Source organism: Mesorhizobium hawassense (genome assembly GCF_003289945.1).
Lineage (GTDB): Bacteria > Pseudomonadota > Alphaproteobacteria > Rhizobiales > Rhizobiaceae > Mesorhizobium > Mesorhizobium hawassense.
In genome coordinates this window covers 1-53,593 of record NZ_QMBP01000022.1, presented here as the reverse complement: position 1 = coordinate 53,593, position 53,593 = coordinate 1, and the positions used below count along the sequence as shown (strand labels likewise).

Genomic DNA, 53,593 nt, shown 5'->3' with positions numbered 1-53,593 from the left:
AAACGCTGGTTGAGCTCCGCCCGGTAGCTGCCCGGTTCGCGCTGGAACATCTTGTCGTTGGGGTCCGGGTTGAGCAGGTACGCCGTCGTCCGGTCCTTGGGCAAAAGCGTGATGTCGTTTGCCGCCGACATGAAGGCCGACATGTCGAAGGCATAAGAGGTAAAGCGGATGACGGAGAGGTCGCCGGTCACCGATTTGCGGTTGATGACGCCGTCATTCATCATCAGAACCTTCTCGTCGCCTTTTTCGACGATGCTGCCGCTCTTGGCGTAATAGGTGAGGCTGGCGCCTTCCTCGCGCGAATCTGCGACGAAGATGCCGCCGAGCCTGTTGCCGGGAAGCCGTTCGCCGACCTGCAGATACAGGCCCTCGTCGATCTTGCGGAACGTACCTTCCTGGATGATCAGCGACACGAGATCGGCGCGCGAAGCGGCCACCAGCTGCCGGTTTTTCTGCCTGGCATAAGGGTCGATGGCGTTGTCGACGATGAAGGAAAAGGCGCAGGCCGCGATTGCGAGCAGCAGGATCGGCCGCGCGATCGTCCAGCGCGAGGCGCCGGCGGCGCTGAGCACGGCGAGCTCCGAATCGGTGTTCATGGCGCTCAGCGTCTGCGCCACAGCCACCACCAGCGCGAACGGCACCACGATCGGAATGATCGAAGGGATGATGAGCGCGGCCACTTCGAAAAAGGTCAGCGCCGACTGGCCGTTGTCGGTGACGAGGTCGATCTTGGCCAGAACCTGCGTCGTCCACACGATCGCCAGCGTCCACACCAGCGATGCGAGGAACATCGTCAGCGCCCGGCGCATGATGTAGCGTTCAACGACCTTCATGAAGGCTTTTCTCGATTTTGCCGAACGGCATCATGCCCGCCGACAAGGTAGTCATCCGGCGCCGCCCGTACAACTGGCTCATAGGCGGCTCGCTCCGGTTTGTCGCCCCACGCCACTGCCCCGGCGCGGCGGAGTCTCCGCGCCAATGGATAAGAAATGCAAAACATCGATGGTTAACAGCAGGTTGCGGCAGCAAGCTAAGGTCGTGCCGAGGCGAATCCATTGTCTATCCTGGCGCCGATATAGACCGCGATTTTGGCCAATGTCTTGCCAAATGGCCGAAAACGACCAAATGTCGCGCACGCTTGCCAAACCGCTTGCTCGCTGAAAATTACCTTTGCCGGCACCTTACGGCCATCCCCGAAAGCAGGATCTGATGACGTCGAGACCATCCATTTCTTTCGCCAAATTCGCCGCGCCGAAAAAGGGCAGCGTCTTCGTGTTCGCGGCCGACGGCGGCGGACTCGGCGAAGCGGCGAAGGCCTGTGATCCGGCCGGCGCGTTGGCGCGCGCGTTTCCGGTCGCCGATTTCTCCGGCAAGTTCGCAAGTTCGGCCGAAGTGCTGGCGCCGGAAGGAACGTCCCTCGACCGTCTGGTGGCGGTCGGCGCCGGCAAGGTCTCGGCCCTCGACGACAACGCCTGGCTGAAGCTCGGCGGCGCCGTTGCCGCTTCGCTGCGCAAGGCGACCGAAGTGGCCGTCATCCTCGATCTGCCCGAATTGCAGCCTGATGGCCGCCAGGCGGCGAGCCTTGCCGCCGGCATTCTCCTGCGCAGCTATGCCTTCGACAAATACAAGACCAGGAAAGACAAGGAAGACGGCCAATCCGACGCTAAGGCGGCGAAGCCCGCCAAGGTCACGATCCATTGCGCCGACCCCGCGGCCGCGAAGAAGGCGTTCGCCGGCGAGGAAGCGGTGGTCGACGGTGTGCTGCTGGCGCGCGACCTCGTCAACGAGCCGGCCAATGCCCTGGGGCCGATCGAATTCGCCGAGCGCGCCAAAGTATTGGAGCAGCTCGGCGTCGAGGTCGAGATCCTGACGGAAAAGGAAATGAGGAAGCTCGGCATGGGTTCGCTGCTCGGCGTCGCCCAAGGCTCGCCGCGCGGCGCCCGCCTTGCGGTGATGCGCTGGAACGGCGGCAAGGCCAAGGACGCGCCGCTTGCCTTCATCGGCAAGGGCGTCACCTTCGACACCGGCGGCAATTCGATGAAGCCGGCCTCGGGCATGGAAGACATGAAGGGCGACATGGGAGGTGCTGCCGCCGTCACCGGGCTGATGCACGCGCTGGCAGCGCGCAAGGCGAAGGCCAATGTGGTCGGCGTCATCGGCCTGGTCGAGAATGCCGTCGACGGCCATGCCCAGCGCCCCGGCGACATCGTCACCTCGATGTCGGGCCAGACGATCGAGGTGCTCAACACCGATGCCGAAGGCCGCCTCGTGCTCGCCGACGCGCTCTGGTACACCAACGACCGTTTCAAGCCGAAATTCATGATCAATCTGGCGACCTTGACCGGCGCCATCATGGTCGCGCTCGGCCAGCATTATGCCGGCCTCTTCTCCAACAATGACGAGCTCGCTGGCCGGCTGTTCGGCGCCGGCCAGTCGTCGCAGGAACGGTTATGGCGCATGCCGCTCGGGGCTGAATACGACAAGCTGATCGATTCCAAGAACGCCGACATGAAGAACATCGGCGGCCGCTACGGCGGCGCCATCATCGCCGCGCAGTTCCTGCAGCGCTTCGTCAAGGACACGCCCTGGGCGCATCTCGACATCGCCGGTACCGCGATGGGTGCGCCGTCTAGCGAGATCAACCAGTCCTGGGGCTCGGGCTTCGGCGTGCGCTTGCTCGACAGGTTGGTGCGCGACCATTACGAAGGGTAGGGGATGGCCGACATCCTGTTCTACCACCTGACGGAATCGACGCTCGAGGAGGCGCTTCCCGGCCTGCTCGAGCGCAGCGTCGAGCGCGGCTGGCGCGCCGTGGTGCAAACAGGCACGGAAGAGCGCCGCGACGCGCTCGACCAGCATCTGTGGATTTTCCGCGACGATTCCTTCCTGGCGCATGCCACCGACCGCGAGGCCTATCCGGCCGAGCAGCCGATCCTGCTCACCACGGCCGGGAGCAACCAGAACGCCGCGCAGATACGCTTCCTGGTCGACGGCGCGACCCCGCCAGAGCTCTCCGGCTACGAGCGCGCCGTCTTCCTGTTCGACGGCCATGACGCCGCGCAGCTCGAAGCCGCCCGCGGCCATTGGAAGACGATGAAGGAAGCCGGCCACGCCGTGACCTACTGGCAGCAGACGCCTGATCGGCGATGGGAACGCAAGGCTTGAACATCAGTGCCGTGCAGTTTGAACCGGCTCTTACGGAGCCTTCTATTGACGAAGCAGCGCCCGGTTTGCCTGCATCAGATCGAGATACCGCTGCTTGGCTGCCGGTTCGGCCAGGCAGAAGAACCGGAGCAATTCGTTGGCCCGGTCTTCGAAAGCGCGGAAGGCCGGGAACTCGTTTGTGCCCGTGCTGGTCGAGCGACCGAGCATAAATTGGTCTCTGAAGTTCGACCCATCCACCGAATTGGCTACCGTGATCTTGTCTACTTGCCCTCTGACATAGGACGTCGTTATCCGCGACTCGTAGCCGTTTGGCTTTTCATCGACGGTCACGAGGTTCCCACTGGCTGGTGGTTTCGGGCAGTCGACCGAGACTCTTAGAAGGTCGCTACCGGCGAAGCAGGATGTGCATCCGCAAAGCACCAAAACCAAAGCAAGTTTGATCGAGTTCTGCACGTGTCGGATCCTCGTTACCTCGCCCGGAAACATCGTCGCTAACAATAGTTGACGGAATGTCGCCATGAACTGCTAGCATCGATCCATGAGTTGGAAGAAACCAATTCGCTCGGCGGGGGGAGAATGCGGGTCAGGATCGTCGGAACCGGTAGGGCGGTACCGGCTGAGCGGGTCACCACGCGCGCGCTGGAACAGGAGCTGAGCCTCCATGAGGGCGCGCTGGAAACCGCCACCGGCGTCGTCGAGCGCTATGTCTGCAACGCCGAGACGCAGATCGATCTCGCCTGCGCCGCAGCCACACTTGCGCTTGCAGATGCCGGCGTAGAGCCCGACGCGGTCGACCTGATCGTCGGCGGCTGCGGCGTACCCTACCAGCCGCTGCCGGCGACCGCGCCGCTGGTCATGCAGCGCCTGGGGTTGGCGGACGGCTCGGCCGGCGCCTTCGACGTCAACAGCACCTGTCTCGGCTTCCTCACCGCCTTCGAGACCGCCGGCCGCATGATCGAGGCGGGACAATGCGAGACGGCGTTGGTGTTTTCGTCCGAGGTCGCCTCGCGCGCCCTTCCGTGGCAGGACGCGCCGGAGGTCGCGGCACTCTTTGGCGACGGCGCCGCGGCGGCGGTGCTGCGCAAAGCCAAGCCGGGCGAGGGCAAGGTGGTGGCCAGCCTGATGCGCACCTATCCCTCCGGCTGGGAAGCCTGCGGTATCGGTTCGGGCGGCACGCGCTTCGATTTCCGCATGCAGCAGGAAGCGTTCGCGGCGCACAGCCTGTTCCACATGGATGGCAAGGAATTGTTCCGGCTGACCTCGCGCCATTTCAACGGCTTCGTCGCTGCTCTGCTCGACCGCGCCGGCTGGCGGCATGACGACGTCGATCTCGTCGTGCCGCATCAGGCGAGCCCCTTCGCGCTTGCCCATATGGCGCGCCAGACCGGCTTTTCGCCGCAAAAGCTGGTCGACATTTCCGCCCGCTTCGGCAATCAGATCGCGGCCTCCATTCCCTTCGCGCTCGACGTCGCGCGCCGCGAGGGCCGCGTAACAGCGGGCATGAAGCTGCTTTTCCTGGGCACCTCGGCCGGCGTTTCCTTCGGCGGCATGGCGCTGGAGGTCTGAGCAATGGCCGTCCTCGTCACCGGCGCTAGCGGCTTCCTCGGCGCCCATGTGCTCGAGCGGCTGGCGGCATCCGGCACGCTGGCGCTCGGCCTCGGCCGCGATGAGAAACGCTGCGCCGCGCTCGAAGCAGCCGGCCATCGCATCATCCGCCATGATCTGGCGCAGCCGCTCGACGCAACGCTCGATCCCAGGCTGGGGAGGGTCGAACGGATCATCCATTGCGCGGCGCTCTCCTCGCCCTTCGGCCGCCTCGCGGATTTCGAGGCGGCGAATGTGACGGCGACGCGCAACCTCGTCGATTTTGCCAGGCGGCAGGGCGTCAGCCGCTTCGTCCACATCTCCAGCCCGTCGGTCTGCTTTGCCTTTCGCGACCAGCTTGGCTTGACCGAGGACATGGCTTTGCCGGAACCGGTCAATCACTATGCCCGCACCAAGCGCGCGGCGGAGGCGATCGTGCTTGGCCAGCCCGCCATCCATTCGCTGGTGCTGCGGCCGCGCGGCATCTATGGCAAGGGCGACCGCGCGCTCCTGCCGCGCCTCATCAAGGCGGCAAAAACCCGGCCGCTGCCGCTGTTTCGCGATGGCCGCGCGGCCATCGACCTCACTCATGTCGACGATGTCGTCGACGCGGTGATGGCGGCGCTTGCGGCACCCAGGGAGGCCGAATGCCAGGTCTTCAACATTTCCGGCGGCGCGGTGCTGCCGGTCCGCCGTATCGCCGACGAGGCTTGCATCCGCGCCGGTCTCAAGGCGCGCTGGCGGCCGATGCCGCTCGTGCCGGCGATGCTGGCGGCGGGCCTGATGGAAACAGTGGCGCTGCGGCTGCCCGGCCGGCCGGAACCGCCGGTCACGCGCTATGGGCTCGGCCTCTTTGCCTATGCGCAAAGCCTCGATCTTTCCAAAGCGAAGCGGATGCTCGGCTGGGCGCCGAAAGTCTCGTTCGAACAGGGGCTCGACCGCACCTTTTCCGGCGGGGCAGGGCCATGAGGATCGTCTTCGCCAACAGCGCCTGGGTGAGCGCCGCCGAGCGACTGATCCTGCGCGGCGGCGGCTGGCAAAGCGTCAAGCTGCGCGTCCGCTATGGGCTGATCTTCCACCCGATTGCCGGGCCGGTGCTGGTCGACACCGGTTACACGCCGGAAGCTCTTGTGGGGGAGAGGCGCGGCCGGATGCTGCGGCTCTATGGCGCGCTGCTGAAGCCTCGGCTCAACGCCGACGAGCAGGTCCTGCCGGTGCTGCGGCGTTTCGGGCTCTCACCTGATGACATCCGCACAGTCGTCGTCACCCATTTCCACGCCGACCACATTTCGGGCCTGTCTCTGTTTCGCAACGCGCGCTTCATCGCCAGCGATGCCGCCTGGGCGCGGGTCATGGCGCGCGGCCCGAGGCAGAATCTGCGCCACGGCGTCTTCACCGAACTCTTCCCGCCGGATTTCGAGGCGCGGCTGAAGGGGGTGTCCGCGAAGCCTCGCGTTGCGCCGCAGGGCGGCATCCCGGGCGGCGCCGATCTCTTCGGCGACGGCAGCGTCATTGCGGTCGATCTTCCCGGGCATGCCGATGGCCAGTTCGGCCTGCTGTTCAATGGCCTCGGCCGGCCGCTGCTCTACGCCGTCGACGTGCAATGGCTGCTCACCGCCTTGATCGAAAATCGCACGCCCGGCTTCCCGGCCACCTTGATCGCCGAGGATGCGGCGGCAATCGAGCCGACCAGCGCCATGCTGCGCCGCTTCCTCGCCTCCGGCGGCGAGGTGATGCTCTGCCATGACCCCGCGCCGACATCTTACGATCTCGCGCCGGAGGCCGCATGAACGGGCTGGCGGAAGCGGCAGGCTCCTTCTCCCTGACGCGCTGGGTCTCGCGCAAGACCCGGCCCGGCTTCGAGCGCTGGCAAGCGGCGGCCCTACGGCGCTTCCTCGATCGCGACCTGCCGCGCGCGCCTTTCTATGGCCACGCGCCAGCCCGGCTTGCCGACCTGCCGGCGACCGACAAGGCGCTGCTGATGGGGCGCTTCGAGGATTTCAACATCCACGGCCTCACCGCCACGCAGGCCTGGGCAGCTCTGGCGCGTGACGGCCGCGCCGGACCGCTCATCGTCGGCGCCAGCACCGGCACCTCCGGCAATCGCGGACTGTTCGTGATTTCCGAAGCCGAGAAATACCGCTGGCTGGGCACGATCCTCGACAAGGCGACGCCCGATCTTCTGTGGCGCGGCATGCGCGTCGCCGTGATCCTGCCGCAGAACACCGGGCTTTACGACAGCGCCCGCAAATCGCGGCTGATCAAGCTCGCCTTCTTCGATCTGACATTGGGACCGGAAAGCTGGCGTGGCGCGCTCGAAGCCTTCGACCCGACGGTCATCATCGCGCCGCCGAAGATCCTCCGGCATTTGTCGACCGAACACTTTCGGCTGCGGCCGAAACGTGTCTTCTCCGCTGCCGAGACGCTCGACCCAGTCGACCGGGCGGTGATCGAGGACTTCTTCCGGCTGTCGCTCGATCAGATCTATATGGCGACCGAAGGCCTGTTCGCGGTGACCTGCCGACAGGGTGGACTGCATCTTGCCGAAGACTCCGTCTTCTTCGAATTCGAGCCGGCGGGCGAGGGGCTGGTGACGCCGCTGGTGACGGCTTTTCGCCGCCGCACGCAGATCATGGCGCGTTACCGGATGAACGACCTGTTGCGCCTGTCCGCGCAGCCTTGCCGATGCGGTTCGCCGCTGCGCTGCGTCGACGAAATCGTCGGCCGCATGGACGATGTCTTCCGGCTCAGTTCGGCGAACGGCCCGATCCTCGTCACGCCGGATGTGCTGCGCAACGCCGTGCTCAAGGCCGACCGCCGCATCGACGATTTTCGACTCGTCCAGACCGGGCCAGACAGCGTCGAGCTGAGACTTTCGCCGACGCTCGCGGACGACGCGGCGACCGCCGCTCGTCAGTCCATCCGCGCGCTCCTGGAAATGCGAAAGGCGGTGGCCACCGTCACGCTCATCCGCGCGCCGCTGCCGCTGGAAACGAGCCGCAAGCTGCGCCGCGTCGAATGCCGTCTGGAGCAGGCGCGATGAGTGGTGCGGCGGCGATGGCAAAAAGGCCTGCGAAGCAGGCCGACCGGGTCGAGAACAAGCCGGCAAAGGTCGAAGCTTTCGTTAGCCTTTTCAACGAGATATCGGTGCGCGATCTCATCGCCAACCTGAAAACGACAGTCGAGATGTTCGATGTCGGCGGCCGCACTTTTCCGCTGACGCTGAACGATGCCGACGGTGCGCCGAACTGTTATATCTGCTGCCCGACCAGCGCCTATATCGACTATGCGATCGACGAGACGCGCAATTTCGCCGCCCACCCGCTGCTGCGGCGCGCGCTCAACGCGCTGATCGGCGCCTGCGCGCCGCTGGTCAGGGCGAGCGGCCTAGACCGTCAGGCGCAGCTCAACAACTGGCTCTATTCGACCAACCCGGTGCCGCTGCTCGACCGGCCGACGGCCGCGTCGCTGCGCGCGGCGCTGTCAGCGCGTTTCCCGGATCGCGCGATCGTCATCCGCTCGTTGAACGATATCGCCGATCCGGCGACCATTGCCGCCTTGAGGGCCGAGGGGTTCCGCATGCTGGCGGCGCGCCAGATCTACATCTTCGCCGACCGCGGCGCCGCTCCCGCCATGACACGTGACATGAAGCGCGATCGGGCCCGCCTGCGCACGACGCCTTTCGAGCGGGTCGGCGATGGCGATTTCACCGAGGCCGATTATGCCCGCGCCGAGATGCTCTACAACATGCTCTACCTCGACAAATACACGCCGCTCAATCCGCACTACACCGCCCGCTACATCGCCGAAATGCACCGGCGCGGCATCATCAGCCTGGCGGGACTGCGCCGGCCGGGCGGCGAGCTGGTCGCCGTCACTGGCCTGTTCGAAAACGGCGGCACGCTGACCCAGCCGATCGTCGGCTACGACACAGGCCTGCCGGTCGGGGAGGGGCTCTATCGCATGGCGATGGCGATGGCGCAGGACCACGCCACGGCGCGCGGCCTGCTCTTCAACATGAGCGCTGGCGCCGCCGGTTTCAAACGCCGGCGCGGCGCGCTTCCCGCGATCGAATACAACGCCGTCTATGCCGCGCATCTTGCGTTTCGGCGACGCCTGGCGATCCGCGTCATGGAGACCGTGCTGGCACTGATCGGCATTCCCCTGCTCAGGAGGTTCGAACTGTGAGCGAGCGCCGCGCGGAAGCCTATTGGCAGGCAGTGGCGCTGTCCGTCGATATCGGCAAGCGGCCGAAGCGCATCCTGTTCGACGGCGAGCCCGTGGTGCTGTTCCGCTCGGCGCAAGGCATCGCCGCGCTTTTCGATCGCTGCCCGCACCGGCTGGTCGAGCTGTCGACCGGCAAGATCGTCCGCGGCGAGATCGAATGCCCCTATCACGGCTGGCGCTATGACGGTGATGGTCGCTGCACGGCGATCCCCGGCCATGTCGGCGCCGTGCCGCATTACCGGGTCCGCCGCTTCGCCGCGCTCGAGCGCGACGGCGTCGTCTTCATCTCGTCGGGCACGCCGCGGGCCGAACCTTACCTGCACTGCATGCAGGGCAAGGACATCATCATGCGGCGGGTGCGCTCATCGACCCAGTCGACGGTCATCGATGCGGCGGAAAACATCCTCGATGCCACCCACACCCATTTTACCCATAAGGGCCTGCTGCGCGGCCTGACCGCGAAACGCCATCTGGTGCGGGTCGAGGTGACCGGCGGCGAGGGCTGGGTCGAGGCGAGCTATACCGGTGAGGACCACCAGCAGGGCCTGATCAGCCGGCTCTTGGAAGGCGAGCGCGCAAGGACCATCGGTCGCTTCCGCCATCCCGGCATCGCCGAGCTGGAATATTGGGGCAAGGAGGGGCTGGTTCTGGCCACCACCTTCCACCTGCGCCAGGCCGACGAGCGCACCGTCGAGGGCGTCGGCTGGCTGATCGGCCGGCGCCAGGGCCTGCTCGGTGAGCTGAAGGCGCTGGCCTTCAAGCCGCTCTTCACCATCGCGCTGCATCAGGACCGCCGGGTGCTGAAGTCGGCAAGCGACAACGCTCGGCTGCCGCCGCAAGCCTTGCCGGTGATCGGGCCGTTGGATTTCCTGCGCCGCGATATTGCCTCAATCATGGAGGGGAGGATGCCGGCGGCTGCGAGTGAGCCGAGGGTGCATCAGATCGAGTTGTGAATTATAGTTCACGGGTCTTGATCAGACTACTTCTGTAAATTATAGTTCACGCATGATCGAGGTTCGGCAGACCGACGAATTTACCAACTGATTGGCTGGACTTCGCGACACAGCGGCGCGCCTGCGTATCGTTGCCCGCATCCGCCGAGTCGAGATCGGCAACGTCGGTGATGTCAAATACTTCGATGGTATCGGCGAACTTCGGATCGACCATGGCCCGGGCTACCGGCTCTACTTTGTGAAGATCGGAAACGCCGTGATCATCCTGCTCTGTGGCGGCGACAAGTCCAGCCAAAAGCGCGACATCGCCAAAGCGAAACAGATGGCAAAGGAGATATGACGATGCCTCTCGAAACCACACGCTTCGACATCCTCGATCACCTGAAAACCCCGGAGGATCGCCTAGCCTACATCGAGGCTGCCTTCGAGGATGGTGATCCTGCGCTCATCACGCATGCGCTCGGTGATGTAGCGCGCTCCATAGGCATGACGGCTGTGGCGAAAGAAGCGGGCGTTACGCGCGAGGCGCTCTACAAGGCATTGAGCGAGAAGGGCGATCCGCGCCTCAGCACACTGCTGGGTGTCACCAAGGCACTTGGTCTGCAGCTCGACGTGAAGCCCATCGGTCCCGGTTCGCCCAGGGCATAAGCATATCAGCCCGGCCCGTTCCACTCGATATCGCGCGTCGAAGCCGCCTGCAGGCTGATACGCTCGCGCAATGCCACGCGTGCGATCTCCGCCAGTGCCGGCCATTGCGCTCTGACCGGCGCTGAATCTCCGAACCAATCGAGCAATTCCTGGCCCTCTTGCATTGCCTGGCGAAAGCGGCCGAACCCGCCTGAGCGCAACGCCGCCGGCAGTCCGTAAATCCACATCGCCAGCCGCACGGTTTGCGGCACGGTGACGTCGGGCGTGACCTCCCGAGCGTCGCCGAGCACGGCATCCGCAAAGCGCGCCGGATCGCGGAAGAAATGCAGGCCGCTCACGGCGCGTGGGTTGCACTCAAGCGGCAGCACGAGGCCGCTCGGCTCGCGCATCAGGTCGAAGGAGATCTGCCCGGTCCACATGATGCCGGCGACGATGCGCTCGACCAGATCGCGCGCCGCATCGTCCTCGACGCGCTCGAAGAAGATGCCGGCGCCCTTGCCGGCGCGGTAGAGCGAGCGGTAGAGCGCCAGCGCCTTGAGCCTGCCCTCGCGCGCCACCGCATAGGCGCTGATTTCCTCGCCATCGACAAAACGCTGCGCCACCCAGGGCATGGCGGACGAGGGCGCGATGGTATCGAGCGCTTGCGGCGGCGGCCGCAGCAGCACGTGGCTGGCGAAGCGCGACCAGACCGGCTTGAACACGAGAGTGCGTGAGCGCTCGCGCACTGCTTCGATATCGTCGCGCGAGCTGAGCATCATCGTTTCCGGCACCGTCAGCCCGAGCCGTGCCGCGAGGCGTATGAAGCCGTGCTTGTTGTGAACCTGGGCCAGCAATTCGATATCGGGCGCGAACAGCTTTGCCGGCATGGCCCTGTCGCGCCAGGCAAGCGCAAGGTGGAAGACCTCCTCGCAGGTCGGGATGACGAGGCCGATGGCCTCGGCCAGTATCAGCGCCTCGACTGCGTCGGCATAGGCCTGCGGTTCGAAGCGCGGCGGCGGCAGCCGGTGGTAACGCGATACGGCCTTGCTCGCCGCCGCGATCGGCCGCGCCGGCGTGTCGGCCAGGATCACCCTGTGCCCGGCGCCATGGAGAAGGCGCGCCAGATGCAGCGCCACCGGCGCGCGGGCGCCGGTTATCAGGATGGTTCCGTCAGCCCCCGGCATTCGGTCACGCGGTCGTTTCAGCCGCGACGACCGTTGCGCGAAATCGCCGTGCTTGGCAATTGCGCTATTTCACGCCGGCATGATCCGCGATTTACAGCTTCGCCTTGAAGCGTTTCACCTTCTTGCTGGCGTGGTCGCCATTGCGCAGGCTCGATTTGCCGTGACGGTCCTTGAACTCATACCAGTCTCCGCTCGGAGATTTGCGCTGGTAGATCACCTTGCCGGCCTGGCGATGCTCGAAGCAGCTCAAGGACGTCTTGGCACCCCATGAGCCATGCCAGGTTGCCCGGAAACACAGTTTGCCGCTGCCGGGCATGAACCAGACGCCCTCGCCATAGCTCTTGCCACCTTCGGTAGACCAGGCCGTAAACTGTCGCTTCTGCACGGCGAAATACGCGGCGCCGTGATTGCCCCAGCGCCAGGAGCGGTTCTTGTAGAGCTGATAGAGGCTTTCGTCGGAAACGGCGGTGGCCTTCGCCGCCTCGCTGATGCTGTTGGCGGCCTTGGCCATTGCGCCACCTTGCAGGCCGACGACAAAAACGCAGCAAGCGAGCGCCGCTCCGACAAACTTCCTCACTGCACTTTTCACGATTTTACTCCGCCGACCGACTACGCATACGATTCGCCCGCCGCCGAGCCAGCTCGGCGGCAACCACACCTTGATACCTTTGGCTGGAGCCCGTCCCGGTCCGACCGGGACGAGCATGGTCATGCCTCTTATGGCAGGACGTGCTGTGTCACACGCCAATCGGGCAGCCCATAGCCACCCAGCCACGGCCAGACTTCTTTCTGGTTGAAGTAGACGACCGAGGTCAGGGCCGGGAACGCCGCGTAGGACTTGCGGGAATCATCCGACCATTTCGAAACATAGTCCTGCTTGCCGACATAGCCGAGCTCGGCAACGATGACCGGCTTGTTGAAGCCGGCCACGCGGTCGTAACCGGGCTTCAGCGTCTCTTCGAACGTCCGGTCGCGGCCGACCTCGTCGTTGTCCTTCTTCTGCAGGCCGAACACCGACAGGCCGATCACGTCGACATAGTCGTCGCCGGGATAATACTTCTCCAGGCCTTCGACACCCTTGGGCGACCACATGTATTTCGCGGCCGGCGCCACCTTGCGGCAGACGTCGACCTCGCGCTTGTATGCGGCGATCCAGTCCTTCGGCGCCCAGTTGGCCCAGGTGAAGCGGCCGTTCTTGTCTTCCATTTCCTGTGCCCAGCGGATGGTGACCGGGCTCTTCATCTGTCCGACCAGGCTGCAGATCGCCTGCATGTTGGCATCGTATTTGCCGCTCAGAATGCCGTCGCGCAGCTCGGGCGGCGTGATGCGCCAGTCCTTCGACCAGGTCCATGGCTCGATGGTGATCAGCAGCGAGCGGCCGCGTTGCAGGGCGTAGGCGTCGGCCAGCGGCAGCGTCGACAGGTCGACGTCTTCCCAGGGCAGGAACAGCTCCTCGATGCTGGCCGTCTTGTCGTTGCTGAAGTCGCCATATGGGTCATATGACCCGAATGCCGACGCGGCCGAACTCGTTTTGATGGGATCCGTCCCGGCCGACGATCCGGCCGATGCCGGCAAGGCCACGCCGAGAATGAGCGCCGACACAAGCGCGGTTGCAGTGGAGAGTTTCATACCCGCCTCCCATGGGCCTCAATGTCCCGCCGGACCTTGAGGCTTGCCACAACGTGCCGACCGAAGCCGGCACGCAAACCCAAATATCGGTCTGCCGACGTGAAATGCGGGTTTTCCGAGCGACTGGGACTGGCGCGTTTCACACTATGCCGTCCACTATTGTGGTCTCTTCCGGCCTTTTACATAGCCTTTGAGACGAGGTCGCCGCGATACTCACAAATTCGCGTCAACGTTACGATATTAACCCTTCCTCATATAAGCCCCTATGCTCGGCAGGAGTCAAGCGCAATTAACCGTTACTTAACCTTGTTATGGCCGGCATGGTTAACATCGAAGACGTTATGTCGGCCGCTCGGCGCATGGTCGCAATTCAAAACCGGCCAACGGTCGGCCGTCGCGGCCGCATTTCGAAGAAAAATGGAGGGAGCCAAGTGTTGGGTTAACCAGTTCCCAATATGCTTGGTTAACGAAAGCCTAATTCTGTTGACTCCCTGTCGGTGACCGCTGATTCTATGGTTGGGTGAGTGCGCTCGGCCGGCTTTGCCGGGCGAGCAGGGCGGCGGGTAGTATGGGCGTATATGCGGGTGCCGGCGTTGTCGGCGGCAAAACCGGGTCATTGGGCCAGGCCGGCGAGAATTCGCCCGGCTTCGGCCCCAAGGGTCCTTACCTTGTGCCCGTTCTCGCGCCGCGCCAGCAACTCATCCTGCGGCTCGGTCTCGTTTTCTGGCTCGTCACACTGGCCTTCTTCTGGTCCTGGTGGCTGCGGCCCGCGCATATCGGGACTATTGGACCCTACGCCTTCGCCACCCTGGTGCTGGCCTGGCTGACGCTGATGCCGATGTATTTCCTGCTCAACGTCCATGCCTCCAGGAAGTCGTCGAAGCTGCACGCCATCCCGAAGCGCTCCCGCGTCGCCATGGTGGTCACCAAGGCGCCGTCCGAGCCGTTCGCCGTCGTGCAGCGCACGCTTGAGGCGATGCTGGCGCAGGACTATCCGCACGACACCTGGCTCGCCGACGAGGATCCATCGGAGGCGACGGTTCGCTGGTGCGACGCGCATGGCGTGCTGATTTCGACCAGGCGCGGCCGCGAGGATTATCACCGCAAGACCTGGCCGCGCCGCACCCGCTGCAAGGAAGGCAACCTGGCTTTCTTCTATGATCACTATGGTTACGAGCGCTACGACTTCGTCGCCCAATTGGACGCCGATCACGTGCCGACGCCGAGCTATCTGAGGGAAATCCTCTATCCCTTCGCCGATCCCGCCGTCGGCTACGTCTCGGCGCCCAGCATCTGCGACAACAATGCCGACGAAAGCTGGGCCGCGCGGGGACGACTGTTCCCGGAAGGCATGTTCCACGGTCCCTTGCAATCCGGCCATACCGGCGGCGGCGCGCCGCTTTGCATCGGCTCGCACTATGCGGTCAGGACAAAGGCCCTGCGCCAGGCCGGTGGCCTTGGACCGGAACTGGCCGAGGATCATTCCACCTCGATGTTGATCAATGCCGCCGGCTGGCGTGGCGTGCACGCCATCGACGCCATCGCCAATGGCGACGGCCCGCAGACCTTCGCCGACCTCGTCACCCAGGAATTCCAGTGGTCGCGCAGCCTGATGACCATCCTGCTCGAATACACGCCGCGATATTTCCACAAGCTGCCGCCGCGGCTGAAATTCCAGTTCCTGTTCTGCCAGCTCTGGTATCCGCTGTTCGCGCTGTTTGCGCTGATGATGTACGCGATGCCGATCTATGCGCTGTTTACCGGGCGCAACTTCGCCAATGTGATGTATGCCGATTTCATCTTCTACTACCTGCCGAACTCGGTGGCGCTGGTCGGCTTGGTCATCATGCTCAAGGCCTTCGGCCTGTCGCGGCCGCTGACGGCAAAGACGCTGAGTTGGGAAGGCACGCTGTTCCTGTTCTTCGCGCGCTGGCCCTGGGTCCTGTGGGGCACGCTGTCGGCGATCCGCGACTATGTGACGAAATCCTTCGTTGATTTCCGCGTCACGCCGAAGGGCAGCGGCCCGAAGCAGCTTTTGCCTGCGCGGGCTTTCATGCCCTACGTGGCGCTTGCCGTCGGCGCGGCGCTGCCGGTGCTCGTCGTCAGGCATCCCTTCGATGCCACCGGCTTCTACTGGTTCGCCGCCTTCAACGCCTTTCTCTATGGCCTGCTGGTCGTGGTGATCATTGCCAGGCATATCGCCGAAAACAGGATATCGCTGCGCGCCAACGCGGCGAAATTCGCCCTGCATGCCTCTCTGGCGATGGTCGCGCTCGCCGTGCCGGTCGCGGGTTTCTATGATCGCGGCCTGGAGGGGATCTACGGCCTGCAGCAGGGCGCCGGCGGTTTTCGCATCGTCAGGATCGCCTATGTGATTTCAGGCGCCGGCATGGGCGACATCGGTTCGCGCAAGCTCTACTTCGACCCCGGTTGGGAAGTTCGGCGCTGAGGCCTGAGCATGCGTCACCCTGGCGCGTCTCTCGCGGGCGTGCGCCCGTCGTCCTGAAATGATCGAATTTTAACAAGCGTCGAAAGACGGCACTCATCATGTCGTTTGCACGAATTTTAATAAGTCTCCTCTAATATTTAAGTCACGATGCGGGCGGATGTGGACTGCTTGCGCAACATGAGGGAGAAGCGTGGAGAATATATCTTCGCACTCCATCAAGAAATACTGTGGCAGGGGACGGCAATGATGAAATTCGCAAAAGGCGCGGTGGCGATCGGCGGAAGATATGCCGTCGCTCTTGCCGCCGTTGCACTGGCCTCGATGGTGTCGGGTTGCCAGAGCATGGATACGATGAAAACCGGCTCGCTCAGCGTCAAGCCGATGACCGAGCAACTCGGCAAGAAGATGCACCTCAAGACCAAGCGGCTGAATATGGTCAATCGCAAGCCGCTGACGCGCATGACCAGGGTGACGCGCGTCAGGGAAGAAGCCTATGCGGCTTTCGTGCGCCCGCAGCGGCCGCACGCGCCGGCGCCGGTCAAGGTTTCCTACACGCTGGGCAGCGTTGGCCCGCTGCTTGGCCATTCGCCCTGGATTTGCGGCCCGAGCGGCTTCGGCCAGCGCGCGGCCTGCCGGGCGCGTTAATTACCGTAGGCGGTTCCGCGGGGGCGCGGCCGCGGGGGCGAGGGGGCGGGCGTGCTGCCGGCCCGTTACCCCTTGCCCTCCGGCCGCCGCGCGCTGCGCGGCAATTACTTTGAACGAGACCGGGATTGCTTGCCGCGCGCCGTCCCGACGGCGGCCGGCTTGATCGGCCAGTGCCAGCCGTCGCCCTCGCCATGCGTGGGCTGCGGCCGCGCCACATAGGCGAGCGCGCCGTTGGCCTCGAGATAGACGCGCGACAGCATCTCGGCCAGCACGCCCGACGTCACCGCCTGCAGCCCGGCGATCACCAGGAAGAAGCCGGTGATCAGCATCGGCCTGGTGCCGATATCCTGCCCCCAGAAAACCTTGATCGCGAACAGATAGGCCAGGATCAGCGAGCCGAGCACGCCGAGCACGATGCCGATGCCGCCGAAGAAATGGCCGGGCCGCGTGCGGTAGCGCAGGAAGAAGAACATGAAGACGAGGTCCAGCACCACGCGGAAGGTGCGCGAGATGCCGTATTTCGATTGGCCGTGCATGCGGGCGTGATGCGTCACCACTTCCTCGGCGATGCGGCGCGGCGTCGTCACCGTCGCCAGCCAGGCCGGGATGAAGCGGTGCATCTCGCCGTAGAGCCGCACGCTGCGGATGACGCTGCCGCGGAACACCTTCAGGCTGCAGCCATAATCCTTGAGCTGCACGCCGGTGACGCGCGCAATCAGCCTGTTGGCGATGCGCGACGGCAGGCGGCGCATCCAGAACCCTTCCTTGCGGTTCTTGCGCCAGCCGGCGACGAGGTCGAGATCCTCGGTCAGCAGGCGATAGACCATGCGCGGAATGTCGAACGGGTCGTTTTGCAGGTCGCCGTCGAGCGTCGCGATGACGTCGCCGCGCGCGGCGTCGAGGCCTGCCTGCATGGCGGCGGTCTGCTTGTAGTTGCGCACCAGCTCCACGCCATGCACATGCGGCCCGTATTGAGCCGCCAGCCGGCGGATCTCGGCGGGCGTGGCATCGGTGCTGCCGTCGTCGACCAGCACCACTTCCCAGGGCTGGCTGTAGTTTTCCATCGCCTGATGGATGCGGACCAGCAGCGGCTCGACATTGTCGGCCTCGTTGTACATCGGGATGACGATGGACAGCTTGTGCTCGGGCATGACGGCGCCCTCGGGCAATCCGAAAGCCGGAATGGGAAGCACGTTCATGGCGGTCATTTCCTTGCCGGTCCCGCCGCCGGGGTTTCCGGCAGCGTCGATTTCGAGGGAAACAGCCAGGCGATCGCACCGGTTGCGACCGCCGAGCAGAGGATGAAGAGATGCAGCGCCAGCGCCGCCTGCAGGCCGTCCTTCATGGCGATGCCGGAATAGAGCAGCGCGGCGGCGGCGCCCGCCTCATAGGTGCCGAAGCCGGCGACGCCCTGCACCGGCAGGATGGCGGCGGCCTCCGCGCCGACGGCGCCTGGAAAGGCGGTTTGGAACGAGGTGTTGAGCAGCATGGCGAGCAGCCAGCCCTGTACGCCGAGCTTCAGCGCCCAGTTGGCCATCGTCCACCACCAGCCGTAGCGCGAGCGTCCCGTCGCTTCGGTGAAGATGTCGCGCAATTTGCCGAATTTCGAGACGATCCTGCCGCCGGCCGTCCAGTTATGCGGCGCGCGTGCCCAGCGCGGCAGATACCATGCGGCTGCGATCAGCGCACCGATGCCGGCCGCCCTGAGCGCCGGATGCAGGCTCGGCCAGACCAGGCAGGCCAGCACGCCGACGACGAAGGCGTCCTGCAGCCTGAACCACAGCAGCGAAGCGCTGGCGCGCACGATCGATACGCCGAACACCTGGCGCAACAGGATCGGAAACGCCGTCTCGCCGCCGCGGAACGGCACGATGTTGATCATGGCATTGTGGATCAGGATGATGCGCAGCGTCGCGCCGAAGCGGCCGTTGATGTCGTCGCGGAACTCGTCGCAGACGCGCAGCGCCCTGAGCACATAGGTCACGAACAGAGCCGCCGCCACTGCCGCGAAGGCGCCGGGCGTGATGCTGGCGAAGGCATCGCCCACCATCTTCCAGCGCGAGTCGCTGGCAAGCCATGCCAGCAGCGCCAGGGTGACGATTATCGATATCGCTCGCTTCAACCAGGTCTCCGATGATGTCCACCGTCGCCGCATTGGTGCGGCTTGACCGGTGGCTCGAAATCCGCGGCTTCCCCGTGGATTGCTTCGCCGCCCTGGCTTGCCGTCTCGAACCGGCGTTCCGTCAGGGGCGGGTGATCCTATAGACCAGCAGCGTATCCGAATCCACAAGCTTGGTGGCGGTCCTGTCGAGGTGGTCGATCACCCCGTCATGATGTTCGACGAACCGCCGGTCCTGTTTGTCGGCAGCCTCCTTGGCGGTGCCGAAATAGTCCGCGCCCTGGGTCCGCAGGTCCTCGAGCTGAGCGATCGCCGTGGCGTCGTCCTCGACGAATTTCGACCATTCGACATCGCCGCCGCCGGGCGGGAACACCCAGCCGCGCGCCCGGCTGTAGTAGATCGCGACGGGGTCGCCGGCTTCCGGCGCGATGGCGACGACAAGTTCGCCGGGCTTGACGAGGCGCGCCAGCTCCTCGCCGAGCCGCTTGCCGTTCATGGCGATCGGCGCCTTCATCGTTCTGAGCAGGGGAAAAGTCGAAAGCGTCAGGGCCAATGCCGCGATGAAGATCGAGCGCAGGATGACGGCCGGGGTGAGCGCCGCTCCGGCGCCGAGCGTCGCCAGCACCAGCGCGCCGCGGCCGCAGAACATCGCCAGCGGCACGTTGAAGATGTGATAGTTCCATGGATTGCTGGTGATCTCGCGCGCCGCCGCGACATAGACGATCGCCGCCGCCGCGAACCAGACATAGGGGACGGCCGAAAGGGCTCGCTCGCCGGTTTCCTCGCCCGGCTTCGGCGGCATCCAGAAACCGACGGCGATCAGCGCCATGAACGGATAGCCGTAGAACCACCAGACCGAGGTGTTCCAGACGGACTTGAGATAAAAATTGTTCTTGAAGAACGTCCAGAAGCCGGAATCCCAGATGTAGCCGCTGCCGGCGACGTGGTAGGGCGGGTAGCTGCGGCCGAGATAGATGGCCCAGCTGAAATAGGCGGCGATCACGGCGAAGCTCAGCAGCCCGGCCACGAACACCCCGGCCGCCTGCTTGCGTCTGCCCATCACGATCCAGCAGGCCATCAGGTAGACGATGACGGCGCCGGCGGCGAGCCCGGGCGGCTTGGCCAGCGCGCCGAGCGTGAAGCTCAGCGTTGCCAGCGGCAGCAGCCACGGCTTGCCGCCGGCCCAGTATTTGACGAACAGCCACACGCCTGTTGTCACCAGGGCAAGCATCGACGGGTCGGGCAGGAACGAACTGTCGATCATCACCGGTCCCGGCATCAGCGCATAGGCAAGCGCTGCCGCATGGGCATGCGCCTCGTTCCAGCAGAGCGCGGTCAGCCGGTGCAGCGAAAACACCGTCACCATGCCGAACAGGGCGGCGACCATGCGGCCGAACCAGTCGTGCCAGCCGAAGAGCTGGTAGAGCAGCGCGGTGGAATAGCTGACGATCTGGAATTCCCGGCCCTGATAGCTGGGCCCCGGGCCGGTCCAGCTGACCTCGGGAAAGAAGATGTTCCAGCTGCGCTGCTGGAAATTGTCGGCCATCATCGCAGTGCTCGTCTCGCGCCAGCTGAAGGCGTCGACCAGCGGCTGGGTTATGTTGTGAAAACGCGCGATCGCGGCGACCAGCAAAATCGCCAGCAGGATCACCGAGTGGATACGGACGGCGCCGGCAGGCCGGCGCGGGCCGGCAAACGCCGCGCCGTCGGACCCGCTCGTTTCCGCGCTGTCTGTCATGTGGAGCCACCCCTCCCACCGAAGCTATTCTGGCGCCTTGCAAGTGCCGAACAGTGTCAAGCTATCACAGCATTGTAATATCCGTGGTTAACTGAGGGCTTGCAGCAATCACTTCCACTTCGTTTGGTTGACATCGCGCCGCGCGCGGCTGTTAATGGATTTGAGGGTGCTGATCGCGCAGCCGTTGAGCCGACTGGGCCGGGTATCGTGACAGCTCGCGGAAAGCCGAAGAAAACATCTTCCAGATCATTAATCCTCGACCCGACCGCATCTGGGTCGAGAGGGGGTATTGATATGCGTACGCTCGTCGGGACGACAACTAAGACCGCATTGCCGTGTGAACCAGGCCGCCTCGAGCTGGGCAGGGCCGACCGGCTCGCCAGGCGAGGCTGGCTGGTTCCGCTCCTGATCGCCTGCGGCCAGCTCGCTTTCAGCGGCGCCGCCGACGCGGCGGCGGCCAAGAACAGTGCACCGGTCGAGGCTGCCGCCAAGCCGGATACCGCTCCGACGGCTTTCGAGCTGCAACTTCTCTACGCTGACCGCACCTGGAACTGGAAGAACGGCGCCGCCTATTTCGGCATGGACAGGCGCCTGCATGCCTGGACGCAAGGTGGGAATTCGCCCGCCGTCGGCGAGGGCCGCTGGCTGGTGATGGAAAACGGCAAGATGTGCATGGAGCTTGCCTGGCGGTCCAAGACCTATTCCACCAAGCCGCAGCGCACCTGCTACAGCCATCGTGTCGAGAAGGGCAATATCGAGCAGCGCAAGGACCCTGACGGCACGTGGTATGATTTCAAGCACGCCAGGGACGATCCCGCCGACGAGCATCAGAAGTTCGAGGCGGGCAACACCAAGGGCGCGCAGTTCGACCAGACGCGCAAGCTGGTCGACAGTAAGGGCTAGGTTTAGCCGGCTGGCCCCAAAAATTGGAGGCTCGCCGAGGTGGTCTTAACCGACCTCAGCGAGCCCACGCCCCGACACATTACTCACAGGGCCGACCGCCGGCCTTGCGGGCCGACGTTTCGTGGTGGCGTTCGCGCCACGCGATGCGCGCTTCGCGCGCGGCATGGCGGCTGGAGCGCCGGAAGCGCGCAAGACCGGGGCGAGCCCAAAAAAGGGCGCCGCCGTCCTGACGATGGTGTCGATGTCGGAAAGCTCGGCCACAAAGCCCAACCGCCTACGGGCAAGCCCGGGGTCGGCAAAAAGCCCGGCCGGATCGCCGGGGCGGCGGGCCTTGTAGACGACCGGCACCGCCCGCGACGTGATCCGCTCGACTGCCCCCAATATCTCCTTGATCGAAATGCCGCGGCCGGTGCCGAGATTGACCGCCAGGCTTTCGCCCCCTGCATCCAGATGCAGCAGGGCCTTGAGATGCGCCCGGGCGAGGTCGCTGACGTGGATATAGTCGCGCACGCAGGTGCCGTCGGCGGTCTCATAGTCGGTGCCGAAGATTTCGATCGCCTCGATCATGCCCGAAGCGGCCATCAGCACCCTGGGGATCAGATGGGTTTCCGGCGTGTGCCATTCGCCGAGCTCGCCCTCGGGGTCGGCGCCGCAGGCGTTGAAGTAGCGCAGGATCGCGTATTTCATCCCGTAGGCCGAGGCATAGTCCTTGATGATCTCTTCGCCCATCAGCTTGCTGCGGCCATAGGGGCTGACCGGTTTCTGGGCCGAGGTCTCGCGCACCGGCAGCGCCCTGGGCATGCCATAGGTCGCGCAGCTCGAGGAGAAGATGATGTTGTCGATGCCGTTCGCCCGGGCAGCGTCGAGCACGGCGATCGTGCCGCCGACATTGACCGAATAATAGTCCGCCGGTTCGGCGACGGACTCGCCGACATAGGCAAGTGCCGCGAAATGGATGATCGCCTGCGGCCGGTGGGCGGCGATCGCCCGCTGCAATGTGCGTCGGTCGCGAATGTCGCCAACGACCAGCGGACCCCAGGCGACGGATTTCTCGTTGCCGCGGCTCAGATTGTCGTAGACCACCGGCAGATAGCCTGCCGCCGAGAGCTGCTTGCAGGTATGGCTACCGATGAAGCCGGCGCCACCCGTCACCAGGATGCGGCGGCGTGTCATGACATCACGGCCGCCCTGACGGCTTGGCGGCCGCTCCGCGGCGCGATGGGCTGGCGACCACCCAGCAGGGCTTCGAAATAGGCCGTGGTGTGGGCGAGCCCTTCGCTGAGCGCAATTCTCGGCTCCCAGCCGAGATGGTGCCTGGCAAAGGAAATGTCGGGCTTGCGCTGCCTGGGATCGTCGACCGGCAGCGGCCGATGCACGATCCGCGAGCGGGAATTGGTGTAGTCGAGAACGAGCTCGGCCAATTCCATGATGGTGAACTCGCCCGGATTGCCGAGGTTGACCGGGTGATTCGGCGCCGCCGGCGCCTGCATCAGCCGCACGAAACCCTCGATCAGGTCGTCGACATAGCAGAAGGAGCGTGTCTGCGTGCCGCTGCCATAGACCGTGATGTCGTCACCGCGCAGCGCCTGGACGATGAAGTTCGACACCACGCGACCATCGTCGGGCTGCATGCGCGGTCCGTAAGTGTTGAAGATGCGCGCGACGCGCACGTCGATGCCGTATGTCCTCGAATAATCGAAAAACAGCGTTTCGGCCGAACGCTTGCCCTCGTCGTAGCAGGCGCGCGGGCCATGCGTGTTGACGTTGCCGAAATAGCCCTCGGGTTGCGGATGCACCAGCGGATCGCCATAGACCTCGGAGGTGGAGGCCTGGAATATCTTGGCGTTGTGGCGCCGGGCGAGCTCCAGAAGATTGATCGAGCCCAGCACGCTGGTCTTGAATGTATGGATGGGATCGGCCTGGTAGTGAGGCGGCGAGGCAGGGCAGGCAAGGTTGTAGATCTCGTCGACGGCCAGATCCATCGGCAAGGTGTCGACGACGTCGTGCTTGACGCAGGTGAAGGCGGCGTCGCGCGCGATGCCGGCAAGATTGTATCTTTTGCCGGTGTGGAAATTGTCCAGCGCGATCACTTCATAGCCGTCGGCGAGCAGCCTCTCGCACAAATGCGAGCCGAGGAAACCCGCCCCGCCGGCAACCAGGGCGCGACCGCGATCGATGCCCTTTCGACCCGAGCCGACCGGTTTCAGAACCTTGATGACCCTATTCATGACGACCTCGTACGCGCACAGTTCCTCGTTCCGGGTCGAGGCATCGCCCGACCAGGTCACAAACAGCGATTCCCCCGCATATGCGGAATCGCCCATACTGATGTGCGTCGAAGTTTATGAGTTCGCGGGGCTCGTCGCTTTACGGCTATGCTGCCGCTTGCGCGTCCCTTCTGCCCCTAAGTCGCGATCCACGAATCGGTTGCCACCATCGCGGACTGCTCGCCCAAATTGCACACCCAACGCATACAAAGATATACATGTCGGCCAGGTAGTCAACTAAATTAGCGTTTTGTTAACCAAACGTCGTTGCGATTGGTTAACGATAAGCGGGTCGAGGAGGGCTCTCGCGCCTCAACGATCATTGCGGCGAATAACCCAAACAAAACAAATCGAAACCGGATTTCTTACGGATTATCTGCCGGCGCCGGTTCCACAGGAATTTGCCGGTTTGTCACGATCGATTGATGCAATGCGAGCGCACAGACCCATCGGCGTGAAGCGCACGTGCCCGGCATATTTCAATATGCGGCTCGCTCTCAGATGTTCTGTATCGAAAGCGGTCCGGTAGCCCGCGCAAAACAATGCGATTGCTGTCCGAAGCCGCTCGGGCTGCAGATATGCGCTGCGTTTCCGAGATAGGGATTGGCGCTCACACGGGTGATCGGACGCGGCGCGATCCCTGGTTGAACGCGATTTGGTTTCAAGCCGATCAGATCCGCATTGCTGCTTTGGGAGACGCTGAAGGAAGTCGGCTGGCCGAAATTGAAATATTGACAGCCGGACACCGCCATAATGGCAGAAAGGACAAAGGGCTTGAGGAATGGATTAATCGATGCGGGAAAGCTGTTCTTGGGCGAATGCCGGTTTGAGTTGCCATCGGCCGTGAGCATCAACAATCCCCCTCGGGCGCAAAACGCCCCTTGTTCGAATCATTGTTCAGCAAACCCACCCCCGAAGCCATTATGACAAAGCAGATCAATTTAGCGATAGCCGATTGATCGGTGGGATGGATTTTTAGCCCTTTTTTGGGGGTCGCATGCATCCGCCGATTGTCAGGCGGATGTTTCGGGTTGGGGACAAAAAGAACGGCCCGCAAAAGGCGGGCCAAATCATTGCGGCAATCTTCACCGCTCGGCGTTACTGCCCGCCCATCTCTTTCTTGAATTGGTCGAAATCGACCTGCATGCCGTTGAAGATGGTGCTCCAGTGGCGCGTCAGCGCCGCCATGGCGACGGCCTCCTGGATCTCCTCGTCGGTGGCGCCGGCACGCTTGGCGTCCTGGGTGTCGGACCAGATGCAGTAGTTGCACGGGATCTGCGCCGCGACCGCCAGCGAGATCAGCGACTTGACCTTCGGCGGCAGCGCCGTCTTGTCGCTGAGCTCGATGGCCTTGACCTCGGCCCAGGCGCCGGGCAGACCGGCCTTCGGGAACTGTTTCACGAAGCCCGGCACGCCGCCCATCGTCGACTGGATGTCCTTGAGGGTCGCGTCATAGTCGTCGGCCCGGGCAGGCGCGGAGGCCAGAACGGCGGCAAACATAGACGCCGCGGCAATGAGCGAGGCGGAACGAAGGCAGGAATGCGCGGTTGAGACGATGCGAACGGCTGACATGAAGTTTCTCCTCTGGTGTTTGTTAGCCTTACGATGTAAGGTATCTTCGAAAGTGAACCTTACAGTGTAAGTTGTAAAGCGCGACCATGGATGCAACGAGCAAAAAAAAGCGGCCTCGCGGAAAACTCTCCCGCGAGATGATCGAGGACGCCGCCTTCGAGGTGATCGAGCGGGAAGGGCTCTCCGGCTTTTCGATGCGCAAGCTCGCCGCCAGGCTCGGCTGCGAGGCGATGAGCATCTACCATCACTTTCCCTCGCAGGCGCATCTCTATGAGGCGCTGGTCGACCGGCAGATGAGCGGGCTCGTCATTCCCGACGACAGCCTGCCCTGGCGCGAGCGGACGCGCATCGGCATGCAGGAATTCCGCCGCGTCGCCACCGAGCATCCGGCCTTCGCGCCGTTCATCGTCGTCTACCGCATGAACTCGCCGCCCTGCCTCGCCAAGCTGAACGCCATCATCGGCCTGTTCGAGGATGGCGGCTTCGGTCCCGAGCTCAGCGCTCGCCTGTTCCGCGCGGCAGGCTACTATCTGATGGGCGCGATCCTCGACGAGACGGCCGGCTACGCCAAGGGGCCTTCGGCGGTCACCACCGTCAGCGGCGAGGAACTGGCGCGCGACTATCCGAGCGTCGTGAAGGCCGGCGCCTATTTCGGCGCCGGCGGCTTCGACAAGACTTTCGAGCTTGGCCTGGAAATGTTTCTGGACGAGATGGAGCGGGTCCGCGAAGCTGCCCGAGACGAAACCGCCAAAAGATAATGGCGATCTCGATCCCGAAAAACCAAGGCCTTTGAATGCGCTTCCTCTCCCTTCTTCTCCTCATCGTCGGTGCCGCCATCGGCATTTTCTATCCCTGGGCGATGAGCAATTTTTCCGGCCATGCCATCGGCACCTGGCGCGTCTATGAAGCCGGTCGCTTCCGCCCGGTCACGGTACAGCTTGCCGCAAGCGATGCGCCGGTGCGGGTGCTGGTCGACTTGACCGCGCGGGCCGAGCGCCTCGCCGGGCAGCAGCGCACGCTGCTGACGCTGACCGCCGCGAGCGGCGGCCGCACGGCGCTGGCGTCGACGCTTTCCTTCAACCACACCGACAATCCGCGCCAGGTCAGCCCGCAACTGCCCGACAAGATCTTTCGCGACGAGGCCGGCGTCATCGAGGCGGTCACGCCCGGTCCTTACGTCTTCACCGTCGGCCCGGGCGATGCCGACGGCATCGACATGCGCGCTGTCGATCTCATCCTGCGCGCCGGCACCGGCTCGATCGACGAACGCGCCCAGCCGGCCGGCTATACGCTGATGGGCGTCGGCGTGGCCGGACTGGCGCTGTCGCTGGTCTTCGGCCGCCGCGGCGGGCCTCCCCAGAATCCCAATTCGCAGCCGCCACCGCCGCGCTGGGGCCGCAACGGTTCCCCGAGGTAGCCCCATATGAACTATCGCCACGCCTATCACGCCGGCAATTTCGCCGATGTCGTCAAGCATGCCGTGCTCGCGCGCCTCGTCGAATATCTCAAGCAGAAGGACAAGGCCTTTCGCGTCGTCGATACCCATGCCGGCATCGGCCGCTACGATCTTGGCTCGGTCGAGGCCGGCAAGACCGGCGAGTGGCAGGGCGGCATCGGCCGGCTGGCCGAGGCGACGCTCGAGCCGCGGGCAGCGGCACTGCTTCAGCCCTATCTCGAAGCGGTGCGCGCGCAAAATCCCGACGGCGGCCTCGAGCATTATCCCGGCTCGCCGCTGATCGTTCGCCATCTGCTGCGCAACCAGGACCGGCTGACGGCGATCGAGCTGCACCCCGAGGATGCCGTGCGGCTGAAATCGGTGTTCGCGGGTGATTTCCAGACGAGGGTGATCGAACTCGACGGCTGGCTGGCGCCGGGCGCGCAACTGCCGCCGAAGGAAAAGCGCGGCCTCGTCCTCATCGACCCGCCCTTCGAGGAGGAGGGTGAGTTCTCCCGCCTCGTCGAAGGCCTGCGGAAGGCGCACCGGCGCTGGCCGGGCGGCATCTATGCGCTCTGGTATCCGATCAAGGACCGCAAGGCGGTGACCGCTTTCCGCGCGGCGCTGAAGGAGACCGGCATTCCGAAGCTGCTCGACATCGCCTTCGAAATCCGGCCGGCCTCGGACGAGCCAAGCCTCGACGGCAGCGGGCTGGTGGTGGTCAATCCGCCCTACACGCTGGAAGGCGAACTGAAGGTCCTGTTGCCGGCGCTGCACAAGGCGCTTGCCGTCCGGCAACCCTCGCGCTGGGCGCTCGAGTGGCTGGCTGGCGAGTAGAGCGCTCTATGCCAGTGCCGAGGGCGTCACGCCGGTCAGCCGCCGGCTTTCGCGGATCAGATGCGCCTGGTCGGCATAGCCGGCCTCGATCGCCAGCAGCGCGGTCGAGGCTTCGCCCTGCAGTCGTTGCAGGCGGCGGAAACGATGGAAGCGCAGGATGCGGTCGAGTGTCTTCGGGCCATAGCCGAAAGCGTCATCGAAGCGCCGGCGCAGCGTCCGCTCGCTCATATGCAGGTGGCGCTGCAGGAACGGAACCAGCGGCGTTTCCGGCGGCAGGCCCTCGTCGATGACGTCGAAGGCCCGACCCATCAGCGGGTCGGCCCCATCGCGCCCTTCCGAATGCGCGCCGATCGTCTCTTCCAGGTGCAGCACCAGCTTGGCCAGGCCGGACCTCCGTCCGACACGGTCCGAAAGCTCGCGGCAGCGCGTGCCCCACAATTCGTCGAGCCCGAGCCGTCCGCCGACGATTTCGCTTACCGGCACGCCGAGCCAGCCGGCGGCCGCGCCCGGCTGGAAGCGGAAGCCGATGATCACCGCGCCGGCCGCAGGTGTCTCAATCTGCGGCTCCTTGTCCGGCCCGGCGACGCGGAAGCGGCCGTCGATCCATTGCAGGTCGATCGTGGCGTCCGGCGTGATGACGATGGGCGGCGAGGCGCGGTCGTCCATGCGATGGACCCAGACCGCACAGAAGGCATCAGTCAGCCCTCGGCGGACGGGCCGCTCGCGAAAGAAGCCGGTTGTCTGCGCCAGGACCGGTTCCATGCCCTCTCCGATATGATCGGTGCGACGGTCATTTTGGCCGAAATGTTCAAGGCCGGCCAGCTCATCCGTGGCAGAACAGACGCAGCCTGCTGGCGCCCCTCGGCGCCTTTTGCAAACCACATCCGATTTCGGACGTTGGTCACGATATAGAAAGGAGTGAGAGAAATGAAAGCTCGCATCACCGTATTGACGCTCGGCGTCGACGATCTGGAAGCGTCGCTCAAATTCTACCGCGACGGCCTCGGCCTGCCGACCGAAGGCATCATCGGTCGCGAATTCGAGCATGGCGCGGTTGTTTTCTTCGATCTCGCCGGCGGCCTGAAATTCGCCATCTACGAGCGCGCCAACATCGCCTGGGATGCCACGGTGCCGCGGAGCGGCCGCAGCCCGACCGAATTCACCATCGGCCACAATGTCGGCAGCGAGGCCGAGGTCGACGCGGTGATGGCCGAGGCCGTCAAGGCCGGCGCGCGCATGGTCAAGCCGGCGCAGAAAACTTTCTGGGGCGGCTATGCCGGCTACTTCCAGGATCCCGACGATCATCTGTGGGAGGTCGTCTACAACCCGGCCTTCGTTCCCGAGGACTGAACGCAGCGAAGTATGCCATCCAGACAGGAGGCCGCGATACCTGTTCAAACCATTGAAGCGTTTGGCGCTCTCCTCATCGGTGGCGTGTTCGCCTTCGCCGGCATCGAGCATTTCGTAAAATTCGCGGCGATGCGCGATTATCTCGCCGCCCAGAAATTTCCGGCTCCGGCCTTCATGCTGGCAACCGGTTCGACGGTCGAGGTCGCTGCGGGTTTCATGCTTGCGGTTGGCATAGCCCGGCCGTTTGCCGCCGGCGCGCTGGTCATCTTCACGCTGGCGACGAACGTCATGCTGCTGCGTTTCTGGGCCAGCGAGGAGCCGGAACGCCAGGTGCTGCGCAATGCCTTCCTGATCAACATCGCCGTCATCGGCGGGCTGCTGCTTGCCGGCACTCTTGATTAGCTGGCAATGTCGGAACGAAGTTTTGCGGAAACCATTGTTTTCGCAACCGCTTGACCGCCGCCAAGCGAATCCGCACAGTGCGCGGAACCGACCTTGAGAGGCTGTCATGACTCGCTTCGCCCATTCCGCCCTTGCCGCGCTGGTTGCGCTGTCCACTCCCTTTGCCGCTCCGCTGGGCTTCAGCCAGGCCGCGCATGCCGCCGACCTTTCCGTCTCCAGCGGCGACGATGGCAGCGTCTGCGGCGAAAGCTGGGTGCTGAGCAGGATCACCGACCGCTTCTCCTATCAGGTGCATCACGTGCCGCATCTGCCGGATGTCGCGATTACCGATTTCCGCAACATCCGCCAGCACCGCTACGAGCCGGCCAACGACGAATGGCCGATCGGCCGCCACTATTGCCGCGCCACCGTCAACCTGTCGGACGGCCGCGACCGCTCGATCTTCTACCTGATCGAGGAAGGCCAGGGCTTTGCCTCGATCGGCGACAATGTCGAGTTCTGCGTCTCGGGCTTCGATCGCTGGATGGTCTATAACGGGCGTTGCCGCGTGCTGCGGTAAAGTTTCGTCGGTCGATAGACCGGTAAGGTAGGCGCTCTACGGCGCCCCCCTCTGGCCTGCCGGCCATCTCCCCCACAAGGGGGGAGATTAGCAGTTTCGGCGTCCCACCTTCCTTCAGGCGTTTGAGATAGGCGAAAGCCGGCGCGCCATCTGATCTCCCCCCTCGTGGGGGAGATGGCCGGTAGGCCAGAGGGGGGCGCTGTCCCGCCGGCCTCTCCTGAATGACTTCCTCTTAAGCGTCACCACCATCGGCCCGCGCCAGCAGCAACGCGCGTTCCCGCTCATTGCCCGTCAGCTCGGCGGCGCGGCGGAATTCGGCGCCGGCTTCTTCCATCCGTCCGAGCTTTGCCAACAGGTCGCCGCGCACCGTGGGCAACAGATGCGTATCATTGAGCCGCGGTTCGTCCCGCAGCGCGTCGGCGATCGCCAGCCCTTGCGCAGGGCCGAACGCCATGCCGGCCGCGACCGCCCGGTTGACCTCGACGATGGGCGAGGGGGCTGCCAGCGCGAGCGCCTGGTAATAGGCGGCGATGGCGATCCAGTCGGTGTCGGCGGCGCTTAGCGCGCGGGCATGGCAGGCGGCGATCATCGCCTGCAGTTGGTAGGGGCCAGGTGTCGGCGTCAGCGCCATCGCGCGGTTCAGCCCGTCGAGGCCGCGCCGGATCAGCGACCAGTCCCAGCGGCTGCGGTCCTGGTCGAGCAAAAGGACAGGATTGCCCGCTGCGTCGATGCGAGCGCCAAAGCGCGAGGCGCCGAGGTTCATAAGCGCCACCAGGCTGAGCGCCTCGGGCTCCTGCGGCACCAGCGCCGCCAGCAGACGGCCGAGGCGCATCGCTTCGTCGCTGAGATCCGCGCGCAGCCAGTCCGGTCCGGCGGAAGCGACATAGCCTTCGTTGAAGATCAGGTAGATCACTTCCAGCACGGCGCCGAGGCGCTCGCGCCGCTCCTGCCCGCGCGGCGTCTCGAAGGCGATGCCGGCATCGCGCAGCGTCCGCTTGGCGCGCACGATGCGCTGGGCAACGGTGGCCTCCGGCACCAGGAAGGCGCGCGCGATCTCCGGCGTCGACAGTCCACCCAGCATGCGCAGCGCAAGCGCCGCGCGCTGCTCGGCCGGCAGCACCGGATGGCAAGAGGTGAAGATCAGCCGCAACAGATCGTCGTCGATATCCTCGTCGAGCGCCGCCTCGATGTCGGGCATCGCTTGCTCCAGCCCGGCGAGATCGACGGCAAGCTGGCGGTGCTTGCCGTCGATCAGCACGGTGCGGCGCAGCCGGTCGAGCGCCCGGTTGGTGGCGACCCTGGTCAGCCAGGCGGCCGGGTTCTGCGGAATGCCATCGCAGGGCCAGCGCTCCAGCGCCAGCATGAAGGCATCCTGCACCACCTCCTCGGCCAGCACGACATCGCGCAGGGTACGGGTGAGCCTGGCGGCGAGCTTTGGTTGCTCGATCCGCCAGACCGCTTCGACCGTTGCAGTCGTGGTCAACCCTTCAACTCGCCGAACCCTTCGGCGGCCTTCTGGACGTCTTCGGGAAAATCGCTCATCTCCAGCACGCGCCGGACTTCGATGACGTCGTTCTCCCCGGCGGGGCAGCGGCGCGCCCATTCGACGGCTTCCTCGGGTGAGCGCACGTCGATCATCCAGTAGCCGCCGAGCACCTCCTTGACCTCGGCGAAGGGGCCGTCGGTGACGGTCGGCTTGCCGCCGCTGAAGGAGACCCGCGCCCCCGATGACGGCGGGTGCAGCCCGTCGAGCGCAAGCAGCACGCCGGCCCGCTTCAGTTCTGCATTGTACTTCATCATCGTCGCCACGGCCTCGGCCTCGGGCCTGGCGTCGGGAGCCGCGGTCGCGTAGCCGCCGGGGATCATCAGCATCATGAAACGCATCTTGTGTTCCTTCGTTGGGTGGTTGCGATGATACGACGAACGGGCATCGGCGGAATCGACAGGCGATGCGAATTATTTTGCAATGCCGGCGACCGGGCGTGGCGGCACGCGGGCCCGGCGCCGGCCTCCTCTGCTGGCGCAGTCCCAGGCGGTCTTGGCGCCCGACAGGTCAGGTAGCCCGGCCACCTGACAGATAGGCCGAGATCAGCTCGATGAGCTGCTTCTGCAATTCCGGCGTGTCGAGCATATTGCGCCGCGCCGCGTTGTGGATCACGCCTTCGATCGCCGACGAGAGCACGCGCGCCATCGTCTCGGTGTCCTTGCGGCGTTTGCGGTATTGCGCGACGGCCGCAGTGTAATGTTCCAGATAGCGCGTCTGGAACGAGGCATGCGCGGCGCGCGAGCCGCGGTCGCCCGGTGCTTCGTCGAGCAGCACCTGGTGCAGCGTCGGATGGATCGAGTGCGCGCCGATCATGCCGCGCACCAACTCGCGCGCGAACTGCCTTAGCGGCTTCTCGTCCGCCGCCGCTTCGCTGATCACCGACAGCACATGATCGAAGTGACGGCGCCGGATCGCCTCGACCAGAGCGAGCTTGTCTGGGAAATATTGATAGAGCGAGCCGATGCTCACCCCTGCCGCCTCGGCAACCTTGTTGGTGGAAAAACCGGCCCAGCCAAGCTCGCTCAGAACGCGAGCACCGGCCTCGATGATCGCTTCGACGGTGGCGATCGAACGGGCCTGGCGCGGCTGCTTGCGCATGCGCGCGGCCGGCTTTGCAATGCGAGTAGACATCCTGGCCCGCCTCCCGAGAATATAAACAGGATACTCACATTCATTTCACCAACGCAAATGGAGCCGGACGATGAGCGCCAAGACCCTGCTGAAGAGCCTGCTTGCCTATCAGGCCTGGGCCAACGATGAGTTCGCGGAAAAGCTTGCCGGCATCGATCCCGCCCGCGACGCCGGGGAGCGCCACGCCGCGATCCGGCTGATGAACCACGTCCATGTCGTGTCGCGGATCTTTGCCGCGCATCTGAAGGGCGTTGCCCATGGCCATGCGAGCGACAACACCGAGGAAACGCCGGAGCCGGCCGAACTGCGCGCTGCCTTGGCCGAGGCCGACCGCTGGTATCTCGACTATCTCGAAACCGTTTCGGAGCAAGAGCTTGCCGAGCCGGTCGCCTTCACCTTCACCGACGGCGACAAGGGCTGCATGACGAGGCAAGAGATGCTGACGCATGTCGTCCTGCATGGCGGCTACCATCGCGGCGAGATTGGCCGCATGCTGGTGCGGATCGCTGTCTCGCCGCCCTGGGACACTTACGCCGTGCATCTGCACCGGGCCGAGCCGGCGCGTCGCCTGCAGGGCGAGCGCGAGCCAGCGGAGGCCTGACGGCACCGCTCGAATATGAGCTTAAAGCTCACTTTCCATTGCGCAAGCTTTTGCTTCCGCGTGCGGTTGGTTCATCTGTAGATGTTTGTGTTGGACAAGATGAAGCCGGTGTTCGGCGGCATCTCCTCTATTGTGAGTGCTATGCTCACATTCCGATATTAAGTTATGCCGCGGGTCGATGGATGATCGGGCGATAGAAGCCGGGCGAAGATCTGCGCGGCGCGCCGCCACTTCGAAAGTGACAGATTCGCTCACAATTTTTCAATGAGATGCATCTTCGGGCGTTTTGCGTAACCAAAATTCAATAACTGAAAATCATTGTGTTGCTTCGCTGGCTAGACAGTCGCGAGTCAGATATGCATAGACACGCCGGGTCACTCACGACCATCGGCAAAACGCAAGGGGCATCGCATGGCAAAGACGACAACCAAGGCGCCGGCGGCGAAAGCGCCGGCAAAGAAGCCGGCAGCTAAGGCTGCCGCGAAACCTGCAGCAGTGAAGAAGGCAGCGGCACCGAAGGCAGCCGCCAAGGCTCCGGCCAAGGCAGCGGCGAAGCCGGCGGCCAAGGCTGCGGCTAAACCGGCCGCCAAGGCTGCGGCTAAGCCAGCCGCCAAGGCAGCGGCAAAGCCGGCGGCCAAGGCAGCGGCCAAGCCCGCCGCCAAGAAGCCGGCAGCGAAGGCAGCGGCCAAGCCCGCCGCCAAGGCTCCGATGAAGGCAGCCGCCGCCAAGGCCCCGGCAGCCGTGAAGAAGGCAGCTCCGGCCAAGAAGCCGGCCGCCAAGAAGTAATCGCGTAGCTTCGCTTGGCGAACCGCAACAGGTGAGGGCGGGTGCCACCCAGGCACCCCTCTCGCCAAGTCGGTGTCAGAGCGAGCGGAGCCGGAGCGGACGCTCCTCCTAAAGCTCTCGGAAATTTTGCCGCCCGGCAAAACTTCCGGGAGCTTTTTCGTTGCGGCAGCCGGCGCCGGCAAACTGCATTGGCCAATCTGGATTGGCCTACTGGCCGTTGCCCTTCGGATCGCGATCGGTCAACAGTGCCGCAAACAACTGGAAAGCCGATCATGCCGAAACTGCTTTACGCGTCCACGTCGCCCTACAGTTCGAAGGTCCGCATGGCGGCCATCTATGCCGGCATCGCCATCGACCTCGTGGCGATCAAGACGGAGGACAAGCCCGCCGAACTGATCGCGGCCAATCCGCTCGGCAAGATACCGGTGCTGGTGCTGGAGGACGGCCGCACGATCCACGACAGCCGCGCCATCACCCAGCATCTCAACCGCTTGTCGAAGAATGCGCTGTTCCCGCGCAATCCCGACAAGCGGCTCGAGGCGGAAGTTCTCGAGGCGCTGGCCGACGGCATCTGCGACTGCGCGCTGTCGATGGTCTATGAGCGGCGCACGCGGCCGGAGGAGATGGTCTACCAGCCCTGGCTCGACCGCCAGTGGGCGAAGATCACCGCCGCGCTCGACCTGCTCAACGCCAACCCTCCCAAACTGCCGAAGAAGATCACCGCCGGCCAGCTGGCGCTGCGCGCCACCCTCGGCTATCTGGCGCTGCGCTTCGGCGGCCAGTGGGAGAAGGGCCGCAGCCGGCTGGTGCGCTGGGCCGCGCGGTTCGACGAGAAGTTTCCGGAGTTGAAGGGCGCCGTGCCGGGGTGAGGCGCCTCCCTTCTCCCGCAAGCGGAGAAGTGGAGGCGGGCTTGAACCTCCCTCCCTTCCATGCTTGCCTGACCCCATCCAAATCGCGGAGGTGGTGAGCATGGCAAAGCCCTCAACCAGCCTCGCGCCCGACCCGATGGTCGCGCGCCTGCGCGCCGCCCTCGGCAAGCGCGTTTTCACCGAGCAGAAGATGTTCGGCGGCACCTGTTTCATGATCAACGGCAACATGCTGATCGGCACCTCGAAGCGCGGGCTCCTAGTTCGCGTCGGCAAGGATGCGCATGCGGCGGCCGCGGCACTTCCTCATGCGGGCCCGATGGAGATGGGCGGGCGCTCCATGGAAGGCTATGTTCGCGTCGCGCCGGAAGGCACGGCCACCGATGCCGATCTCGCCGGCTGGCTCGATCGCGCGCTGGCTTTCGTCGGCACGCTGCCGGCGAAAGTCAAACCGGCCAAGGTCGCAAAGCGGCAAGCCTGAGCAGATCGCGCGGCCTATTCTGCACCGCATGCGGCTGAGCGAGCAGCAGCCGGTGGAGGACAAGCTGGCATCACTGGCGGGACGTTGCATGTGCGGCGCGGTCACCTGGACATATTCGGGGGAGGTCACGCGCAACCTTGTCTGTCACTGCGCCGATTGCCAGCGCGCCACGTCTTCCCCGCTCACCGCCTTTCTGGGGCTGAGACCGCAGCAACTGAGCTGGACCGGCGACGTCAGGCACTATGAAAGCAGCCCGAACACGTTTCGCGGTTTCTGCCCGTCCTGCGGCACCAGGCTCTATTTCCGCTCCGACAGATGGCCTCACGAAATCCACGTTCACGCCGCCACCATGACCGTGCCGGACGACTACCGGCCGGACGCGCAGGTCTTCCTCCCCTCGCGGATGCAATGGCTAGATCAGTTGTCATCGCTCCCCGCCCATGACGGTTTCCGGCAAAAGCCAGCCGTTCCTGCCGAGAGTCTTTGACCGCCGGGACGCTGCGGACAGTAGCGAGGCGGCAGGCATGAGACACCCGATCCAACCAGTTGGCGCGGGTTTGTTGCCTGCCCGTACAAAGTTCTCGAATCCGCCAAGCTCCTGGGCTAGAAAGGTTTTCGAGAATGGCGGTGCGACAAGCTGACAATGAACATCATCAATGACGACGGCCCGAATGGCGCCCATGCGTTCACGCCTCCGGGCGACGGAGCCGCCGCGGAGCGTGCCGGGCGTCCGCGCCAGACGCTGCTGTCGTCCTCGATGGTCGGCTCGACCAATCGCGGCCGCGTGCTGCAGGCGCTGTTCGATCTCGGCCCGACCAGCCGCGCCGAGCTGGCGCGGCTTGCCGGCGTCAACCGCACCACCATTTCCGGCATCGTCCAGCCCTTGATCGACGACCAGGTGCTGGTCGAGAGCGATCCCATCCCCGCCAATCCTGGCGGCGGCAAGCCGGCCCGCCCGCTCTGGTTCTCGCCCAAGGCGCGGCCGATCTGCGGCGTGCTCTTGATGCCGGATGCCGTGCACGCCTGCGTCTCGACGCTCGACGGCAAGATCGAAGCCGAGCGCAAGATGCCGCTGCCCGACGGCAACGGTCCGATGCAACCGATCATCGAGACCATTGCCGAATGCGTCGGCAGCACTCTGGCGAAAGCGCGGCGCACGCCCTTCGGCATCGGCGTCGGCGTCGGCGGCATGGTCGACACCGATCGCGGTTCGATCGTCACCGTCAACCTCGCGCCGTCGCTCGACCGCTATCCGCTGGCAGACGATCTCGGCCGTCGCTTCGGCTTGCCTGTGAAGCTCGACCATCATCCGCGCGCGCTGCTCGTCGGCGACCGCTGGTTCGGTGCCGGGCGCGGCGTCAAGCAATTCGCGGTCGTCTACACCGGCGAGGTGCTGGGCGGCGCCTTCTATTTCGACGGCCATCTCTATCGCGGCACCGCCGGCGCCGGCGGCGAGCTCGGCCACACCTTCGTGCAGCTCGACGGCGAGCTCTGCCGCTGCGGCCGTCGCGGCTGCTGGGACACCATCGCGACACTGAGCTGGCTGCGCCGCGAGGCTGCCGCCGCCGGTCTGCCGGAGCCCGAACTGATCGATTCCGGCCGCCTCGCCGACATGGCGGCAGGGCAGGAGCCGGGTGCCGAAAAATTGCTCGATCGCTATGCCCGCAACGTCGCCGTCGGCATCGCCAACCTGCAGCAGACGGTGGCCCCCAACATCTTCATCCTGCATGGCGACGTCGTGCTCGGCGGCGAGCGCCTTCTCGACGCGATCGCAGGCCACGTCCGCGCCATGGTGCCGCCGCGCCCGGGCAGCACGATCGAATTCATCGCCGGCGATGCGGGTGACGGCGCCGCGCTGCTGGGCGCCGCGGGACTGGTGATCTCAGAGCTGCTGCAGCTGCCGATTTAGCTCCAGCCTTCTCCCCCTGTGGGAGAAGGTGGATCGGCGCGCAGCGCCGAGACGGATGAGGGGTGCTGGAAGGAATGAGGCGTGGAAGTATCGAGCGATTTCAGATGCTTAGCTCTGTAAGATAGCGATCCGTCCAACACCCCTCATCCGCCCGAGCTTCGCTCGGCCACCTTCTCCCACAAGGGGAGAAGGAGAAGTCGCGCCTACCCCATCAATCTCCGATAACTTCCGAACCACGGCTGGATGCGCTCGAACCGCGCGGCCATCGCAAGCACGCTTTCGTCCGCATGCCGCCGGCCGATGAACTGCAGCCCGACGGGCAGGCCCTGCGGCGTGAAGCCCGCCGGCACCGAGATCGCCGGATGTCCGGTGTAGTTGATCGGATAGGTCATGCACCAGCCGATCAGCGGATCGACCGCCTCGCCATTGATCGAGGTCGGGCCGATCGTGTTGCCATCGGTCGCGTTCTTCACCGGCGGGATGGCGAGCGTCGGCGCAACGATCAGGTCGTGGGTGGCGAGTACGTCCTCGAGCCCGTCGAGCACGCCGGTACGCAGCAGATCGTCGAGCGCGTGGTCGACCGCCGAGACCTTGTAGGCTTCCTTCAACATGGCGAGGAATTGCGGTGTCAGCACGCTCGCATGCTCGCCCGTCAGGTCGATGCCGTCCTTCTTCCAGTGCACGGCGATCGCCGCGTAATGGATCGCGATGGTGCGCACCCACAGCGCCGCAAGGTCCTTGTGGTCGGCCTTGAAGTCGAGCTCGATCTCATCGACCTCGACGCCGTGCCTGCGCATGGGCTCGACCGCCTCGGCGACCACGCCGTCCACCTGGGGATCGACCGGGAAATTGCCGAGGCGCGGGCTGTAGGCGACGCGCAGCGGACGCGCCGGCACCTGCACGGCGCCGACATAGTCGGTGCCGTCGTCCGGCAGGCTGAGCGGATCACGGCTGTGCGGCCCGGCCATCACCTTGGCCATCAGCGCGGCGTCGGCCACCGTGCGCGCCAGCGGGCCGATATGAACCAGCGGATGCGCCCACAGGAAACCGTCCGGGCGCGTCACCGAAGGGATGCGGCCGAAGGACGGCTTGAAGCCGACGCAGCCGCTGAACGAAGCCGGGATGCGCACCGAGCCGCCGCCGTCGGTGCCTTGCGCCAAGGCCGCCATGCCGTCGGCGACGGCCGCCGCGCTTCCGCCCGACGAGCCGCCGGAATTATAGCCGATGGCAAATGGCGTCGAGGTCGGCCCGAAGCGCAAATTGTCGGTGATGCCCTTGTGGCCGAATTCCGGCGTGTTGGTCTTGCCGAGCACGATGGCGCCGGCATCCAGCAGCCGCTCGACGGCGGCCGCGCTCGTCCGCGGCACGCGGTTCTTCACCGCCAGCGAGGCCATCGAGGTCGGCACGCCGGCGACGTCGTCGAGGTCCTTGATGCCGACCGGCACGCCGTGCAGCGGTCCGAGCGGAATGCCCGCCATCACTTCCTTTTCGGCGACGCGCGCGGCATCCATCGCCTCATCGCCGAGCACCAGCGTATAGGCGTTGACGACAGGGTTCCGCGCCTCGATGCGGCGCAGATAGGCTTCGGTGACCTCGACCGGCGAGATGTCGCGGCGCCGGATGCGCTCGGCGAGCTCGGTGGCCGGCAGGAAACAGAGTTCGTTGTCCGCAGAGGTCATTGAAGTCATGCCTATCTATTTGATGAAAAGCGGATTTGCGGCACCGCCCGTGCCCTTGCTCACCTTGATCGGCGCGGTGCAGTAGAAACCCTCGTAGCGGCGGTCGGCGGCGCAATCGGCTGCCAAGGCATCGAGCGCCGCCATCTCGGTGAAGACGATGCCGAGATTGCGCATCAGCGCCGCGTGCAGCACCAGCATCAGGCCGGTGCCGGGCTCGTAGGTCGTCTCATTGGCCAGCGTGTCGGTGACGAGAGAGGGGATCTGCATCTCGTCGAACCAGCGCACCAGATCGGGGCTGAAGGTCAGCCCCGGCTCCCAGTAATCCTCGCCGACGCGCTGCAGGCCGGCGGCCAGGGCGCCGACCCAGCCGGTGCGGATCAGGAGGATGCTGCGCGGCAATATCTCGACGCCCTGCGCCCGCGCGCATTCCACCAGGTCGAGATGGGTGAAGGTTTCGGCGCGGTCCAGCACCGGCTTGCCACGGAAGCGCGCGATGTCGAGCAGCACGCCGCGCCCGGCGATGCCGCGCTCGGCGATCGGGATGATACCGGCCTTGGTCATGCCGCCATTGGTGCTCGATGCCGCAAAGCCGTTCCACAGCGTGTCGTCGAACCACATATGGCCCAGCGCGTCGCAATGCGTGCCGGCCTGGGCGAAGCCGGTGACGTAATCGTCGGCGAATTCCAGCCCGCCGGGCAGGGGATGCCAATGGCCGTTCTCGAAGCCAGCCTTGTCGGCGACCATGAAATGCTTCGCCGGCCAGCGTCCGGGAAACACCGCGTCGCCCTCATGCGTGGCGATCGGCACGCCGAGCGTGAAGCTACGGCCCTGCCGCACGCTCGCCAGGCCGTACATCACCTGTTCGGGCGTAAGGTAGTTGAGCGCGCCGATCTCGTCATCGGCGCCCCAGTGGCCCCAGCGGTTGGGCGCGTCGGCCAGCAGCCTCTTCAGCGTCATGGCGTCAGTCGCGCTCATGCCGCGGCCTCCGATATGGCGCGGGCGCCGGTGATATAGGCGACGACCTCTTCCATATTGGTGTCCGCGCTCGAAAGGTCCGCCACCTTGCGGCCGCGGCGCATCACCACCACGCGGTTGCAGACCTGCCAGAGGTGGTCGAGATTGTGGGTGACCATGATGATGGTCAGCCCCTTGGCGGCAAGCCGCCGAATGAGATCGAGCACCTCGCGCGACTCGCGCACGCCGAGCGCGGCGGTGGGCTCGTCGAGCAGCAAGAGCTTGTGGCCCCAGAAGGCGCCGCGCGCGATCGCCACCAACTGGCGCTGGCCGCCGGACATGCGGTCGACCGGCTTGTTGCGGATGCCGGGAATGTCGATGTTGAGTGTTTCCAGGCCGCGCAGCGCTGTGTCGCCCATCGCGCCGCGGCGCATCCAGCGCAATAGCGCCGGGCCGCGTCCAAGCGCGATCTCGCGCCCGAGGAAGAAATTCTCCGCAGCGGTGAAGGCGCCGACCAGCGACAGGTCCTGGTAGACCGTCTCGATGCCGAGACGCTGCGCCTCGGCCGGCGGTGACAGTTTGTGCGGCTGGCCCTCGAGGATCACCTCGCCGGAGGTCGGATCATGCGCACCGGCGAGGATCTTGATCAGTGTCGACTTGCCGGCGCCGTTGTCGCCGACAAGGCCGATCACGTCGCCCTTGCCGATCTCCAGCGACACATTGTCGAGCGCCTGGATGCCGCCGAAGCTGCGACAGATGCGGCGGAGCGAAAGCAGGGGTTCGCGGGCCATCGCTATCCCCTCCCGAAGCGGCGGCCGATACCGCCCAGCGCCACGGCGATGACCAGCAGCGTGCCGGCGAACAGGAACTGGGTGAAGATCGGCGCGCCGATCATGGCAAGTCCGTTGTTGCCGACCGCGACGGTGAGCACGCCGATCAGCGTGCCGACGATGTGGAACTGGCCTTCCCTGAGCGCGGCCGAGCCGAGGAAGGCGGCGGAGAAGGAGGTCAGCATGAAGCCGTCGCCGGCCGTCACCTGACCGGAGCCGAGATTGGAGGCCATCAGCACGCCGCCGATTGCCGCGCAGGTGCTGGCGATCGCGAAGGCGACGATGCGGCTGCGGTCGACGGCCACGCCGGCGCGCCGCGCCGATTCCGGGCTGACCCCGATCGCCTTGATGTGCTGGCCTTGCACCGTGCGGTTGAGGATCACCCACAGGATGATGAGCACCGCCGCCATGATGATGACGAGATGCGGCACGCCGGCGATGCGGCCGATGGCGATCTTGGTGAATTCGCGGCCCTGCGTGAGCTGCAGCGGAATGCCGCCGGAATAGGCGTAGTTCAGCCCGACGACGATGGTTCCGGTGCCGAGCGTTGCGATGAAGGCATTGACGCCGATCTTGGAGACGACGATGCCGTTGACGACGCCGATCAGCGTGCCGAGGCCGACGACCAGCACGATGGCCAGCGGGATAGACAGCCCGCTGAAGCTCAAAAGCCCGACGACCAGCAGGCCGCAGAAGCTCGCCACATAGCCGATGCTCAAGTCGAAATCGCCGGCCACCAGCGGCACGGTGAGCCCGGACGCGACGATGGTACCGATCGCCATGTCATTGATGATATTGCGGAAATTGCCGACAGTGGCGAAGGTTCCCGGCTGCAGGATCGAGAAGATCACCAGCATCGCGGCAAGCACGATGATGGTGCCATAGGTGCCGATGAAGCGCATCAGCCGCGCCCGCCGGTCGCGCATGCCGGGAGGGAGTGGCCCGGCTTGCGCGACCGGCAAGGCGCCCTCCGACGGCGCGGAGGGTTCGGGCAGGGGATGATCGGCGGACATGACGGCTCTGTTCATGATGGAACTCCATCCGGCCGGAACGGGCTCGGCCGGATGCTAGGGTCCGCAGACCTTACTGCGGATTGTCCTTCATGAACTGGTCGACATTGTCCTTGGTGACCAGCGAGTAGCCGGGCACGAAGGATTTCGGCTGCCACTTGTCGCCGGCCGCGATGATGTCGGGGATCTGGTCGACCAGCATCTTGCCGGCCGAGGTCAGGTCGACGCCGAGCGTCGCCGTCATCGTGCCGTCCTTGACCGCCTGCACGGCGGGCGCGGTGGCGTTGAAGGAATAGACCTTCACGTCGCTGCGTCCGTTCTGCTTCAGCGCCGCGATGGCGCCCATGGCGTTGTCGTCATAGCAGTTGAAGATGGCGAACGGTCCCTTGGCGTTGGCATTGGCGGCGAGCCAGGCGCTGGTCGCGGCCTGCGAGGATTCGGCCGCACCCGGAATGGTGATCTCGTGCGAGGTGGCCTGCAGCCCCGGATTGGCCTTCACCGCCGCGTCGAAGGCGTCGGCCCGCTCGCGGCAGGGAATGCCGGGGTGATAGGTGAGGTCGAGCACGGTGCCTGCATTGCCGATGTCCTTCAGCATCAGGTCGATGAGCGGCGGCGCGGCGCCGGTGCTGGCGGAAAGCGCGATACCGTCGGCCATGCCGCCGCCGGCCGAAAGCACCGGGATCTTCGCGTCCGCCGCGGCCTGCAGCCCAGCGGCGAGGCCAGTGGAATCGAACACCGTGACGATGATGGCGTTCACCTGCTTGGTCGCCAGTTGCTTGATGCCGGTGATGGCCTGCGAGGGATCGCCATTGGCGTTGAGCGTCTCCACCGTCCAGCCCTTCGACTGCGCCTCCTTGGTCATGGTGTCGACCATCTGGTTGGTATCGACGTCGGAGGTCGAGAAGGTGACGATGCCGATCTTGAGCTTTTCATCGGCATGCGCAACCGATGCGAAAGACGCCGCGACCAGCGCCGCGGTTGAGAGTTTGAGAAAGCGGTTCACGTTCCTTATCCCCTGTTTGACCGAGTGTTCCGGCTCGCCTCCCGACCACGCCGGAGCCCGTAGATCAGGGGCTCGAAAGCGGGTCGCCACAGTTAGGAGTGTTTGTTCGTGCGAGACACGTACTAACTATAGGCACAAGCGATGAAAGGGCGCAACGGGGAATTTGGGGACCCTTCCACAGGGGAAGAAGGTGAAGCACAGGCACAAAAAAAGCCGGGCGCGAGGCCCGGCTTTTCTGTGTCGTGGCTTGGACGACTTAGAACTTCATACCGACGCCGAAGGTGACGCGGTTGTCCGAGGACTTGACCTTGCCAGTGTCGCCGAAGGTCTTGCTGCCGAAGTCGGTGTAGCGGTACTCGACGCGGCCGAACACGTTGTCCGTGATCTTGATGTCGGTGCCCGCGCCGGCCGTCCAGCCGAGCATGGCCTTGCTGTCGTTCACGCCGGTGACGCTGTCGTTGATCTTCTGGTTCTTGGCAGCGAGACCGCCAGTGCCGTAGAGCAGGATTTCCGGGGTCACGGCATAACCGAGGCGAGCGCGCAGCGAGCCTTCAATGCCCGACTTGGCGGACAGGCCATTATCCGAGCCCTTGGTGCCGTTGTAGCCGAGGTCGGCTTCAGCACCGTACACGAAGTTCTCCTGCTGCCAGTTGTAGCCGCCGAAAACGCCGCCGATGAAGCCCTTGGTCTTGGCGTCGACGCCCGGGGCCTTCACATGACCGCCGAAGCCGTAGCCGAGATTGATACCGGCATAGGGGCCGGCCCAGGAAGCAACCGGAAGCTCGGCAACCGGAGCGGGAGCCGGCGGCTCTTCGGAAACGACGTCCGCGGCAAACGCGGTGCCGGCGAAGGCGAACAGCCCGAGCGCAGCGGCGAGCGGCGCGAATTTGAGATTGGTCTTCATTATTGTAACTCCTTAAGCCACAAGACACTTAGGCTTGCTTGTTCATGAAACGCCCCGGCCCGTCCGGGGGGATAAACGGGTCTGGCGTTCAACGGTTCCAAATGTCGTGCTGAAATGCGGCTGAAGCGAACCTGAACTTGGGTCATTACCCGGCGCGAATGAGGCCGAACCTTGACGTTGCATCTTCGCAACAGCGAAATGTCAGCAGGCTAATTATGTTGCGCTGCACACCGCTTGGTTCAAGGGGTCCGGCGACATATATTGGGCGATGACAAGCCCCGAATCCGGGCCAGGCGAATGCGCGTTCAGGCCGCTTCGCCACATTCCTGCCCCAGGTGGAAATGGTGTTTAACACCTTGGTCCGTCATATTGTGCCGGCTTCCCGGAATCGTGAAGCCGATTGAGGATTGACAAGATGAGACAAGCCACGGCCGTCGCGCTGGTGACGGGTGGAGCAAGACGGATCGGCAGGGCGATCGTCGAGGATCTGGCCGCCAATGGCTTCGCCGTCGCTATCCACGCCAACCGTTCCGGCGACGAGGCCGAGGCGCTGGCCGGCAAGATCACGGGCGAGGGTGGCCGCGCCGCCGTGGTCGCCGGCGATCTCACCGACATGGACGCGGTTGGCGGCCTCATCGGTCGCGCGCAAGCGGCGCTCGGGCCTGTTACGCTGCTGGTCAACAATGCGTCCTTGTTCGTCGACGATCGCGTCGAGGATTTCGACTGGCAGGCCTGGGATCGCCATTTCGCCATCCATGTGAAGACGCCGGCGCTTCTGGCGCAGAACTTTGCCCGCGCGCTGCCGCAAGGCGAGGAGGGGCTGATCGTCAACATCATCGACCAGCGCGTCTGGCGACCGACGCCGCGCTATTTCTCCTACGCGCTGTCGAAATCGGCGCTGTGGACGCAAACGCAGATGCTGGCGCAGGCGCTCGGGCCGCGTATCCGCGTCAACGCCATAGGCCCTGGCCCGACACTGAAGAACAAGCGCCAGGACGACGAGGATTTCGAAAGCCAGGTCGAGGGCCTGATCCTGAAGCGCGGCCCGCAATTGCCCGAATTCGGCGCCACCATCCGCTACCTCTGGCAGGCTCGCTCGGTGACCGGCCAGATGATCGCGCTCGACGGCGGCCAGCATCTTGCGTGGCAGACGCCCGATGTGACAGGCATGGTGGAATGAGTCCCGCAGCCCAAAAACGAAACGGCGCCGCCGACGATCTGCCGCCCGATGTCGATATCGACGTCGAGGACGAGGGCGCCGAGGAGATCGTCGAACCCGAGGCTCTGCCGTCCGGCCCCGAGGTCGCCTTCACGGCCATCGACTGGACGCCGCATGCCGGCGACGCCGACGGCATGGTCGGCGCCGAGGTGATCCAGACCTTCGTCAAGCGGCTGCCCAACCAGCCCGGCGTCTACCGCATGATGAACGCCGCCGGCGACGTGCTCTATGTCGGCAAGGCGCGCAGCTTGAAGAAGCGCGTCACCAATTACGCGCAAGGGCGCTTCCACACCGCCCGCATCGGCCGCATGGTGCGCGAGACGGCGACGATGGAGTTCGTCGTCACCCGCACCGAGATCGAGGCACTGCTGCTGGAGGCCAACCTCATCAAGCGGCTCAGGCCCCGCTTCAACGTGCTGATGCGGGACGACAAGTCGTTTCCCTACATTCTGCTCACCGGCGATCATGTCTCCCCCGGCATCTACAAGCATCGCGGCGCGCGCTCGCGCAAGGGCGACTATTTTGGACCCTTCGCTTCGGCGGGCGCTGTCGGCCGCACCATCAATTCGCTGCAGCGTGCCTTTCTGCTCAGAAGCTGCACCAACTCCTTCTACGAGAACCGCACGCGGCCGTGCCTGCTCTACCAGATCAAGCGCTGCGCCGGTCCCTGCACCGGCGAGATTTCGCATGAGGGCTATGCCGATCTGGTGTCGGAAGCCAAGGATTTCCTCTCCGGCCGCAGCCAGAAGGTGAAGACCGAAATCTCGGCCGCGATGCAGCAGGCCTCCGAGGAGCTCGATTTCGAGCGCGCCGCCATCTACCGCGATCGCCTCGCGGCGCTGTCGCATGTGCAGGCGCATCAGGGCATCAACCCGCAGACCGTGGAAGAGGCCGACGTCTTCGCCATCCATCAGGAAGGCGGCCAGACCTGCATCCAGGTGTTTTTCTTCCGCACCGGCCAGAACTGGGGCAACCGCGCCTATTTCCCCAAGGCCGATCCGGCGCTGGAGCCGGCCGAGGTGCTGGGCTCGTTCCTGGCGCAATTCTATGACGACAAGCTGCCGGCGCGCACGCTGCTTCTGTCACAGACCGCGCAGGAGCAGGAACTGCTCGCCGAGGCGCTCTCCACCCATGCCGGCCGCAAGATTGCGATCTCGGTGCCGCAGCGCGGCGAGAAGAAGGATCTGACCGATCACGCGCTGCAGAATGCGCGCGAGGCGCTCGGCCGCAGGCTGGCAGAGACGTCGACCCAGGCGCGGCTACTCGCCGGCTTTGCCGAAACCTTCGGCCTGCAAAAGCCGCCGGTGCGCATCGAGGTCTACGACAACTCGCACATCATGGGCACCAATGCGGTCGGCGCCATGGTCGTCGCCGGGCCGGAAGGTTTCGTGAAGAACCAGTACCGCAAGTTCAACATCCGCTCGACCGAGATCACGCCCGGCGACGATTTCGGCATGATGCGCGAAGTGATGCAGCGGCGCTTTTCGCGGCTGCTCAAGGAGCATGGCGACGAACAGCCCGGCGCAACCCCTGACGAAACCGGCGATGAGGATCTGGTCGCCGGCAATGGCGGTTTCCCGGCCTGGCCCGACGTCATCCTGATCGACGGCGGCCAGGGCCAGATGACGGCGGTGCGCCAGATCCTTGCCGATCTCGGCGTCGAGGACCGGGTCATGGCAATAGGCATCGCCAAGGGCCCGGACCGCGACGCGGGGCGCGAGCGCTTCTTCGTCAAGGGCAGGGACTCCTTCATGCTGCCGGTGCGCGATCCGGTGCTCTATTTCGTCCAGCGCCTGCGCGACGAGGTGCACCGCTTCGCCATCGGCTCGCACCGGGCGCGGCGCAAGAAGGAGATGGTGAAAAGCCCGCTCGACGAGATCGCCGGCATCGGCCCCGGCCGCAAGCGCGCGCTGCTGCTCGCCTTCGGCACCGCCAAGGCGGTCAGCCGCGCCGCGATTGAGGACCTGGTCAAGGTCGACGGCATTTCCGAACATGTCGCGAAGCTGGTCTACAATCATTTTCATGAGAGCTGAGAGGCCGTTTCAGGCACGGAAGTTTGACGGGTCGGCCTGCGAGCGGAGAGTTCGTTGCCCACACAAAGGCTATTTTTGACTGGTCAATCGAATCTCGGCTGTTGACCCCCTACATTGGCTTCTGATTTGAGTACCTCTGGCGGAGGAGATTTCCCGAGACGACATGGCACAGCGCGCGTTCAACCTGCCGAACATCCTGACCTACGCCCGCATCATCGCGGTGCCGCTGGTCGTGCTGTGCTTTTTTCTCGAAGGCCATCTGAAGTCGTCCGACTTCGCCCGCTGGTCGGCGCTGGTCATCTTCCTACTCGCCTCGATCACCGACTACTTTGACGGCTATTTTGCCCGCGCCTGGCAGCAGACCTCCAACATCGGCAAGATGCTGGACCCGATCGCCGACAAATTGCTGGTCGCGACCTGCCTGCTCCTGCTTGCCGCCGACACCGACCGGCATGCCGGCATTGCCGGCTGGTCGCTGTGGGCGGCGATCATCATCTTGTGCCGCGAGATCCTGGTTTCCGGCCTGCGTGAATATCTGGCCGCCCTGAAAGTCTCGGTGCCGGTGACCCAGCTCGCCAAATGGAAGACCACCATCCAGATGGTCGCCATCGCTTTCCTGCTGGTCGGCCCGGCCGGCGACAAGATCTTCCCGCTGACCACCCAGATCGGCCTTGTGCTCTTGTGGGTCGCCGCGCTCGTCACGCTCTATACCGGCTACGATTATTTCCGCGCCGGGCTCAAGCACATCATGGATGAGTGAGATGGCCACCAAGCTCATCTATTTCGCCTGGGTACGCGAGCGGATCGGCAAGCCGGAAGAGGATGTCGAACTGCCGGCCGGCATCGAGACGGTCGCCGACTTGCTGCGCTGGCTGAAGTCGCGCGGCGAGGAATACGAGAACGCGCTGCAGTACCCGGACGTCATCCGTGTCGCCATCAACCAGGAACATGTCGGCCACCGCGAGAAGATAGCGGGCGCGCGCGAGATCGCGCTGTTTCCGCCGATGACCGGAGGCTGAGATGGCCGGCGCCGTCGTGCCCGCCATCCGCATCCAGCGCGAGGATTTCGACGTCGCCGCCGAGATCGCCGGCCTGACCAGGGGCCGTGCCGACATCGGCGCCGTGGTAACCTTTTCCGGCCTTTGCCGCGACGAGCAGGGCGCGCTGTCGGCGCTCGAGCTCGAGCACTATCCCGGCATGGCGGAGGCCGAGATCGGCCGCATCGCCATCGAGGCGGTCGAGCGCTGGCCGCTGCAGGGGCTAACCGTCATCCACCGCCATGGAAAGATTGCGCCGGGCGAGAACATCGTGCTGGTGGTGGCGGCTTCGGCGCATCGCCAGGCCGCCTTCGAGGCGGCGAATTTCCTCATGGATTATCTGAAGTCGCGCGCGCCCTTCTGGAAGAAGGAGCATCTCGCCGACGGCTCCGAGGGCGGCTGGGTCGAGGCCAAGGAAGCCGACGATCACGCGGCGGACCGTTGGACGAAACAGGGCCAATAAGAATCCCGTCCGGCCATCGAACGACCGCAATCCTTGCCAAGCCTGCCAGTTCGGTTTGATTTGCCTGGCGGAGCAATCTCATGCTGGACCGCATCGCGGAATTCTTCATCTTCGGGCTGGTGCCGCTGGTCGTCGGCGTGTTTGCCGTGCCGGAAATGACCAAGGCCGGCGAACAGACGCTTGCGGGCGAGGTGACCTACCGCGAACGCATCGCCCTGCCGCCCGACGCCATGCTGGTGGTCGAGCTCGTCGACGTTTCGCTGGCTGATGCGCCGGCAACCGTCATCGCCAAGCGCAGGATAGCGCCCGCCGGCCAGGTGTCGATCAAGTTCGAGATCGGCTTCGACCCCAAGGCGATCGAGAAGGGCCGGACCTACGCGCTCCAGGCCAGCATCACCGTCGACGGCCGGTCGATGTTCGTCACCGATGCCCGCCACCTGATCGATCCGCTAGATGGCAAGCCGCAGACCGTCGCGGTGAAACTGGCGGCGAGCTGACGCCGGGATTTTCCGGGAATAATCCGGGCAGCCGAAGCAAGGACGCCGTCCACCGACACGGAGGCGGCGAACCTCCACGCCAATGTGAAGGAGCGCCAGGCAAAGTGACGTTCCCCCGCCGCGAGGGGGCGGCGGGTATTTCGCTACGCCATCAGCCAGTTAGCGCGGAGCAGTTCCGGGCATCGAGCAATCGAATGTCGCTGGCCTTGCAAAGGAAGCGAGCCTGGTTCGTGCGGGCTGGCCGACGATCTCCAGCAGCAGCTTTCGGCGTATCGCCACTTCGAACATGCCCAGATCGTCAATGCCGATCACGAAGGCGCCTGGCCCGCCGATGACGCAATGCTCGTAGTAGAGGGCGAGATACTGCCGGGCAAAGGATTGAAAGCCGTTCGAGCTGCCATGCGGCAACGATACCGGCAGGCCGTTGATGGTGACACCCGATCCCGTCAGCATGGCGCGTATCGGGCCGACCGGCTGGCCGGCATTGTTCGGGCCATCGCCCGATATGTCGATCACCCGGCGTTCGCCAACCGCCTGGCTTTTCGCCAACAAGGCGGCCGCCGCCAGCAGCCCGCCGGAAATGGAGGTGCCGGCCTCGGCCATGATCGGCTGCGCGGCAAGGGCGTCGGCGAAACGCCTCGCATCCTCGGCGCTGCCGATGATCGTCCATGGCAGCACCACGCGCTGATGCCTCGGCCCTGCCCACTCAAGGTAGGAAAGCGCTATTGCGCCGCGCGCGCCTGATCCGATCGCGCGCATCAGGTCGGGGTGGCGGAAGGCGCTGACATAGCCGTCGCGCTGGACCTGCAACTCGGCGAGGCTCATCGACGACGAGACGTCGACGGCGAGGACCAGTTCGAGGTCCACTGCGGGCATACGGAGCCCGCCCGCTGCTGGTGGCTGGGGGCTGCCGGCGAGAAGGAGCGCCAGCGCCAGCAGGCATGATCCTGCCGGTCCCGTTCTTTTGCGCGGGGCGGATGCATTTCTCCGACCAAGCCTTCCTGACATTTCTGCACAGCCCCGGCGCTCGGCGCGATCTCGTCAATCCGGGTGATTTTGGGCGGGCAGACGGCTGCGAGCTTCACCCGAACGGGTGAAAGCGCGGGAACAATTCCAGGAAACTGCGAAGCAGTTCAGTGACGTAAGGACACTCGCAGGCGCGACAGCAGCGCCGTCAATTCGGCCTGGCGATGTGTGCCCGTCTTGGCCAGGATCGTCTTGAGCTGCGTTCGCGCGGTTTCGCGCCCGATCGCCAGCCGTTCGCTCGCCGCGTCGATGCCGTCGCCGCCGCTGAGGCTGGAGGCCAGCCGCGCCTCGGCTGCCGGCAGTTGGAAAGCATGGCGCAGCAACGACGCCGGCGGTGCTCGTTCGCCGACGAGATCGGTGAAGAAGAGCAGGAAGTCGCCGCCGTTGAACAGGTCACGCACGAAGGACGTCATCGGCACGATTTCAGCCAACAGCCAGAACGATCCGTCGCGGTTGATAACTTCCGGCTCCGCAAGAAGCGTTGCGTCCCGCGCGCCGGTGAGGGCAGCCTGGACCATCCTTTGAAAACGTGAATCGCTGTCGCGGTCGGCGGCGTGGATGTGGCCGTGCCGGACCGCAAGACCCGACCTGAACAGGGCATCCGCTTGGCTGTTGCAACGTCTCAGGCGGCCGCGGCTGTCGAGCAGCGCGGCCGCGCAATCGAATTGCTCGAGCACGGCCAGCGCCGTGTCGAGCGAGACTTCCCAGATCTTCTCGGCAAGGCTGATGATGCGGGCCAGGTCCGGCGCCACGCGCAGGAAATGCTCGGCCTCGGACAAGTCGAACGGTCCGCTCCGCGCATCGCGGAACATCGACAGTACCCATTGGCGTCCCTTGACTGGGAAAGCAACGGTGCCCCACCACTCACGATGCCCTGGACGGGCTATCTCCTGATAGTAGGGCAGAAGCAGCCTTTCTTCCGGCGTGGTGATTTCGTCCTCCACGGTGAAGCAGGTCGCCGGCCTCGGCAGCCGTGCCGCCCTTTCCGGGTGGGGATCGGGCGCGCCCTCGATATTCTTGAGCCAGATTTCCGCGAATTCGGCATGGCCGAGCGAGTCCGGCGTCAGTCTGGTCCGCTTGCGCTGATCGCTGCTGAACGGATGTCTATCGTCGCGGATTCGGATGACGCAGCTCGAAACACCCAGGCAATCGCCCAAATTTTGCAAAGCCTGCGGCCACCGCCCGAATTCAAAGGCGGCGTCGTAGCAGTCGTCGATCGCCGACGCGATACCCCTCTTGGCAGCCATTCGAATTGACCTTCGGAATGGATGGGCCACCACATGTCCATATTAGCATGAGCTTGTGGATTTGAAAAATCACAGGCCTTGCTGTTTCCGCTTGCGAATTCACCGCATTGCGATTTGATCCGCCGTCAATTGCCTCCAGCCGATTGACCGGAATTTCGGAACCGCCTAGGTTCGCCGAAAATGGGGATGGGGTTCCCCCGAAACCGCCCTTATGGGCTGATGACTCCTGCCAGGCGTGCTTTCGCGCGGCAGGATTTGTTTTTTCCGCTCGCATCATGCCTGCTTTGTTGAAGTGATTCCCGCGCGGGAATCGCATCGGAAAGGCATTGAAGCGATGACCCTTGCGGCTTGCGCCCTGGTTCTGATCGGCGGGTTCCTCGGTGGTATTTCCCGCTTTTTCCTGTCCGGCGTGGTCGGCCGCGGCATCGGCGAGACCTTTCCCTGGGGCACGCTGCTGGTCAACGTCTCCGGCGCCCTTGCCATCGGCGCCTTCGCCGGCGCCGCGCGGATCCATGGCGGAATCTTCGCGAGTGATCTGTTTCGAGACCTGATCGTCGTCGGCCTGTTCGGCGGGTACACCACGGTGTCGTCCTTCTGCCTGCAGACGCTCAACCTGGCGCTCGACGGCGAGGGGCGGCTCGCCGCCTTCAACATCGTCGCGTCGTCGGTGCTGTGCGTCTTGTTTGTCGCCCTCGGCTTCTGGGCAGTCCTGTGGATGGCGGGCTGAGCGATGACGGACAGACGGATGGCGATGCGGCTTTATCTGGCGGTCGGCTGCGGCGCGGCGATCGGCTCGCTGGCCCGCTTCCTGTCGGGCTACGTCATCGTCTCGCAACTTGGCCTCAACGCGCTTTATTCGACCGCGTTCGTCAACGTCGTCGGCTCGTGGATCATCATGGCCTTCGCCACGCTGACCGGGCCGGACGGTCGCCTGATGGTCGGTCCGGCCAGCCGCAATTTCGTCATGGCCGGCTTCTGCGGCGGGCTCACCACGTTCTCGGCGATGAGCCTCGACACCTTCATCCTGCTCTTCGAGGGCGACTTGCCGCTTGCCGCGACCTATCTCATCAGTGTGGTCGGGCTGTCGCTCGCCGCGGCGTGGCTGGGCTATCTCATGGTATCCAGGTTCAACCGCTTGCCGAAAGGCAGTCAGGCCAACGGGTAACCAGGGAGGAAAACATGGAACTTCCCGCGCAATGCGCGCTGCTCAGGATCTTCTTCGGCGAGGACGACAGGGCGGCCGACGGCCAGCCGCTGCATGAGGCGATCGTCATCAAGGCGCGCGAGACCGGCATGGCCGGCGCCACGGTGCTGAGGGGGCCGCTCGGCTTCGGCCGCTCCAGCGTGCTGCACACCGCCAAGATCCTGCGCCTGTCGCAGGATTTGCCCATCGTCGTCGAGATCGTCGACGCGCCGGACAAGATCGATGCGCTAATCCCCGAAATCAAGGCGCTGACCAGGACGAAGAGCTGCCTGATCACCAGGGAGAAGGTCGAGGTCATCCGCTACGGCGACGGCGACTGAACTCGCCAGTCTGTCTGTCAGGCGCCGCGAAGGCGGCGGCCGATCGTTCCTTCGTCGAAGATGCCCGCGGAAAACAGTCTCATGGCCTCGATCGCCAGGTCCGATGCCTCGGGACTTCCCAAGACGATGCCGCGCTCCGCGCAGACCTTGTCATAGATGCGCTTCAGCAGGACGAGATCGTCCGGATACGCGGCACCGCTTTTAGAAACATGAGGCTTGATCATGCTTCCCTCCCGGGTTTCGGGCGGAAGCGTGGTGGTCGCTCACAGTCGGCGACGCCCTGGGCTTTTCTGTCGCCGATGCCGGTGAACCTAGGGCACGCTGCGGGTGTGACCACCCGTCTCAAAAGCAAAACGGCCCGCTGGAGCGGGCCGTTTGCGCGATGTTCGCGGCTCAGCCGACGATCTCGGTATCGGAGAACCAGTACTTGATCTCCTGCGCGGCGGTTTCCGGCGCGTCCGAGCCGTGCACCGAATTCTCGCCGATCGACAGCGCGTGCACCTTGCGGATGGTGCCCTCGGCGGCATTGGCCGGGTTGGTGGCGCCCATCACTTCGCGGTTCTTGGCGATGGCGTTCTCGCCTTCCAGCACCTGCACGATGGTCGGGGCCGACGACATGAATTCCACCAGCTCGCCGAAGAACGGGCGATCCTTGTGGACGGCGTAGAAACCTTCGGCCTCGCGGCGGCTCATCCAAACACGGCGCGATGCGATGACGCGCAGGCCGGCGTCTTCCAGCATCTTGGTGATGGCGCCCGTCAGGTTGCGCCTGGTCGCGTCCGGCTTGATCATGGAGAAGGTGCGTTCGATCGCCATTGGGTCGTCCTTGTTCTTGGAAATGGAGATTGGAGTGGCGGGCTCTATACAAGCCGCTTGGCGGCTTGCCAAGGGGAGGCGGCTTCTGGTGTCGTAAGCACATGAGTTGTCCGGGTTAGGTAGCACACGAGTTGTCCGGTTTTATCGCCAGCGAATGGAGACTGGGGATGGGACGGACAGCATGGCTACAGGACCGGAGAATGCAGAAGTTTCGGGACGTTTTAAGCCGCTGGAATGGCGGCGATCTTTCGATGCTGGAGGCTGGTGAGCTACTGGGCATGTCGGAACGGCAATTTCGGCGTTATCGCGACCGCTACGAAGAGGCTGGGGAGGATGGCTTAAGGGACCGGCGTTTGGGCAAGCTTTCGACGCGTCGGGTGCCTGCG

At 64.9% G+C, this 53,593-nt stretch carries 61 protein-coding genes and 1 riboswitch (1 of these 62 cut by a window edge); of the genes, 35 read left to right on the top strand and 26 right to left on the bottom strand.

Annotated elements, in window-relative coordinates; all coding sequences use genetic code 11:
* A protein-coding gene (lptF, locus tag DPM33_RS30935) for an LPS export ABC transporter permease LptF (RefSeq protein WP_112101154.1) crosses the window boundary here: on the bottom strand, positions 1-833 show its 5' portion. Its footprint begins 364 nt before the window's first position; only the first 833 of its 1,197 coding nucleotides appear in the window; it begins with the start codon at positions 831-833; its stop codon lies beyond the left edge, outside the window.
* A 376-nt stretch (positions 834-1,209) separates the two neighbouring features.
* Between lptF and DPM33_RS30930 the strand changes: the two genes are divergently transcribed.
* Together DPM33_RS30930 and DPM33_RS30925 are read left to right on the top strand one after the other, a co-directional pair.
* A complete protein-coding gene (locus tag DPM33_RS30930; RefSeq protein WP_112101187.1) occupies positions 1,210-2,712 on the top strand; it encodes a leucyl aminopeptidase in 1,503 nt (500 codons plus the stop codon).
* A 3-nt stretch (positions 2,713-2,715) separates the two neighbouring features.
* A complete protein-coding gene (locus DPM33_RS30925; RefSeq protein WP_112101153.1) occupies positions 2,716-3,165 on the top strand; it encodes a DNA polymerase III subunit chi in 450 nt (149 codons plus the stop codon).
* 42 nt (positions 3,166-3,207) lie between these two features.
* Here the strand turns inward: DPM33_RS30925 and DPM33_RS30920 are convergent, their stop codons facing one another.
* Positions 3,208-3,618 (bottom strand): hypothetical protein, encoded by a 411-nt coding sequence (locus DPM33_RS30920; RefSeq protein ID WP_146770349.1) that lies wholly within the window; start codon positions 3,616-3,618, stop codon positions 3,208-3,210.
* A gap of 123 nt (positions 3,619-3,741) precedes the next feature.
* Here DPM33_RS30920 and DPM33_RS30915 point away from each other — a divergent pair, with 123 nt between their 5' ends.
* From DPM33_RS30915 to DPM33_RS30880, 8 genes are all read left to right on the top strand, one after another.
* A complete protein-coding gene (locus DPM33_RS30915; RefSeq protein WP_112101151.1) occupies positions 3,742-4,731 on the top strand; it encodes a 3-oxoacyl-ACP synthase III family protein in 990 nt (329 codons plus the stop codon).
* A gap of 3 nt (positions 4,732-4,734) precedes the next feature.
* On the top strand, positions 4,735-5,718 hold the full coding sequence (locus tag DPM33_RS30910) for an NAD-dependent epimerase/dehydratase family protein (RefSeq protein ID WP_112101150.1): 984 nt from the start codon (positions 4,735-4,737) through the stop codon (positions 5,716-5,718).
* A complete protein-coding gene (locus DPM33_RS30905) occupies positions 5,715-6,539 on the top strand; it encodes an MBL fold metallo-hydrolase (RefSeq protein WP_112101149.1) in 825 nt (274 codons plus the stop codon). Before DPM33_RS30910 ends, DPM33_RS30905 begins: the two co-directional genes overlap by 4 nt.
* The gene (locus tag DPM33_RS30900) at positions 6,536-7,792 is read left to right on the top strand and encodes a F390 synthetase-related protein (protein ID WP_112101148.1); all 1,257 of its coding nucleotides are present in this window, start codon (positions 6,536-6,538) and stop codon (positions 7,790-7,792) included. Before DPM33_RS30905 ends, DPM33_RS30900 begins: the two co-directional genes overlap by 4 nt.
* A 14-nt stretch (positions 7,793-7,806) precedes the next feature.
* Positions 7,807-8,937: a GNAT family N-acetyltransferase gene (locus DPM33_RS30895; protein ID WP_245442540.1), complete on the top strand. Its 1,131-nt coding sequence runs from the start codon at positions 7,807-7,809 to the stop codon at positions 8,935-8,937.
* Positions 8,934-9,929, top strand: a complete 996-nt coding sequence (locus DPM33_RS30890; protein WP_112101146.1) for a Rieske 2Fe-2S domain-containing protein — start codon at positions 8,934-8,936, stop codon at positions 9,927-9,929. The genes DPM33_RS30895 and DPM33_RS30890 overlap by 4 nt, the downstream gene beginning before the upstream one ends.
* 91 nt (positions 9,930-10,020) lie before the next feature.
* On the top strand, positions 10,021-10,269 hold the full coding sequence (locus tag DPM33_RS30885) for a type II toxin-antitoxin system RelE/ParE family toxin (RefSeq protein ID WP_245442538.1): 249 nt from the start codon (positions 10,021-10,023) through the stop codon (positions 10,267-10,269).
* A 2-nt stretch (positions 10,270-10,271) separates the two neighbouring features.
* Entirely contained in the window at positions 10,272-10,577 is a 306-nt protein-coding gene (locus tag DPM33_RS30880; protein WP_112101186.1) for an addiction module antidote protein, read from the top strand.
* Between the two features lie 5 nt (positions 10,578-10,582).
* Here the strand turns inward: DPM33_RS30880 and DPM33_RS30875 are convergent, their stop codons facing one another.
* The 3 genes from DPM33_RS30875 to DPM33_RS30865 form a co-directional block, all read right to left on the bottom strand.
* Positions 10,583-11,740 carry an ATP-grasp domain-containing protein gene (locus DPM33_RS30875; protein WP_112101145.1) on the bottom strand — a complete coding sequence of 386 codons (1,158 nt, stop codon included), beginning with the start codon at positions 11,738-11,740 and terminating at the stop codon, positions 10,583-10,585.
* A 91-nt stretch (positions 11,741-11,831) separates the two neighbouring features.
* Positions 11,832-12,452 carry a DUF995 domain-containing protein gene (locus tag DPM33_RS30870; protein WP_245442537.1) on the bottom strand — a complete coding sequence of 207 codons (621 nt, stop codon included), beginning with the start codon at positions 12,450-12,452 and terminating at the stop codon, positions 11,832-11,834.
* Positions 12,453-12,457: 5 nt separating this feature from the next.
* A complete protein-coding gene (locus DPM33_RS30865) occupies positions 12,458-13,369 on the bottom strand; it encodes a glycoside hydrolase family 26 protein (RefSeq protein WP_112101144.1) in 912 nt (303 codons plus the stop codon).
* 568 nt (positions 13,370-13,937) lie between these two features.
* Between DPM33_RS30865 and DPM33_RS30860 the strand changes: the two genes are divergently transcribed.
* Together DPM33_RS30860 and DPM33_RS30855 are read left to right on the top strand one after the other, a co-directional pair.
* Positions 13,938-15,818 (top strand): glycosyltransferase family 2 protein, encoded by a 1,881-nt coding sequence (locus DPM33_RS30860; protein WP_112101143.1) that lies wholly within the window; start codon positions 13,938-13,940, stop codon positions 15,816-15,818.
* A gap of 243 nt (positions 15,819-16,061) precedes the next feature.
* The gene (locus DPM33_RS30855) at positions 16,062-16,463 is read left to right on the top strand and encodes a hypothetical protein (RefSeq protein WP_112101142.1); all 402 of its coding nucleotides are present in this window, start codon (positions 16,062-16,064) and stop codon (positions 16,461-16,463) included.
* A gap of 104 nt (positions 16,464-16,567) precedes the next feature.
* Here the strand turns inward: DPM33_RS30855 and DPM33_RS30850 are convergent, their stop codons facing one another.
* The 3 genes from DPM33_RS30850 to DPM33_RS30840 all read right to left on the bottom strand — a co-directional run bounded on the left by DPM33_RS30850 (position 16,568) and on the right by DPM33_RS30840 (position 20,320).
* Positions 16,568-17,662, bottom strand: coding sequence for a glycosyltransferase family 2 protein (locus DPM33_RS30850; RefSeq protein ID WP_112101184.1), 1,095 nt, complete (start codon positions 17,660-17,662; stop codon positions 16,568-16,570).
* 5 nt (positions 17,663-17,667) lie between these two features.
* The gene (locus DPM33_RS30845; protein ID WP_112101141.1) at positions 17,668-18,585 is read right to left on the bottom strand and encodes a lysylphosphatidylglycerol synthase domain-containing protein; all 918 of its coding nucleotides are present in this window, start codon (positions 18,583-18,585) and stop codon (positions 17,668-17,670) included.
* A 121-nt stretch (positions 18,586-18,706) separates the two neighbouring features.
* Positions 18,707-20,320, bottom strand: coding sequence for an ArnT family glycosyltransferase (locus tag DPM33_RS30840; RefSeq protein ID WP_112101140.1), 1,614 nt, complete (start codon positions 20,318-20,320; stop codon positions 18,707-18,709).
* Positions 20,321-20,614: 294 nt separating this feature from the next.
* Between DPM33_RS30840 and DPM33_RS30835 the strand changes: the two genes are divergently transcribed.
* Positions 20,615-21,223, top strand: coding sequence for a DUF995 domain-containing protein (locus DPM33_RS30835; RefSeq protein WP_112101139.1), 609 nt, complete (start codon positions 20,615-20,617; stop codon positions 21,221-21,223).
* A gap of 45 nt (positions 21,224-21,268) precedes the next feature.
* Here DPM33_RS30835 and galE read toward each other — a convergent pair whose 3' ends face one another.
* The 4 genes from galE to DPM33_RS30815 form a co-directional block, all read right to left on the bottom strand.
* Positions 21,269-22,396, bottom strand: coding sequence for a UDP-glucose 4-epimerase GalE (gene galE / locus DPM33_RS30830; RefSeq protein ID WP_112101138.1), 1,128 nt, complete (start codon positions 22,394-22,396; stop codon positions 21,269-21,271).
* Positions 22,393-23,451 (bottom strand): UDP-glucuronic acid decarboxylase family protein, encoded by a 1,059-nt coding sequence (locus DPM33_RS30825; RefSeq protein WP_112101183.1) that lies wholly within the window; start codon positions 23,449-23,451, stop codon positions 22,393-22,395. The genes galE and DPM33_RS30825 overlap by 4 nt, the downstream gene beginning before the upstream one ends.
* A gap of 536 nt (positions 23,452-23,987) precedes the next feature.
* Positions 23,988-24,341: a hypothetical protein gene (locus DPM33_RS30820; RefSeq protein WP_112101137.1), complete on the bottom strand. Its 354-nt coding sequence runs from the start codon at positions 24,339-24,341 to the stop codon at positions 23,988-23,990.
* A gap of 247 nt (positions 24,342-24,588) precedes the next feature.
* Positions 24,589-25,062 carry a carboxymuconolactone decarboxylase family protein gene (locus DPM33_RS30815; RefSeq protein WP_112101136.1) on the bottom strand — a complete coding sequence of 158 codons (474 nt, stop codon included), beginning with the start codon at positions 25,060-25,062 and terminating at the stop codon, positions 24,589-24,591.
* Positions 25,063-25,199: 137 nt separating this feature from the next.
* Between DPM33_RS30815 and DPM33_RS30810 the strand changes: the two genes are divergently transcribed.
* From DPM33_RS30810 to DPM33_RS30800, 3 genes are read left to right on the top strand one after another with little or no spacing between them, the layout of a single operon-like run.
* Positions 25,200-25,820 (top strand): TetR/AcrR family transcriptional regulator, encoded by a 621-nt coding sequence (locus DPM33_RS30810; RefSeq protein ID WP_245442534.1) that lies wholly within the window; start codon positions 25,200-25,202, stop codon positions 25,818-25,820.
* A gap of 35 nt (positions 25,821-25,855) precedes the next feature.
* Positions 25,856-26,479, top strand: coding sequence for a hypothetical protein (locus DPM33_RS30805; protein ID WP_112101134.1), 624 nt, complete (start codon positions 25,856-25,858; stop codon positions 26,477-26,479).
* Between the two features lie 6 nt (positions 26,480-26,485).
* Positions 26,486-27,334 (top strand): 23S rRNA (adenine(2030)-N(6))-methyltransferase RlmJ, encoded by an 849-nt coding sequence (locus DPM33_RS30800; protein ID WP_112101133.1) that lies wholly within the window; start codon positions 26,486-26,488, stop codon positions 27,332-27,334.
* A gap of 6 nt (positions 27,335-27,340) precedes the next feature.
* Here the strand turns inward: DPM33_RS30800 and DPM33_RS30795 are convergent, their stop codons facing one another.
* A complete protein-coding gene (locus DPM33_RS30795; protein WP_112101132.1) occupies positions 27,341-28,096 on the bottom strand; it encodes a helix-turn-helix domain-containing protein in 756 nt (251 codons plus the stop codon).
* A 165-nt stretch (positions 28,097-28,261) separates the two neighbouring features.
* On the opposite strand from DPM33_RS30795, the gene DPM33_RS30790 reads away from it, so the two are divergent.
* The 3 genes from DPM33_RS30790 to DPM33_RS30780 all read left to right on the top strand — a co-directional run bounded on the left by DPM33_RS30790 (position 28,262) and on the right by DPM33_RS30780 (position 29,645).
* Positions 28,262-28,684, top strand: coding sequence for a VOC family protein (locus DPM33_RS30790; RefSeq protein WP_112101131.1), 423 nt, complete (start codon positions 28,262-28,264; stop codon positions 28,682-28,684).
* A 12-nt stretch (positions 28,685-28,696) separates the two neighbouring features.
* A complete protein-coding gene (locus DPM33_RS30785) occupies positions 28,697-29,086 on the top strand; it encodes a DoxX family protein (protein ID WP_245442532.1) in 390 nt (129 codons plus the stop codon).
* A 106-nt stretch (positions 29,087-29,192) separates the two neighbouring features.
* The gene (locus DPM33_RS30780; protein ID WP_112101130.1) at positions 29,193-29,645 is read left to right on the top strand and encodes a hypothetical protein; all 453 of its coding nucleotides are present in this window, start codon (positions 29,193-29,195) and stop codon (positions 29,643-29,645) included.
* Positions 29,646-29,877: 232 nt separating this feature from the next.
* Here DPM33_RS30780 and DPM33_RS30770 read toward each other — a convergent pair whose 3' ends face one another.
* The 3 genes from DPM33_RS30770 to DPM33_RS30760 all read right to left on the bottom strand — a co-directional run bounded on the left by DPM33_RS30770 (position 29,878) and on the right by DPM33_RS30760 (position 32,289).
* A complete protein-coding gene (locus tag DPM33_RS30770) occupies positions 29,878-31,128 on the bottom strand; it encodes an RNA polymerase sigma factor (protein WP_112101129.1) in 1,251 nt (416 codons plus the stop codon).
* Complete coding sequence (locus tag DPM33_RS30765; protein WP_112101128.1) at positions 31,125-31,529, bottom strand: YciI family protein; 405 nt, start codon at positions 31,527-31,529, stop codon at positions 31,125-31,127. The genes DPM33_RS30770 and DPM33_RS30765 overlap by 4 nt, the downstream gene beginning before the upstream one ends.
* A 169-nt stretch (positions 31,530-31,698) precedes the next feature.
* Positions 31,699-32,289, bottom strand: a complete 591-nt coding sequence (locus DPM33_RS30760) for a TetR/AcrR family transcriptional regulator (RefSeq protein WP_112101127.1) — start codon at positions 32,287-32,289, stop codon at positions 31,699-31,701.
* Positions 32,290-32,392: 103 nt separating this feature from the next.
* Here DPM33_RS30760 and DPM33_RS30755 point away from each other — a divergent pair, with 103 nt between their 5' ends.
* The 6 genes from DPM33_RS30755 (at position 32,393) to DPM33_RS30730 (ending at position 36,965) form a co-directional block, all read left to right on the top strand.
* Positions 32,393-32,923, top strand: coding sequence for a DinB family protein (locus tag DPM33_RS30755; RefSeq protein ID WP_112101126.1), 531 nt, complete (start codon positions 32,393-32,395; stop codon positions 32,921-32,923).
* A 411-nt stretch (positions 32,924-33,334) separates the two neighbouring features.
* A complete protein-coding gene (locus DPM33_RS35980; RefSeq protein WP_189546155.1) occupies positions 33,335-33,709 on the top strand; it encodes a hypothetical protein in 375 nt (124 codons plus the stop codon).
* A 272-nt stretch (positions 33,710-33,981) separates the two neighbouring features.
* A complete protein-coding gene (locus tag DPM33_RS30745; protein ID WP_112101125.1) occupies positions 33,982-34,578 on the top strand; it encodes a glutathione S-transferase family protein in 597 nt (198 codons plus the stop codon).
* Between the two features lie 100 nt (positions 34,579-34,678).
* Positions 34,679-35,056 (top strand): TfoX/Sxy family protein, encoded by a 378-nt coding sequence (locus DPM33_RS30740; RefSeq protein ID WP_245442531.1) that lies wholly within the window; start codon positions 34,679-34,681, stop codon positions 35,054-35,056.
* A 28-nt stretch (positions 35,057-35,084) separates the two neighbouring features.
* On the top strand, positions 35,085-35,543 hold the full coding sequence (locus DPM33_RS30735) for a GFA family protein (RefSeq protein WP_245442529.1): 459 nt from the start codon (positions 35,085-35,087) through the stop codon (positions 35,541-35,543).
* A gap of 156 nt (positions 35,544-35,699) precedes the next feature.
* A complete protein-coding gene (locus DPM33_RS30730; protein ID WP_112101124.1) occupies positions 35,700-36,965 on the top strand; it encodes an ROK family protein in 1,266 nt (421 codons plus the stop codon).
* 203 nt (positions 36,966-37,168) lie between these two features.
* On the opposite strand, the gene DPM33_RS30725 is transcribed toward DPM33_RS30730, so the two are convergent.
* From DPM33_RS30725 to DPM33_RS30700, 6 genes are all read right to left on the bottom strand, one after another.
* Positions 37,169-38,644 carry an amidase gene (locus DPM33_RS30725; RefSeq protein ID WP_112101123.1) on the bottom strand — a complete coding sequence of 492 codons (1,476 nt, stop codon included), beginning with the start codon at positions 38,642-38,644 and terminating at the stop codon, positions 37,169-37,171.
* A gap of 15 nt (positions 38,645-38,659) precedes the next feature.
* Positions 38,660-39,619: a cyclase family protein gene (locus tag DPM33_RS30720; RefSeq protein ID WP_112101122.1), complete on the bottom strand. Its 960-nt coding sequence runs from the start codon at positions 39,617-39,619 to the stop codon at positions 38,660-38,662.
* Positions 39,616-40,389 carry an ATP-binding cassette domain-containing protein gene (locus DPM33_RS30715; RefSeq protein ID WP_112101121.1) on the bottom strand — a complete coding sequence of 258 codons (774 nt, stop codon included), beginning with the start codon at positions 40,387-40,389 and terminating at the stop codon, positions 39,616-39,618. Before DPM33_RS30715 ends, DPM33_RS30720 begins: the two co-directional genes overlap by 4 nt.
* 2 nt (positions 40,390-40,391) lie before the next feature.
* The gene (locus DPM33_RS30710) at positions 40,392-41,456 is read right to left on the bottom strand and encodes an ABC transporter permease (protein WP_245442527.1); all 1,065 of its coding nucleotides are present in this window, start codon (positions 41,454-41,456) and stop codon (positions 40,392-40,394) included.
* A 55-nt stretch (positions 41,457-41,511) separates the two neighbouring features.
* The gene (locus DPM33_RS30705) at positions 41,512-42,441 is read right to left on the bottom strand and encodes a sugar ABC transporter substrate-binding protein (RefSeq protein ID WP_112101119.1); all 930 of its coding nucleotides are present in this window, start codon (positions 42,439-42,441) and stop codon (positions 41,512-41,514) included.
* 256 nt (positions 42,442-42,697) lie between these two features.
* Positions 42,698-43,345 carry an outer membrane protein gene (locus tag DPM33_RS30700; RefSeq protein WP_112101118.1) on the bottom strand — a complete coding sequence of 216 codons (648 nt, stop codon included), beginning with the start codon at positions 43,343-43,345 and terminating at the stop codon, positions 42,698-42,700.
* A gap of 415 nt (positions 43,346-43,760) precedes the next feature.
* Between DPM33_RS30700 and DPM33_RS30695 the strand changes: the two genes are divergently transcribed.
* The 6 genes from DPM33_RS30695 to DPM33_RS30670 all read left to right on the top strand — a co-directional run bounded on the left by DPM33_RS30695 (position 43,761) and on the right by DPM33_RS30670 (position 48,594).
* Positions 43,761-44,525 (top strand): SDR family oxidoreductase, encoded by a 765-nt coding sequence (locus tag DPM33_RS30695; protein ID WP_112101117.1) that lies wholly within the window; start codon positions 43,761-43,763, stop codon positions 44,523-44,525.
* On the top strand, positions 44,522-46,597 hold the full coding sequence (uvrC, locus tag DPM33_RS30690) for an excinuclease ABC subunit UvrC (RefSeq protein ID WP_112101116.1): 2,076 nt from the start codon (positions 44,522-44,524) through the stop codon (positions 46,595-46,597). Before DPM33_RS30695 ends, uvrC begins: the two co-directional genes overlap by 4 nt.
* A gap of 163 nt (positions 46,598-46,760) precedes the next feature.
* Complete coding sequence (gene pgsA / locus DPM33_RS30685) at positions 46,761-47,357, top strand: CDP-diacylglycerol--glycerol-3-phosphate 3-phosphatidyltransferase (RefSeq protein ID WP_112101115.1); 597 nt, start codon at positions 46,761-46,763, stop codon at positions 47,355-47,357.
* Between the two features lies 1 nt (position 47,358).
* Positions 47,359-47,616 (top strand): molybdopterin converting factor subunit 1, encoded by a 258-nt coding sequence (gene moaD / locus DPM33_RS30680; protein ID WP_112101114.1) that lies wholly within the window; start codon positions 47,359-47,361, stop codon positions 47,614-47,616.
* Position 47,617: 1 nt separating this feature from the next.
* Positions 47,618-48,097, top strand: coding sequence for a molybdenum cofactor biosynthesis protein MoaE (locus DPM33_RS30675; protein ID WP_112101113.1), 480 nt, complete (start codon positions 47,618-47,620; stop codon positions 48,095-48,097).
* An 80-nt stretch (positions 48,098-48,177) separates the two neighbouring features.
* The gene (locus DPM33_RS30670) at positions 48,178-48,594 is read left to right on the top strand and encodes a YbaY family lipoprotein (RefSeq protein ID WP_112101112.1); all 417 of its coding nucleotides are present in this window, start codon (positions 48,178-48,180) and stop codon (positions 48,592-48,594) included.
* Positions 48,595-48,753: 159 nt separating this feature from the next.
* On the opposite strand, the gene DPM33_RS30665 is transcribed toward DPM33_RS30670, so the two are convergent.
* A complete protein-coding gene (locus tag DPM33_RS30665) occupies positions 48,754-49,470 on the bottom strand; it encodes a DUF1194 domain-containing protein (protein ID WP_167449273.1) in 717 nt (238 codons plus the stop codon).
* A 257-nt stretch (positions 49,471-49,727) separates the two neighbouring features.
* Positions 49,728-50,867: a helix-turn-helix transcriptional regulator gene (locus DPM33_RS30660; RefSeq protein ID WP_112101110.1), complete on the bottom strand. Its 1,140-nt coding sequence runs from the start codon at positions 50,865-50,867 to the stop codon at positions 49,728-49,730.
* 173 nt (positions 50,868-51,040) lie between these two features.
* A riboswitch (Fluoride riboswitch) is annotated at positions 51,041-51,103 on the top strand.
* A gap of 98 nt (positions 51,104-51,201) precedes the next feature.
* Here DPM33_RS30660 and crcB (DPM33_RS36710) point away from each other — a divergent pair.
* Genes crcB (DPM33_RS36710) through DPM33_RS30650 form a run of 3 tightly spaced genes read left to right on the top strand, consistent with a single transcriptional unit; the run spans position 51,202 to position 52,391 of the window.
* Positions 51,202-51,594: a fluoride efflux transporter CrcB gene (crcB, locus tag DPM33_RS36710; RefSeq protein ID WP_208648476.1), complete on the top strand. Its 393-nt coding sequence runs from the start codon at positions 51,202-51,204 to the stop codon at positions 51,592-51,594.
* Between the two features lie 3 nt (positions 51,595-51,597).
* The gene (gene crcB / locus DPM33_RS36705; protein ID WP_208648475.1) at positions 51,598-52,032 is read left to right on the top strand and encodes a fluoride efflux transporter CrcB; all 435 of its coding nucleotides are present in this window, start codon (positions 51,598-51,600) and stop codon (positions 52,030-52,032) included.
* Positions 52,033-52,046: 14 nt separating this feature from the next.
* Positions 52,047-52,391 carry a DUF190 domain-containing protein gene (locus DPM33_RS30650; RefSeq protein WP_112101109.1) on the top strand — a complete coding sequence of 115 codons (345 nt, stop codon included), beginning with the start codon at positions 52,047-52,049 and terminating at the stop codon, positions 52,389-52,391.
* A gap of 17 nt (positions 52,392-52,408) precedes the next feature.
* On the opposite strand, the gene DPM33_RS30645 is transcribed toward DPM33_RS30650, so the two are convergent.
* Entirely contained in the window at positions 52,409-52,615 is a 207-nt protein-coding gene (locus DPM33_RS30645) for a hypothetical protein (RefSeq protein ID WP_112101108.1), read from the bottom strand.
* A gap of 169 nt (positions 52,616-52,784) precedes the next feature.
* On the bottom strand, positions 52,785-53,207 hold the full coding sequence (gene ndk, locus DPM33_RS30640; protein WP_027165590.1) for a nucleoside-diphosphate kinase: 423 nt from the start codon (positions 53,205-53,207) through the stop codon (positions 52,785-52,787).
* Positions 53,208-53,407: 200 nt separating this feature from the next.
* On the opposite strand from ndk, the gene DPM33_RS30635 reads away from it, so the two are divergent.
* The coding region (locus tag DPM33_RS30635) for a helix-turn-helix domain-containing protein (protein ID WP_167449087.1) at positions 53,408-53,593 on the top strand (186 nt) is incomplete at its 3' end.

Bases quoted from the DNA above. Each gene is read 5' to 3' on its own strand.
- DPM33_RS30930 (WP_112101187.1), top strand. From the start codon at position 1,210: ATGACGTCGAGACCATCCATTTCTTTCGCCAAATTCGCCGCGCCGAAA.
- DPM33_RS30925 (WP_112101153.1), top strand. From the start codon at position 2,716: ATGGCCGACATCCTGTTCTACCACCTGACGGAATCGACGCTCGAGGAG.
- DPM33_RS30915 (WP_112101151.1), top strand. From the start codon at position 3,742: ATGCGGGTCAGGATCGTCGGAACCGGTAGGGCGGTACCGGCTGAGCGG.
- DPM33_RS30910 (WP_112101150.1), top strand. From the start codon at position 4,735: ATGGCCGTCCTCGTCACCGGCGCTAGCGGCTTCCTCGGCGCCCATGTG.
- DPM33_RS30905 (WP_112101149.1), top strand. From the start codon at position 5,715: ATGAGGATCGTCTTCGCCAACAGCGCCTGGGTGAGCGCCGCCGAGCGA.
- DPM33_RS30900 (WP_112101148.1), top strand. From the start codon at position 6,536: ATGAACGGGCTGGCGGAAGCGGCAGGCTCCTTCTCCCTGACGCGCTGG.
- DPM33_RS30895 (WP_245442540.1), top strand. From the start codon at position 7,807: ATGGCAAAAAGGCCTGCGAAGCAGGCCGACCGGGTCGAGAACAAGCCG.
- DPM33_RS30880 (WP_112101186.1), top strand. From the start codon at position 10,272: ATGCCTCTCGAAACCACACGCTTCGACATCCTCGATCACCTGAAAACC.
- DPM33_RS30875 (WP_112101145.1), bottom strand. From the start codon at position 11,740: ATGCCGGGGGCTGACGGAACCATCCTGATAACCGGCGCCCGCGCGCCG.
- DPM33_RS30870 (WP_245442537.1), bottom strand. From the start codon at position 12,452: ATGACCATGCTCGTCCCGGTCGGACCGGGACGGGCTCCAGCCAAAGGT.
- DPM33_RS30865 (WP_112101144.1), bottom strand. From the start codon at position 13,369: ATGAAACTCTCCACTGCAACCGCGCTTGTGTCGGCGCTCATTCTCGGC.
- DPM33_RS30860 (WP_112101143.1), top strand. From the start codon at position 13,938: ATGGGCGTATATGCGGGTGCCGGCGTTGTCGGCGGCAAAACCGGGTCA.
- DPM33_RS30855 (WP_112101142.1), top strand. From the start codon at position 16,062: ATGATGAAATTCGCAAAAGGCGCGGTGGCGATCGGCGGAAGATATGCC.
- DPM33_RS30850 (WP_112101184.1), bottom strand. From the start codon at position 17,662: ATGAACGTGCTTCCCATTCCGGCTTTCGGATTGCCCGAGGGCGCCGTC.
- DPM33_RS30840 (WP_112101140.1), bottom strand. From the start codon at position 20,320: ATGACAGACAGCGCGGAAACGAGCGGGTCCGACGGCGCGGCGTTTGCC.
- DPM33_RS30835 (WP_112101139.1), top strand. From the start codon at position 20,615: ATGCGTACGCTCGTCGGGACGACAACTAAGACCGCATTGCCGTGTGAA.
- galE (WP_112101138.1), bottom strand. From the start codon at position 22,396: ATGACACGCCGCCGCATCCTGGTGACGGGTGGCGCCGGCTTCATCGGT.
- DPM33_RS30825 (WP_112101183.1), bottom strand. From the start codon at position 23,451: ATGAATAGGGTCATCAAGGTTCTGAAACCGGTCGGCTCGGGTCGAAAG.
- DPM33_RS30820 (WP_112101137.1), bottom strand. From the start codon at position 24,341: ATGCTCACGGCCGATGGCAACTCAAACCGGCATTCGCCCAAGAACAGC.
- DPM33_RS30815 (WP_112101136.1), bottom strand. From the start codon at position 25,062: ATGTCAGCCGTTCGCATCGTCTCAACCGCGCATTCCTGCCTTCGTTCC.
- DPM33_RS30810 (WP_245442534.1), top strand. From the start codon at position 25,200: ATGATCGAGGACGCCGCCTTCGAGGTGATCGAGCGGGAAGGGCTCTCC.
- DPM33_RS30805 (WP_112101134.1), top strand. From the start codon at position 25,856: ATGCGCTTCCTCTCCCTTCTTCTCCTCATCGTCGGTGCCGCCATCGGC.
- DPM33_RS30800 (WP_112101133.1), top strand. From the start codon at position 26,486: ATGAACTATCGCCACGCCTATCACGCCGGCAATTTCGCCGATGTCGTC.
- DPM33_RS30795 (WP_112101132.1), bottom strand. From the start codon at position 28,096: ATGGAACCGGTCCTGGCGCAGACAACCGGCTTCTTTCGCGAGCGGCCC.
- DPM33_RS30790 (WP_112101131.1), top strand. From the start codon at position 28,262: ATGAAAGCTCGCATCACCGTATTGACGCTCGGCGTCGACGATCTGGAA.
- DPM33_RS30785 (WP_245442532.1), top strand. From the start codon at position 28,697: ATGCCATCCAGACAGGAGGCCGCGATACCTGTTCAAACCATTGAAGCG.
- DPM33_RS30780 (WP_112101130.1), top strand. From the start codon at position 29,193: ATGACTCGCTTCGCCCATTCCGCCCTTGCCGCGCTGGTTGCGCTGTCC.
- DPM33_RS30765 (WP_112101128.1), bottom strand. From the start codon at position 31,529: ATGCGTTTCATGATGCTGATGATCCCCGGCGGCTACGCGACCGCGGCT.
- DPM33_RS30760 (WP_112101127.1), bottom strand. From the start codon at position 32,289: ATGCGCAAGCAGCCGCGCCAGGCCCGTTCGATCGCCACCGTCGAAGCG.
- DPM33_RS30755 (WP_112101126.1), top strand. From the start codon at position 32,393: ATGAGCGCCAAGACCCTGCTGAAGAGCCTGCTTGCCTATCAGGCCTGG.
- DPM33_RS35980 (WP_189546155.1), top strand. From the start codon at position 33,335: ATGGCAAAGACGACAACCAAGGCGCCGGCGGCGAAAGCGCCGGCAAAG.
- DPM33_RS30745 (WP_112101125.1), top strand. From the start codon at position 33,982: ATGCCGAAACTGCTTTACGCGTCCACGTCGCCCTACAGTTCGAAGGTC.
- DPM33_RS30740 (WP_245442531.1), top strand. From the start codon at position 34,679: ATGGCAAAGCCCTCAACCAGCCTCGCGCCCGACCCGATGGTCGCGCGC.
- DPM33_RS30735 (WP_245442529.1), top strand. From the start codon at position 35,085: ATGCGGCTGAGCGAGCAGCAGCCGGTGGAGGACAAGCTGGCATCACTG.
- DPM33_RS30730 (WP_112101124.1), top strand. From the start codon at position 35,700: ATGAACATCATCAATGACGACGGCCCGAATGGCGCCCATGCGTTCACG.
- DPM33_RS30725 (WP_112101123.1), bottom strand. From the start codon at position 38,644: ATGACCTCTGCGGACAACGAACTCTGTTTCCTGCCGGCCACCGAGCTC.
- DPM33_RS30720 (WP_112101122.1), bottom strand. From the start codon at position 39,619: ATGAGCGCGACTGACGCCATGACGCTGAAGAGGCTGCTGGCCGACGCG.
- DPM33_RS30715 (WP_112101121.1), bottom strand. From the start codon at position 40,389: ATGGCCCGCGAACCCCTGCTTTCGCTCCGCCGCATCTGTCGCAGCTTC.
- DPM33_RS30710 (WP_245442527.1), bottom strand. From the start codon at position 41,456: ATGAACAGAGCCGTCATGTCCGCCGATCATCCCCTGCCCGAACCCTCC.
- DPM33_RS30700 (WP_112101118.1), bottom strand. From the start codon at position 43,345: ATGAAGACCAATCTCAAATTCGCGCCGCTCGCCGCTGCGCTCGGGCTG.
- DPM33_RS30695 (WP_112101117.1), top strand. From the start codon at position 43,761: ATGAGACAAGCCACGGCCGTCGCGCTGGTGACGGGTGGAGCAAGACGG.
- uvrC (WP_112101116.1), top strand. From the start codon at position 44,522: ATGAGTCCCGCAGCCCAAAAACGAAACGGCGCCGCCGACGATCTGCCG.
- pgsA (WP_112101115.1), top strand. From the start codon at position 46,761: ATGGCACAGCGCGCGTTCAACCTGCCGAACATCCTGACCTACGCCCGC.
- moaD (WP_112101114.1), top strand. From the start codon at position 47,359: ATGGCCACCAAGCTCATCTATTTCGCCTGGGTACGCGAGCGGATCGGC.
- DPM33_RS30675 (WP_112101113.1), top strand. From the start codon at position 47,618: ATGGCCGGCGCCGTCGTGCCCGCCATCCGCATCCAGCGCGAGGATTTC.
- DPM33_RS30670 (WP_112101112.1), top strand. From the start codon at position 48,178: ATGCTGGACCGCATCGCGGAATTCTTCATCTTCGGGCTGGTGCCGCTG.
- DPM33_RS30665 (WP_167449273.1), bottom strand. From the start codon at position 49,470: ATGCCCGCAGTGGACCTCGAACTGGTCCTCGCCGTCGACGTCTCGTCG.
- DPM33_RS30660 (WP_112101110.1), bottom strand. From the start codon at position 50,867: ATGGCTGCCAAGAGGGGTATCGCGTCGGCGATCGACGACTGCTACGAC.
- crcB (WP_208648476.1), top strand. From the start codon at position 51,202: ATGACCCTTGCGGCTTGCGCCCTGGTTCTGATCGGCGGGTTCCTCGGT.
- crcB (WP_208648475.1), top strand. From the start codon at position 51,598: ATGACGGACAGACGGATGGCGATGCGGCTTTATCTGGCGGTCGGCTGC.
- DPM33_RS30650 (WP_112101109.1), top strand. From the start codon at position 52,047: ATGGAACTTCCCGCGCAATGCGCGCTGCTCAGGATCTTCTTCGGCGAG.
- DPM33_RS30645 (WP_112101108.1), bottom strand. From the start codon at position 52,615: ATGATCAAGCCTCATGTTTCTAAAAGCGGTGCCGCGTATCCGGACGAT.
- ndk (WP_027165590.1), bottom strand. From the start codon at position 53,207: ATGGCGATCGAACGCACCTTCTCCATGATCAAGCCGGACGCGACCAGG.